The organism is Kitasatospora sp. NPDC028055, assembly GCF_040637885.1.
Classification (GTDB): Bacteria; Actinomycetota; Actinomycetes; order Streptomycetales; family Streptomycetaceae; genus Kitasatospora.
In genome coordinates this window covers 57,672-115,342 of the sequence record NZ_JBEZXE010000025.1, presented here as the reverse complement: position 1 = coordinate 115,342, position 57,671 = coordinate 57,672, and the positions used below count along the sequence as shown (strand labels likewise).

The window sequence follows — 57,671 nt, the reverse complement described above, 5'->3', positions numbered from 1 at the left end:
CGGACCGAACTGGGGCCCGGCCTGGCGGTCCAGCAGCCACGACGCCCACCGTCTCCTGGCCCTCGCCCACGAGCACGGCGGCAGCACGCTGCAGGACACCGTGGCCGAGCACCTGATGCGGGCACACTTCGTCGAGGGCCACGACATCAGCGCGCGTGACACGCTCCGGACCATTGCGGCCACCGCCGGATTCGCCGAAGCCGCCGCTCTGCTCGACACCGACGCGGCCGACCGCACCGTCCGCGAGCTCCGTCTGATCGGCAAGGCGCGGGGCATCAGGACCTCCCCGACGATCGTCGTCGGGGACCGGGCCCTGGCCGGCGCCCAACCGCCCGACGTCATCGCCGAGTTCCTCGCCGCCGCAGGACCGGAACGCGATGTCCCCGAAGAGGTCGGGCGCCTGCGGTACGCCGAGTCGCTCCTGGACCTACGCGACCCGCTCGGAGCGCTCACCCTGCTCCGGCCGCTGCTCGACGACCACGGAGACGACCTCAACGTACGCCGCCTCGCCGCCCGCGCCTACTTCACCTCCGCCCAGCTCGGCCGCGCCCGGCAGACCCTGGAACAGCTGGTGGCCGAAGTGCCGGACGACTCCTACCTCCGGCTCATGCTCGGGCGCACCCTCCAGCGCCTGCACCTTGACGACCAGGCCGCTCCACACCTGAAGATCGCTGCCGCCATGACACCGGAGTTCGCCTGACCGGACTTGCCCGGCGCCGAACTGACACTCAGTCAACCTACTTGATCACCAGCGGAGTTCGAAGATTCCGGTTGGGGACGACCTCCACAAATGGCTTGTTCTGCTCCTGTAGCCGCCCGGATGCGGACTGTAGCGTCGGCGCCTCCAAGCACCTGGAAGGGACGATGGCATGGCCTTACCGCACGACTCCGCGCAGCACTCGGCAGGATCGGCAACGGACGTGTACGTCTTCGGCTACTCGCTGGTGACGATGGAGCTGACCCGGCGGCTGCAGACGAACACCGTCAAGGTGGGTTCGACGCAGGCGCCGCCGAACCAGCTCCTCCAGTACTCCGCGCCACCCACGCCCGAGATGAGGGACGTGGTCCGACCGAACGTCGACACGCTCTACACCCAGGCGTGGCTGGACCTCGCGGCCGAGCCGATGGTGCTCGAGGTGCCGGTCATGGACGAGGGCCGCTACTGGCTCATGGAGCTCCTGGACGCGTGGACGAACGTCGTCGGAGACCCGAACAGCATCAAGCCGCTCGCGACGCCGGTCACCGACCCGGCCACCGGCGCCGAGGTCTACTGCTACGCGCTGACCGGACCCGACTGGCAGGGTGAACTCCCCAGCGGTGTCCATCGGTTGCGGATGCCGACCGACACGATCTGGCTGCTCGGCCGCACGGAGATCCACAACACCGGCGAGGAGGAGATCCAGACCGTCACCGGCTACCAGAACCTGATGCGGCTGCTGCCGCTGAGCGCGTGGCCCAACAACGGCAGCTACGTTCCTCCGGACGGCGTCTACGACCCCGACGTCCCCAGCACGCCGCCCTCCGAGCTGGTCAACGTGACGATGACCGGCCCCGAGTTCTTCGAGGAGCTCGCCGCCCTGCTGACCCGCACACCGCTCAACCCGCCGGATGCGGCGATGTCCGCCGTGCTCGAGGAGTTGGGCGTCCACCCGTACGACCGCTCCAAGCTCCCCACCGACGCCCAGCTGGGGCTGGCGAAGCACCTCGGCCTGTCCAGGATCAGTCGGCACAAGGCCTCTGAGCCGGTCAACGGCTGGACCTTCACCAGAACCGACATCGGCTACTACGGCACCGACTACACCCAGCGCGCCTACATCACCGCGATCGGACTCGGGGCCAACCTCCCCGAGGACGCCCTCTACCCGAGCATCGCCGGCGCGGCGACCGACGACACCGGGGCGCCGCTCCGCTACACCCTCACCTTCCCCGCCGGGCAGCTGCCGCCCGTCAACGGGTTCTGGTCGCTGACCGCCTACGACTCCGACAGCTTCCTCATCGCCAACCCCGCCGACATCTACGCGGTCGGCCACTACGTCGCCCCCGTGGCCGACTCGGACACGGGCGCGACCACCTTGTACATCCAGGCCGACCCGATCGCCGACCCGGAGCTGCGGGCGACCAACTGGCTCCCCATCGACACTGAGGGGAACTTCTCCGTCACCCTGCGGCTGTACGCGCCGCGCACCGATGACATCCCCGCGAGCTGGCCGCCGCCCCTGGTACAGGAGAGGGGCGACCACTCGGGCTGACCCGCCGAAGGGACCGCGACCGACGGTCCGCGACCGACGGTCCCCGCGCACCGCACGCCGTCGTGGCCCGCCCGGCACATCCGGGCGGGCCACCGCCTTCTCGACCGGTCGAGTCGCTCAGGACGAAAGGTGACGACCTCTTCGAGCGCTGGTACTTCGGGCTGCTGGCACCCGCCGGGCGGACCCGCTGGACGCGGCACCGTCCTGGGCCTGGACAACCGCACCCAGGCCGCGATCCTCGCCCACCAGCTCGGCCTCACCGACGACGGCCCGACGCCGGCCTGACCCGGCGCGAGAGCCCCGCCCGAGACCCGCGCCGAGCCGCTGGGCGCTGGGCGCTGGGCGGCGGGCCGGAGGCCGACCCGCAGCCTGCCGGTCGAGGGGTCAGTGCGGGCCGGCGCTGAGGATGCTGGGGAGGACCATGTCCAGGACGCGCTGGAGTTCCAGCCGCAGGTCCAGGTCCTTGAGGTCGTTCCGGCGCAGCCGGAACAGGGCGCCGAGGTAGGCGTCGCGGAGGAGGTGGCCGACCTGGAGGGGATCGGTGCCGGTGCGGATCTGGCCCTTCGCGATGCCGGTCCGGATCACGTCCGCGAACATCTCGGCGGTGTAGGGGTGTTCGGTGATCGGCAGGCCCGCCCGGACCCAGCACATCAGCATGACCTGGTTGAGTTCCGCCGACTCCTCGTCGTTGATGTCGACGAGCGCCGTCATGCACCGTCCGAGGGCTCTGCTCACGTCCACCTCGGCGAGCGCCTCCTGCTGGAGCTTCTCCTCCAGCAGCTCTCTGCGCCGGTTGCTCCAGGTGGTGATGAGCTCTTCCTTGTGCTGGAAGTGGTTGAAGAAGGTGCCCCGGGCGACGTCGGCGCGTTCCGTGATGTCGTCGATCGTGGTCTGCTCGAACCCCTTCTCGGCGAAGAGGCTCAGGGCGGCCGAGAAGATACGTTCCCTCATCCGCTGCTTGTTGCGCTCCCGGCGGCCCGTCGGGACAAGTGCGACGGCGGCTTCGTCGGCCATGCGTACTCCTGTGGTGAGGGTGTCAGGTCCTGAAGTCCTGCTCCACGGGGTGGGAGCTCCCCGGTCACCGGCGCGGCGTCCGAACGAGCCCGTGGAGGGCTGGGTCAGCCCTTGCATAACTTATACTAGGATTTAAGTTTAGAGTCACATGCCAGGTTCATGTTCATGTGGGTCAGGATCGCGGCGTCGCGCAGTTTCTGACGGGGAGACGTCAATCACAGTGCGGCGATGGACAGCTGGGGCAAACTACAGTCCGTACGAGCGATCCTTTCTCGACCCCATCGCCGATCGGAGCCGCACCCATGGGTGAGCAGACCCAGACGCAGACCATGCCGCGTACCGTGGCGATCCCGCCTGAGGTCCTCAGCCGTTTCGCCGACGGCGGCGTCGACCTGGAGGCGATGTTCGCCTCCGGGCACCTCGGCAACCGCATGGGCATCGTGCTCGTCGAGGCCACCGCCGACCGGGTCGTGGCGACCATGCCGGTCGAGGGCAACACCCAGCCGTACGGCCTGCTGCACGGCGGCGCCTCGGCCGTCCTGGCGGAGCACGTGGGCTCGATCGGCGCGACCCTCCACGCCGGTCCCGAGCGGGTCGCGGTCGGCGTGGAGCTGAGCTGCACCCACCACCGGGGGATGCGCGAGGGGACGGTCACGGGCACCGCGACCCCGGTCCACCGCGGCCGCACCACGGCGACCTACGAGATCGTCATCACCGACGACCAGGGCCGCCGGGTCTGCACCTCGCGCCTGACCTGCCTGATCCGGGACGTGGCCAAGGGTGGTGCGGGCGCGTCGCACTGACGATCCGTCACAGCTGTCCCGCCGAATTCGAAGACGCCGCCCGGTGATCGGGCGGCGCCTTCGAGTTCGTGCGTGGGTCCGCGCACCAGGGGGGTCGGCCGCGACGGCTACTTCCGGCTCCCGGCGACGGGGCTGTCGTCGACGATGCTGGGCAGCAGGAAGTCCACGATGCGCTGCAGCTCCGCGGCCAGGCCGTCACCCTTCAAGTCGCCGCGGCACCACCGGAACAGCGCGCCCAGGTAGGCGTCCCGCAGCAGGTACCCCACCTGCATGGGGTCGACGCCGGGCCTGATCCGGCCCTCCGCCAGTCCGGCCCGGATCACGTTGGCGAACACCTCGGCCGTGCGCGGCGGTTCGGTGATCGGCAGGCCGGCCCGGACCCACGAGGTGAGCATGACCCGGTTGAACTCCGGCTCCTCCTCCTCGTTGATCTCGACGAGTGCCGTCATGCACCGTCCGAGGGCGACGCACAGGTCGTCGTTCGAGGGCGTCCTCTGCCGCATCTTCTCCTCGAATCTCGATTGGCGCTGGCTGCTCCAGGTGGTGACGAGCTCTTCCTTGTGCTGGAAGTGGTTGAAGAACGTGCCGCGCGCGACGTCGGCGCGCTCCGTGATGTCGTCGACCTTCGTCTGCTCGAAGCCCTTCTCGGCGAAGAGGCTCAGGGCGGCGGAGAAGATTCGTTCCCTCATCCGCTGCTTGTTGCGTTCGCGGCGGCCCATGACAACGGGCGCGAGAGGGGGGTCAGCAGTATGCATACGTTCTCCAGCGACAAGGGAGTGGACCTTGTAACCATCTGTTGCACGGCCCGTACGGCCGGGCCCGGTCCTCCTCTGCGGAGTTATACCAGAAGTTAACTTTGATGCGTAGTATTCGTTTAAACCTCAGTCGATTCCAGGAGTCGGCCGATGGTCTCCTGGCCGAGCAGGCGCCCCACGGGCAGGTCGATGCCCGTCGCGGTCCGGATGCGCTGCCGTAGCCGGACGGCCGTGATGGAGTCGAGGCCCAGCTCGCGCAACGGCCTACGGCGGTCGAGGCGTTCGGGGGTCGTGCCGAGCAGCGCCGCGGCGTGCGTCAGCACGGCCGCCTCGCGGTCGCCGGCCTGCGCGGGAGCGGGTGCGGGTACGGCCTCGGGCACCGCTACGGGCGCGGCGGCGGATACGGCGGCGGGCGCGGGCACGGGCCCGGCCTCCGCTGCCACCGGGCCGGTCAGCCGCAGGAGTTGGACCCCGTGCAGCTCCGCCAGCACGTGGTCCCCGTCGTCCGTGTGGAGCACGACGTCCGCGCGGACGACGGAGTCACCGGACGCCGTGCCCTCCGCCACCGGCCGGAGCACGGCCGAGCTCCACACCGGCTTCGCCAGGTCCGTCGCGTCACCGTGCACCGTCACGGCGTCGACGCCGACGGCCAGGTAGCTGTGGCTCGCGCCGTCCGGCCCGCCGTGGGGCAGCACGGCGAGCAGCGGCTGCAACGGCACCTCCCAGGCCGCGGGGTGCCCGGGGGCCGGCAGGTGCATCCGGGCCACCGCGAGGCCGGTCCGCCGCCAGAGCCGTCGGACGCCCGCGAGTTCGTCGGGGACGTCGTAGCCGTACCCGCGGACCTCGTCGTAGAAGTCCGGCCCGGGCAGGTACTCGCCGCACTGCGCCAGCAGCGCGTCCAGGCTCCGGGGTGAGGCGCCGCCCCGGGGCGGGGTGGCGGTGACCCGGGCCGTCAGGCAGGTCAGCGCCGGCTCGCTGCCCGAGCCGGGGGTGACGACCTGGACGGTCGCGAGGTGGTCGGCACCCTCGGGGCGCAGCCTGACCCGGAGGGAGGCGCCGAGAGCCTGTCTGCGGTCGACCAGTTCCCCGGTCAGGGTGACGTCCTCCAGGCGGTGCTGCCCGCCGAGTTCGGCGCGCGCCGCGCTCAGTACGGCGTCGACGTACACCATCGGCGGTACGACGGCCGTGCCGCGGAACGACGCCCCCAACGCCTCGATGTCCAGCGGCCGCTCAAAGGTGAAGCCGGTGGCGGCCGGAGGGGCGGCCGGTACCCGCAGGTGCTCGTCGTCCCAGGGGTAGCGGGGCAGCGGCACGGGGCGGGCCGTGCCCCGGAACCACCGGGTGAAGTCGATCCCGGCGCCCGCGGCGTGCAGGCGGCCGGCCGCGCGGGCGAGTTCGGCGCCCTCGTGCTCCCTGCGGCGCAGCGAGGCGACGGTGAAGGCCGGGGCGCCGAGCGCCTCCAGGGTCTCCTCCACGGCCGAGGTCAGCAGCGGGTGCGGGCTGATCTCCAGGAAGACGCTCTCCTCCTGCTTCGCCAACTGTGCCACGGCACCGGCGAACCGCACCGGGCGCCGCAGGTTGTCCATCCAGTACCGGGCGTCCAGGGCCGTCCCGGGGACGGGCTCGGCGCGCACGGTGGAGTGCAGCGGCAGCGACGTCCCGCGCGGTTCGAGGCCGGTGAGGGCGTCGAGCAGCTCGGGCCGCAGGGCGTCCATGTCGGGGGAGTGGGAGGCCACGTCGACCTTGACGAACCGGGCCAGCCGGCCGCGCTCCGTCAGGCCCTCGGCGAGCCGGGCGAGGCTCTCCGGATCCCCGGCGAGGACGGTGGAGCGCGGTGAGTTCTCCACCGCGACGCACAGCGCGTCGGGGTACCGGGCGGCGACCAGCTCGGCCTCGTCCGGGGACAGGTCGGTGGCCAGCATCCGCCCCCGGCCGCCGAGTCGGGCCATCAGCCGGCTGCGGCGGCAGATGACGGCGGCGGCGTCGCGCACCGTCAGGGCGCCGGTGATCACGGCGGCGGCCGCCTCGCCCATGCTGTGCCCGACGCACACGGAGGGGCTGACGCCGAGGTCCTGCCAGAGGGCGGCCAGCGAGACCTCCATCGCCCACAGGGCCGGCTGGACGACGTCGATCCCGGTGGGGAACTCCTCCTGCTCGCGGTTCAGCAGGTCGACGACGGACCAGCCCAGTTCGGCCCGGATCGCCGTGTCGCACTCGGCCATCCGGTCGCGGAAGGCGGGGAAGGCCGCCAGCAGCCGGCGCCCCATGCCCGCCCACTGCGCGCCCTGGCCGGGAAGGACGAACACCGTCCGGCGCTGCGGGCCGAAGCCGGCCTCGCCGCGTCCGCCGTCGGCGATCTCCCGGCCGGCCGCCAGCGCCTCCAGCCGGTCGGCGAGCTGCTCGTGGCTGTCGCCGATCGCCCACATCCGGTACGGGTGGTGGTCGCGGCGCAGCGCGGCCGCGGCGCAGATGTCGCGCAGGGGCTCCCGGTGGCCCGCGCCGCCGGGGCGCAGGTGGCGGGCGTAGGCGGTCGCGAGCCGTTCCAGGGAGCGTTGCGACCGGGCGCTGATCACCAGCAGCTCGGGGCGCCCGTCCGTGGTGGCGTCCGTCGCGGTGTCTGCGCCGGTGCCCGATGCGGTGGACTCGGGGGCGGCCTCGGCGGGGTACGGGCTCAGCACGACATGGGCGTTGGTCCCCGACAGGCCGAAGGAGCTGACTCCGAGGTAGCTGGACTCGCCGTCCCCGAGCGGCTCGTTCTCGGTGACCACGCGGACCGGGGAGCCCGGGGCGGCGATCAGCGGGTGCGGACTGTCCAGGTGGAGCGAGGCGGGGATGACGCCGTGGTGGGCGATCAGGACGGTCTTGATCAGCCCCGCCATGCCGGCGGCCGCCTCGGCGTGGCCGATGTTGGACTTCACCGAGCCGGTCCGCAGCGGCCGGCCCGGGGCGCGGCCTTGGCCGGCCGCCGCCGCCAGCGCGGACAGTTCCACCGTGTCGCCGACGGCGGTGCCGGTGCCGTGCGCCTCCACGTAGCCGAGGTCGGCCGGGGATATCCCGGCGCTGCGGCAGGCCTCCCGGACCATCTCGGCCTGGCCCGGGACGGAGGGCTTGACCAGCAGTCCGCTGCTGCGCCCGTCGTTGTTCACGGCGCTGCCGGCCAGCACCGCCAGGACCGGGTCGCCGTCGCGGCGGGCGTCCGCGAGGCGCTTGAGCAGTACCACGCCGACGCCGTCACTGCGCACGAACCCGTCGGCGTCGGCGTCGCCGAACGCGCAGTGCCCCTCCGGCGAGAGCATGCCCGCCTGCGAGTAGGCGATGGCGTCCCGGGGGGAGAGGACGATGTTGACGCCGCCGACGACGGCGAGGTCGCTCTCCCCGGTGAGCAGGCTCTGCCGGGCCATGTGCACCGCGACCAGGGAGGAGGAGCAGGCGGTGTCCAGCACGATGCTGGGGCCGCGCAGGTCCAGCGCGTACGAGATGCGCCCGGAGGCCATCGACCGCAGCTGGCTGCCGACGGTGCGCCAGATGTCCTGGTCGGTCAGCGGCCGGTGCTCGTCGCCGTACTCGGCGGTGGCCTGGCCGACGAAGACGCCGGTCTGGCTGCCGGCCAGGGTGGAGGGGCGGAGGCCGGCGTCCTCCAGCGCCTCCCAGACGACCTGGAGCAGGACGCGGTGCTGGGGGTCGATGGTGCGGGCCTCGGCGGGCGAGATGCCGAAGAAGCCGGGGTCGAAGGCGAAGGGGTCGCCGATGAACCCGCCCTTCGCCGACACGGACTTGCCCGGGGTGGCCGGGTCGGGGGAGTGGTGGGCGGTCGCGTCGTACCGGTCGCCGGGAACCGCCGTGACGCTGTCGGCATTGCCGATCAGGTGCTCCCAGAACTCGTCGGGGTTCGAGGCGCCGGGGAATCTGCATCCCAGGCCGATGACGGCGATCGCGCGGTCGGACGCTACCTCGGGCTGATCCATGGGGCGTACCTGCCTTCATGTACGAGCGAAGCATCGGTGCTACAGGAGTGATAGTCGTTCAATCATTGATGCAAGGTCAAGATTGAACTCGCGCCGCCTAGTTGCATCGCTGGCCACCGAATGTGCCCCTCACCTGCGCCGCTCCGCCGTCGGGCGGTCGGGCGGTGGCTCCGGGTGTGGCCCAGATCGCTCTCGTACTTGGCTCTCAGTTAAAAGTGATACTTGCATCCAACCTCGACTCATGGTCCCATCTTGTCCGGTAGTCGACCAATCCTGAGGAGGCACCAGACATGCCGAGTGCGGGGATACGGATCAGCGGCGGCGACGCCGACGTGGCGTACAGCATCGAAGGCAGCGGTCCGGCTCTGGTCCTGGTGCACGGCACCGGAACCCGCGGCGCCGCTTGGGCCCAGCAAGTCGAGGAGCTGAAAGGGAAGTTCACCGTCGTCACCCCGGACCTGTCCGGTTCCGGTGACACGGTCGACCACGGCGGGCCGCTGACCCTGGGCGACCTGGTCGCGGAGGTGCTGGCGGTGGCCGACCACGCCGGCCTCGACACCTTCCACCTCGCCGGCCACTCCCTCGGCGGGGTGGTGGCGCTGCGCCTCGCGGCCGAGCACCCCGAGCGGGTGCGCTCGGTCGTCTCGCACGCCGGGTGGGCCTACACCGACGAGCGGATGACGGCCGACTTCCGCTACTCGCTCGACCTGCTGCGCACCGACGCGGAGCTGGGCACCGCGCTCGTTCCGCAGATGTTCCCGCTGGCCACCCTCGGCCCCCGCTACTGGGAGGCGACGAACGAGGCGGAGCACGGGAAGCTCGTCCGGCAGATCGCCGACAACTTCCAGCCCGGCACCGCGCGGCAGTTCGAGGTCGGCCTCACCGTCGACCTGCGTCCGCTGCTCGGCCGCATCACCGCGCCGGCGCTGGTGTTCGCCAGCGCGCACGACCGCGTCTGCGGGGCGAACCAGCAGCAGCTGCTGCGCGAGGGCATACCCGGTGCCGCCTACGCGGAGATCGACACGGGCCACAACGCGCTGGCGGAGGACCCCGAGGGGTTCGCCGCGGTGCTCGGCCCGTTCCTCGCGCAGCACACCGGCAGCTGAGAACCACACCCGCTGGTCCCGGCCCCCTGGGCCGCCGCAACACACCGAAAGTTGGAGGAAGTTCATGTCCGTTTGGCTGATCACCGGCAGCTCCCGTGGCCTCGGCCTGCACATCGCCCGGGAGGCGCTGGCCAGCGGTCACCAGGTCGTCGCGACGGCGCGCGACACGGAGGTCGTGCGCGCGGCGCTCGGCGACGCCGGCGGCGAGGTGCTGTACCTGCCGCTCGACGTGACCGACGAGCAGCAGGCCCAGGAGGTCGCGCGGGCCGCGTACGAGCGCTTCGGCCGGATCGACGTCCTGGTGAACAACGCCGGCCGCGGCCTGCTCGGCGCCGTCGAGGAGGCCACGGACGCCGAGGCGCGCGCGGTCTACGACATCAACGTGTTCGGCCTGCTCGCCGTCACCCGGGCGGTGCTGCCGTACATGCGCCGGGAGCGGTCCGGCCGGATCCTCAACATCAGCTCCGTCGGCGGGTTCACGGCCGGCTCGGGCTGGGGGATCTACAACAGCACCAAGTTCGCCGTCGAGGGCCTCAGCGAGGCCCTGCGGGCCGACCTCGCCCCGCTCGGCATCCACGTCACGATCATCGAGCCCGGGGTCTTCCGCACCGACTTCCTGGACGGCTCCTCGCTGCACAGCACCACCCCGATCGACGACTACGCGCAGACCGTCGGCAAGACCCGCGAGTGGGCGGTGGACAACAACCACCAGCAGCCCGGCGACCCGGTCAAGGCCGCCCGCGCGATCGTCACCGTGGCCGCCTCGGACGCGCCCCCGGTGCGCCTGCCGCTCGGCGCGGACTGCGTCGCCCGGGTCGAGAGCAAGCTCGAGACCGTCGCCAAGGAGCTCGACACCTGGCGGGAGCTCGCGCTGGACACCGCCATCTGACCGACCGTCTCCGGAGAAGGAGGACCCCGATGAGCTCGGCGAGTTCGGCGGGGCGGGTGGACCCTCGGGTCTGGCTGCTCGCGCTGGGAACGTTCGCAACCGGTACCGACCTGTTCATCGTCGCCGGCCTGCTGCCGGCGGTGGGACGGGACCTGCACCTATCGACGGCACTCGCGGGCCAGACGTCCACCGCGTTCGCCGCCACCTACGCGGTGGGAGCGCCGATCCTGGCCGGGCTCACCGCCAGGTTCCGGCGCAAGCCGCTGCTCATCGGGGTCATGCTCGTCTTCGGCCTCGGCAACCTCCTGTCGGCCGTCTCGGCGAACTTCACCGTGCTGCTGATCAGCCGGGTGATCACCGGCGCGGGCGCCGCCCTGTACTCGGCCAACGCCTCCGCGGTGGCCGCCCGGATCAGCCCGCCCGAGGTGCGCGGCCGGGCGCTGGCCATCGTCTACGCGGGCATGACCAGCGCCATCGCCTTCGGGGTGCCGATCGGCAACTGGATCGGCGAACTCTCGTCCTGGCGCTGGGCGTTCGGTCTGGTCGCGGTGCTCGCGGCGGTGACGGTGGCCGGCATCCAGTTCTTCCTGCCGGACGTGCCCACCGGCCCCGGCGCCACGGTGCGGGAGCGGATGGCCGCGATCCGGATCCCGCAGGCCCCCACGCACCTGCTGGTGACGGCGCTGTGGACCGCGGGCACCTTCACCGTCTACACCTACCTCGGCTCCATCCTGGAGCAGGTCACCGGACTGTCCGCCGGTCAGCAGTCGTGGGTCCTGCTGCTCTTCGGCGTCGGCAGCTTCGGCGGGGTCTTCGTCGGCGGCCGGCTGGCCGACCGCTTCGGCTCGGTCGTCGGCCTCTCGATCACCATCACCGCACTGGGCCTCTGGCTGGTGGTGCTCACCCCGACCCTCCAGTGGCCGGTGGCCGCGGCGCTCGCCGTCGGCGTGTGGGGCCTGGTGCACTGGCCCAGCTTCCCGCTGCTGCTGCACCGGGCCCTGGGCATCGGCGGGGACCGCGGCGACATGCTCCTGGCGCTGAACAACAGCGCCGTCTACGTGGGCCAGATGACCGCCGCTGCGGTCGGCGGACTGCTCGCCGACGCCGACCTGCTCCGCTGGAACCCGCTGGCCGGGGCCGGCTTCGAGCTGCTGGCCGGCCTCGCCCTGGTGGTCAGCGTGGGAGCGCTGCGCCGCGACCGCAAGCGCCCGCGGCCGGTGGCCGCGCCCACGACGGACGCGGAGGAGTCCAGCCCCGCGCTGCAGGGCTGAACCGCGCCCCCGTACCACCGCCTTGGCACCGTCCACCGCCGTACCACCGGCGGCCGAGCACCGACGAAGGAAGCGCGTCCCGAACGAAGGAACCCCCTCCCGCAGGAAGGACACAGCATGTCTGCTCACCAGGAGATGGAAGTCGAGACGGGTCCCCGCCTCGCCCCGGAGGTCCGCGCCCTCGCGGACGGACCGAACTTCGCCGCCCTGACCACCCTGATGCGGGACGGCACCCCGCAGACCCAGATCGTCTGGGTCTCCACCCGGGGTGAGTACCTCGCCCTCAACAGCGAGGTGGGGCGACAGAAGGTGCGCAACCTGCGCCGCGACCCGCGGGCCACCGTCACCATCTGGCAGCAGGACGACCCGCTGAACTTCGCCGAGGTCCGCGGCCGGGTGGTCGAGGAGGTCCTCGGCGCCGAGGCCCGCGAGCACATCGACGAGCTGTCCACCAAGTACCTGGGCGGCCCCTTCGCCGACGAGTTCATCGGCTCGGACCGCGTGCTGCTCCTCCTCGCCCCCGACCGCCAGCTCGTCCGCGACCACGCGCGCTGGGTGGCCGGCCTGCCCCAGCAACAGCACCAGTGAGCCGTATCCGTCCCTTCATGCGTGAGGAGTCACAGTGAAACGCCGCATCCTGATCATCGGAGGGGGCATCGGCGGTCTCGCCGCCGGAGCCGCACTCGGACAGCAGGGCATCGACACCACCGTCGTCGAGATCCAGTCGGAGAACCTCGTCGCCGGCGTCGGCATCAACATCCCGGGCAACGCGCTGCGGGCCCTGAGGCAGCTCGGCCTGCTGGACGAGGTCCTCGGCCACGGCTTCACCTTCGACCGGGTCGACTTCCACGACTCCGCCTCCCGGCTGCTGCTCGCGCTGCGCTCGAAGCTCGGGGTCGACGGCGTGCCCGCCAACTGCGCGATCCAGCGCAAGGACCTGGCCCGGATCCTGGAGAAGGCCTGCGTCGACGTGGGCACCACGATCCGCTACGGCACCTCGGTGGAGAAGATGACCACCACCGCCGACGGCGGGGTCGAGACCCTCCTCACCGACGGCAGCACCGAGCACTACGACCTGGTGGTCGCGTTCGACGGGATCCGCTCCTCCTTCCGCAAGGCGGCCCTCGGCATCGAGCCCCGGTTCACCGGCTACTCGGTGTGGCGGGTGGCCCTCGAACGGCACCCCGACGTCACCCGGAACATGTACTTCCAGGGCATGGGCACCAAGGCGGGCCTCTTCCCGCTCAACACGGATGTCATGTACCTGCTGCACGTGACGCCCGAGCCGGGCAACCCGCGCCACGCGCGGGAGGACTTCCACGCCCACCTCACCCAGCGGCTGGCCGGCTACACCGGCCTGATCGGCGAACTGCGCGACCGCATCGAGCCCGACGACGACATCGTCTACGCGCCGATCGAGGAGGTGCTCCTTCCGCTGCCCTGGTACCAGGACGGGCTGCTGCTCCTCGGCGACGCCGCCCACGCCATGGCGCCGCACCGCACCCAGGGCGCGGCCATGGCCATCGAGGACGCCGCCGTGCTCGGCGAGACGCTCGGCCGCGACGGCGACCTCCGGAAGCTGCTGGCCGAGTTCCAGGACCGCCGCTTCGGCCGCGCCAAGATCGCCCAGGACGCCTCCCGCAACATCCTCCTGGCCGAGATGAACACCACCGACCAGGCGTCCCTGGACCGGCAGCTCGACTTCATCCGCAACGGCCTGGAAGCGGTCGCCCACCAGGTGGACGACGCGCTCAACCAGCCGATCTGATGCCGCACCGCTCCGAAGGGACGAACGCGTGACCAGCACCACCGCCCACCTGTCCGACCCGCACCGCCCACCCCTCGGGGCGGCCGACTTCGACGCCCACGTCCGCGCCCTGATGGCCTGGCACTTCGACGACGCCACCGGCTCGCCGTTCTGGCTCGCCCGCCGCGCGGACCTCGGCTTCGACCCGCGCACCGACGTCACCGGCGCGGCCGACCTGCTGCGCTTCCCCGACGTCAGCCGCGAACTGCGCACCGTCCCGGCGGCCGACCTGATACCCAGGGGCGCCGCACCGGGCCAGGTCTTCCGGGTCTACGAGTCCGGCGGCACCACCGGCGCCCCCAAGCGCATCGTCGACGGCAACTACCGCTCCCGGATGGGCGCCTGGACCAGGCAGCGGCTGACCGAGCACGGCGTGCCCGAGACCGGCGACTGGCTGCACCTGGGGCCCACCGGCCCGCACGTGGTGGCCTTCGACACCTCCCGCTACGCCGAGCCCGCCGGCGGCCTGTGCTACACCGTCGACCTCGACCCGCGCTGGGTCAAGCGCCTGCTCGGCTCCGGCCGGCAGCAGGAGGCCGACGACTACATCGACCACCTCCTCGACCAGGCCCGCGAAGTCCTGCTGAGCCAGCCGGTGCGGGTGCTGAGCACCACGCCGCCGCTGATCGAGGCCATCTGCGCCCGGCCGGAGCTGCACGAACTGGTCGCCTCCCGGGTCGGGGCGATCATCTGGGCCGGCACCTCGTTCAGCCCGGAGAGCCTGCGGGTGGTCCGGGAGGACTTCTTCCCCGACGCCCGCCTGGTGGGGATCTACGGGAACAGCCTGATGGGCGTGGCCCCGCAGCGGGTCCGCACGCCCGAGGACGTCCACGCCTGCGTCTTCGAGCCGTTCGCCGAGACCACCCGCCTGGACCTGGTGGACGAGGACGGCGAGCAGGTCGGCTACGGCGAGCGCGGCCGGGTCAGACTGCACCTGGTCAGCGAGGAGATGTTCCTGCCCAACGTGCTGGAACGGGACACCGCCGTGCGGGTCCGGCCGGCCTCGGAGGGCGGCGTCGACGGCCTGGCGGAGGTGACCAGCGTGGCGACCTTCGAGGACGCCGACGTCGTCGAGGGGGTGTACTGAGTGCTCGTCATCGACCCCCTGGTCGCCGGGAAGAGCCGGCCGAGCGCCGACCGCACCGTCCTGACCGACGTGCACGGCGAACCGCTCGCGGACATCGGCCTCGCCCCCAGGCTCGCCGCCCAGGCCGCCGTCAACCGGCTGCGCCGCGACGCCGACGGCCTGCCCCCCGACCCGGCGGTGTTCCGTACGGCCGCGCGGCTGTTCGCCACCGCCGAGCTGGACGGCGAGAGCGCCGACGACTACGTGCGGCACACCGTGCGCGGCACCGGCCTCGCCTCCACCACCGTGCGGCGCGGCCTGGCGGACATGGCCGCCGAGATCGAGGAGCTGCCCGCCACCACCGCGGCGGAGCTGCCCGCCGCCCGGCTGACACCGACCCACCGCGTCCACCGGGCACCGGCGGGCCGGCTCTTCACCGCCGTGATGGCCAGCAACCACCCGCTGCCGCACGCCACCTGGGTGCAGCCGCTGCACCACGGCTACAGCGTGGTCGTCCGGCCCGGCAGCCGCGATCCGTTCACCCCGCGCCGACTGGCCGCCGCCCTGCTGGCGGCCGGGCTGGCGCCGGAGAAGCTGGCCGTGCTGCCGAGCCCGCACGCCGTCGGCTCGTTCCTGCTGAACGCCGCCGACCGCGGCATCATCTACGGCAACGAGCAGGCGGTGAGCGACTGGAGCGACCGCGCCCGGGTCGCCACCCGCGGCCCGGGGCGCTCCCGGGCCCTGCTCGACGTGCCGCTGACCGACGCCCTGCTGGACCACCTGGCCACCAGCGCGGCCTTCGACGGCGGCACCCGCTGCACCAACCTCTCGGCCGTCCTCACCAGCAACGACGTCCACGACACCGCGGCCGCCCTGGCCGGGCGACTGGCCGAGCTGCCGGTGCTGCCCGCCGCCGACCCGGAGAGCGTGCTCCTGGTCGTCGGGCGCGAGCGCGCCGACGGGCTGCGCCGGCAGATGGCCAAGCTGGCCACCGAACTCACCGACCACAGCACCCCGTTGTACGGTGAGGACTTCCTCGTCGACCTCGGCGACGGCTCCTTCCTGCCCCGCCCCGTGGTCCTCGCCGCCGACCGCGCGGACCACCCGGCCGTCGGCACCGAACTGGCCTTCCCGTTCGTGGTGGTCGCCCCCTGGAGCCCGGCCGACGGCATCGCCCCGCTGCGGCCCTCGCTGGTGCTCAACCTGCTGACCGAGAACGCCGCGATCACCGGACAGGCGCTGCTCGACCCGTCCGTCCGGAAGATCACCGACGGCGCGGTCCTCCCCTGGGAGCTGGTGCCGGGCATGCCGCACGACGGCAACTACACCGAGTTCCTGCTGGACGCCAAGGGCGTAGTCACACCGGCCGGGTGACCTGGCCGCCGTCCCCCACCTCACCGTCGGGAGTCTTCACCATGTCCAGTCCGACCGGGACACCCGTGCCCGCGTCCGCGCGCTTCTCACGGCTGCCCTCACTGACCGGCATGCGGTTCTTCGCCGCGTTCATGGTCTTCCTCTTCCACTCGACCCTGCCGCCCTACACGCCGTTCACCGGCGGCACCGCCACCTCCGTCACGCACGCCGTCAGCAAGGCGGGCTGGCTGGGCGTCGGGTTCTTCTTCGTCCTCAGCGGCTTCGTGCTGACCTGGTCGGCCCGCCCGGGGGACAAGCCCCGGCAGTTCTGGCGGCGCCGGTTCGTCAAGATCTACCCGAACCACGTGGTGACCTTCTTCGTCGCGCTGGCGCTGTTCGCCTACATGAAGGCCACCTGGACGGCGGGGATCTCCAACCTCTTCCTGCTGCACACCTGGATCCCGGACGCCAAGGTCTTCCAGAGCATCAACCCGCCCGCCTGGTCGCTCTCCGTCGAGGCCGTCTTCTACCTGTGCTTCCCGCTGCTGCACCGGGCGATCCAGCGGATCCGGCCGGAGCGGCTGTGGCTCTGGGTGGGCATCCTGGCCGCCGCCGTGGTCGCCGTCCCCGCCATCGCCTACGCGACCCTGCCCGACTCTCCCGCCATGCCGTTGAAGTTCCAGGCCTCCGTGTGGCAGTACTGGTTCGTCTGGCAGCTGCCGCCGTTCCGGATCCTGGAGTTCGCGGTGGGCATCCTGATGGCCCGGATCGTCATGACCGGCCGCTGGATCAAGTTCCCGGTGGTGCCGGCGCTGGCGCTGGTCGCCGTCGCCTACGTGGTCGAGTTGAAGTGGGTGCCGTGGCTGTACGCGATGAGCGCCGTGACGCTGATCCCGGTCGCCCTGCTGATCGCCGCGATGGCCAGCACCGACATCGCGGGCCGGCCCTCGTTCCTGCGCAAGCGGGTCTTCGTCTGGCTCGGTGAGGTCTCGTTCGCCTTCTACCTGGTCCACGACATCACCGTGCACGTCTTCGTCGACCGCTTCGGCCTCAGCGCCACGCACAGCGCGCCGGTCGGGGCCGGGATCCTCGCCCTGGAAGTGCTGATCAGCCTCTTCTTCTCCTGGCTGCTGTACATCGGCGTGGAGCAGCCGCTGATGAAGCGCTTCGCGCGCAGCCGCCCGCCGCTGCCGAGCGCCGCCGCGGGCGGGGTCGGCAGCGCCGAGCCCGACGGCCGGCCGGCCGAACCGGTGCGGACGCACTGACGCCCGCGCCGCCCCCCTGAACCGGGGTGGTCGCGCCACGCCCCCCGGCGCGGCCACCCCTTCTCTCCTTCCCTCGCAACGGCGCGACCGCAGGACGCTCCCCCCCTCCGGCACACCAACCAAGGACAGCCCAGGAGACCGATGATGAGCCCCCTCCAGCCGACCGCCGAACTGAGCGCCAGCACCCGGATGCTGCTGGCCTGCGACGGCTCCACCACCCTGCTGCTGCAAGCCCTCACCGGCCACGACCTGTCGATCCGGGTCGACGCCCAGGGCGACACCCCGGCCGGCCGCCTCCCGGACGGCATCCGCTCCGCGCTCGGACTCGCCGACACCGCCGTCGTCCTGGAGCGCCGCTCCTGCCTGGTGACCCCCGAGCAGGAGGTGGTCAGCATCAACCGGGTGGTCTTCGACGGGGCCGCCCGCCGCCGGATGGGCGTGCCCGACGCGCTCACCCCGATCGGCCTCCAGCTCCGCGACCAGCAGGTGCACCAGCACCGCGAGCAGCTGTCCACCGGACTCATGCGCTGGCGGGACAGCCTCACCGAGCAGTGGGTGGACTCCGCCTTCAAGGAGTACGTCATCCACTACGCCGCTGGCGGACGGGCCTATGTGCACGAGCAGTTCAACCCGCACATGGTCCAGCTCACGAGCGACTAGGCACCGTCACCGCCAGGCACCGTCACCGCCTGATCGCCCTTCACCCCAGCGAAGGAACTGTCATGCCCCAGGCTCTCGCGACCGCCGAACAGGCGGCCCGCACTCCGCACTCGCACGCCGGAGACCAGACCGGCTGGCGCTTCTACCGGGCGGCCCAGCAGCCCTCCTGGGCCGATCCGGCCCGGCGCGACGAGGTCTGCGCCGACCTCTCCGGCCGGCCCGTCCTCACCCGGCTGCCCGACCTGCTCCAGCTGCGCCGCGAACTCGCCGACGTCGCGGCCGGCGACGCCCACGTGCTCCAGGCCGGCGACTGCGCGGAGGACTTCGCGGAGTGCACGGCCGAGCACGCGGTCCGCAAGGAGCGCGCCCTCGTGCGCCTCGCCGACACCGTCGCGGTCTCCACCGGGCTCCCGGTCGTCCGGATCGGCCGGATCGCGGGCCAGTTCGCCAAGCCCCGGTCCGCGCCCACCGAGGACGTGGACGGCCGCCCGCTGCCGGCCTTCCGCGGCCACATCGTCAACTCCGAGGCCCCGGACGCGGCGGCCCGCAGACACGACCCCGAGCGGATGCTGCGCGCCTACCGGGCCGCGAAGACGGTGGCCGACGCCATCGAGGGGCGGCACGACCGCAGCCCGGCGATCGGCCGGCGCACCTGGATCAGCCACGAAGCCCTGGTGATGGACTACGAGACGGCCCTGGTCCGGTTCGACGAGTCCGCGGGCGGCTGGTTCCTGGGCTCCACCCACCTCCCGTGGATCGGCGAGCGCACCCGGCACAGCGAGGGCGCGCACGTGCGCCTGCTGGCCGACGTGATGAACCCGGTGGCCTGCAAGGTGAGCGGCAAGGCGAAGCCGCAGGACCTGCTCGACGTGGTCGGGCGCCTCGACCCCGAGCGCGAGCCCGGCCGGCTGACGCTGATCTCCCGGTTCGGCAAGGACGACGTGCGTACCCACCTGCCGGCCCTCGCCCAGGCCGTCAAGAACGCCGGCCACCCCGTCGTCTGGCTCTGCGACCCGATGCACGGCAACACCTACAAGGCCTCGAACGGGCTCAAGACCCGGCGCCTGGACGACGTCTCCGACGAGATCCGGGGCTTCGTCTCCGCCCTGCGCGGCGTCGGGATCCGCCCCGGCGGCCTGCACCTGGAGACCGCCGCCGAGGACGTCACCGAGTGCGTGGGTGCGAACGTGCCGGACGAGACGGCCCTGACGGCGCGCTACACCAGCCTCTGCGACCCCCGGCTCAACCCGGTCCAGGCGTCCCTGGCCGTCGACACCTTCCTGTCGGCCCTGTAGCGAGGAGGACTCCCATCGACTTCGACGGCGGGCACCCGCCCTTCTGCGTACTCCTCGGCCCCGACTACTCGGGCAAGTCCTCGGCACTCGACCGACTCGCCCGGACCGCGCCCCCGTGGCGGTTCCTCTCCGTGGACGACACCCGCCTCGCCCCCGAGCACGAGCTCATCGCCCGGCTGCGCCGCAACGTCGTCAAGGACGTGGCGCCGCACCCGGGCGTGTGGTCCCCGGACTTCCTTGCCACGCTCGTGCAGACCGCCGTCGTCCACCTGCGCGACCAACTGCTGCGCGCCGACGCCGGCACCCCCGTCCTCGTCGACTCCTACTACTACAAGCTGCTGGCGAAGTGCCGCCTCGCCGGGGCGGGGGAGAGCCCCCTGCTCGACTGGTGGCGCACCTTCCCCCGGCCGAGCCGGGTGGTCTACCTCGACGTGCCGCCCGAGACGACCTGGCAGCGCAGCCGGGAGGGGGCCGACCTCAACGTCCTGGAGCACTACGGCCCGCGGCCGGACTGGGCCGGCTTCCGGCGGTACCAGAGCGACCTCGCCAAGGTCATGCGGGACGAGATCCAGGGCCTGCCGGTCACCGTCATCGAGGAACTGGACCACCCGGAGCTCACCGCGGCCGCGATCCGGGAGGTGGTCAGCCATGAGTTCTGCTGAGGCCTGGTCCGACCCCGTCCGGCTGCGGCGCTACCGCGAGCGGGTCTTCGCCGAACGGCAGGCCCTGCGGGCCGCGTTCGGCGACCCGGCCGCCCGGCAGCAGCAGGTGCTGACCGACCTGCTGGAGTTCAACGCGGGCACGGAGTACGGGAGACGGCACGGCTTCGCCCGCATCCGCACCCTGGACGACTACCGCAGCGCCGTCCCGGTGCAGAGCTACGCCGACCTCGAACCGTGGATCGAACGGGCCGCGGCCGGCGAGCGGAACGTCCTGACCGCCGACCACCCCGCCGTGTTCTTCACCAGCAGCGGCAGCACCGGCGCCCACAAGAAGATCCCGGTCACCCCCCGCTTCATGCGCACCACCTTCTTCCCCTTCTACTACGCCGCGTGGGCGCCGCTCATCGAGCACTTCCCGGAGGTCCTGGAGTCCCCCGGGGCGGTGCTGAACCTCAAGCACGACCCCATCGCGGCCCCGCCCACCACGGCCTCCGGGCGCCCCCACGTCGGCGCCAGCCAGGTCGACTTCGGCGCCGCCTTCGGGGAGCCGCTGTCCGCGGAGCCCGGCACCGGCGCCCCCTGGGCGACCCTCCCGGTGCCCGTCGCGGCGGACCGGCACGCGGAGAAGATGTACCTGCGGCTGCGCCTGGCGGTGGAGAGTGACGTCCGCTGCGTCATCGGGATCAACCCGGCGATGGTCGCCGCGCTGCCGTACCAGCTGAACCTGTGGTGGCCCCGGATCGTCCGGGAGGTCCGCGACGGCACCCTCGGCGGACTGCCGCACCGCGCCCCTGACCCCGCCCGCGCCGCCGAGCTGGAGCGCCTCGCCGACCGGCACGGCACCGTGCGCCCCTGCCACGTCTGGCCCCGGATGCGCGCGCTGTTCTGCTGGACCACCGGGGTGGCCTCGCTGTACCTGCCGCGGCTGCGCGAGGAGTACGGCCCCGGCGTGGTGGCCCTGCCCGCCCCGGTGGCCGCCTCCGAGGGCCCGGTGGGCGTCGCCCTGGACCGGCACGGCCGGGCCGGCAGCCTGGTGGCGAACGCCGCGGTGTACGAGTTCGCCGACGCCGACCGGGACCTCGGCCCCGACACCGCCACCCTCCGCCCGCACGAACTGGAGCCGGACCGCGACTACCACGTGGTGTTCAGCCACGTCGGCGGTCTCTACCGCTACGCGGTGGGCGACGTCGTCCGCGTCGTCGACCACCAGGACGGCGTGCCGCGCCTGGAGTACGCCGGCCGGGCGAACCGCTCCGACCAGGCCGGCGAGCGGCTGCGCGACGCCCAGGTGATCAGGGCGCTGCACGGCGCGCTGGACGCCACCGGCCTCGAACTGCGCAACGTCGCCTGCCGGGTCGCCGGGGCGCCGCGGCGCTCCCCGGGCTACGAGTTCGCCGTCGCCCCGCGCACCCCGTGGAGCCGGGAGGAGTCCGAGCGCTTCGCCGCCCTCCTCGACCGGGCCCTCCAGCACCAGTCGGCCGACTACCGCACGGCGCGCGGCCGGGGCGGGCTCTGCGCACCGGCCCTGCTGCCCCTCGACCCCGACGCGTTCCTGCGCGACTGGCAGGCCCGGGTCGAGAGCGGCATCCGGCCCACCCAGGTCAAGGACCGGCTGTTCAGACAGGACCCCCAGGAGTGGGCCCGGCTGACCGGGCAGGGCCCCGAAGGGCACGGCACAGCAGCCCGCTGAGCCGGCGAAGAGCCGCCGCGGGCCTGCGCACCCACCAACCGGAGGACCGACATGACCGTTTCACTGGACGCCGTCGAGCGCACCGCGCTCCTCACCGCCGCCCTGCGCGCCGCCGAGAGCGAGCGCCCGGACCGGCTGTACCAGGACCCGCACGCCGCCGCCCTCGCCGGGGACATCGGCCCCGAACTGCTCGCCGAGGTGATCCGCGCGACCTTCCCGCCGGGCCGCGAGCGCACCATCCCGAGCACCCCCGACTACAACGCGATCCGCACCCGGTTCTTCGACGACTACCTCCGGGCGGCGGCCGAGGACCCGGACACCACCCAGATCGTGCTGGCCCCGGCCGGGATGGACTCCCGCGCCTACCGCCTGGACTGGCCCGACCGGGTGCGCTGGTTCGAGGTGGACCGGCCGGCCGTGCTCGCGTACAAGGCCGAGCGGCTCGGGGCGACCGAGCCGCGCACCGACCACCGGAAGGTCGCCGTCGACCTCACCGAGCCGGACTGGGAGGCCCGCCTGGAGGCCGCCGGGTACGACCCCGCCGTCCCCTCCACCTGGCTGCTCGAAGGCCTCCTCTACTACGTCCCCGCGCCCGACGCCCACCGCGTCCTGGAGCGGGTGGCCGCGATCTCGGCCCCCGGCAGCCGGATCGCCGCCGACATCGTCAACGCGGCCGCCCTGACCCTGCCCCACATGCGCGGCCTGCTGGACGTGTTCAGCGGCTGGGGCTGCCCCTGGCTGTTCGGCACGGACGAGCCGGAGGAGCTCTTCGACCGGCACGGGTTCGACGTCCGGGCGACCCAGCCCGGCGAGGATGGCGCCGACTACGGGCGTTGGCCCGATCCGGTGCCCCCGCGCAGCGAGCGCGACGTGCGCCGGGTCTTCTTCGTCCACGGGCGGCGGCGCTGACATGCCGACCGCAGTGATCGCCGGCGGAAGCGTCGCCGGGCTGGCGAGCGCGCTCGCCCTGTCCGGCATCGGGTACCGCGTGCTGGTCCTGGAGCGCGCCCCGAGTCCGCCGCAGTGGTCCGGCGCGGATCCCGGCTCGGGGTGGCGGCGCCCGACCGCGCCCCAGGGCCTCCAGTCGCACACCCTCACCTCGCTCGGCGTCCGCGTGCTGCGCGAGCGCGCACCGCGGCTGCTGGCCGCCGCCAGGGCCGCGGGCGCGCCCGTCCTCGACCTCACCCGGGCGCTGCCCCCCGACGCCGCCGACAGCGCCCCGGAACCCGGCGACGCCGAGCTGGTCGCGCTCGGCTGCCGCCGCTCCACCCTGGAGCTGCTGCTGCACCGGACCGTCGGCGACACGGCCGGGGTCACCCTCCGGCACGACACCACCGTCGTCGCCCTCGAACTCCACCGCGGGCACCGGGGCGTGGCGGCCGTCGTCACCGGCGCGGGCGAGCGGGTGTCCGCCGACATCGTGGTGGACGCGACCGGGCGCCGGGCGCTGTCCCGCCGCTGGCTGCACGCCGCCGGGATCCCGGTGACCGCCGACCGCACCAGCGCGTCCGGACTGGTCGGCCACACCCGCTTCTACCGGCTGCGGGGCCGCACCCTGCCGGGGCCGCTCAACCGCGGCCACGGCGTCGGGGACGTCTACGACCACTACGCGGGCGTGCTGCACCCCGGCGACGACGGCACCTTCTCCATCGCCCTGGGCTCCCTGCCGGGCGACCGCGTCCTCCAGGCCGCCCTGCGCACCCGCACCGGGTTCACCGCGGCCGCCCGCGCCACCCCGGGCCTCGCCCCCTGGCTGGCGGACGGCGTCAGCTCCCCGATCTCCCCGGTGCGGGTGATCTCCAGCCCGCCCAACACCCTCCGCGGGGCGGCCGGCCCGCAGCAGTTCCCCGTCCCGGGCCTCTTCCAGGTCGGCGACGCCGCCTGCATCACCAACCCGCTCTTCGGCCGAGGCATGTCGCTCGCCCTCGACCACGCCTTCCGGCTCGCCGACCTGCTGGCCGAGCGGCCCGACATCGACGTCGCGCAGCGCCTGGCCGTCGCCCGGATGACCCACGAACTGTTCCTGCCCTGGTACGAGCAGGCCGCGGGCGCCGACCGGCTCCGCAGCGCCCGCTGGCAGGCCGCCGTCGACGGCCGCCCCGCCGCGCCGGTGCCACCCGGCGAGCTGCCCACCGGCGCGGAGATTGCCGCTGCGGCCCGTACCGACGGCACGGTCTGGCGGGGGCTCACGCGGATGCTCATGACCCTGTGCACGCCCGCGGAGCTGTTCGCCGACGACAAGTTCCTCGCCCGGGTCCGGCAGGCGGCCCCCGCCGGTCCCGCACCGACCCCGCCGCCCGGCCGGGACGAGCTCCTCCGCCTGGTCACCGCGACAGAAGGGACTCGCGCATGACGACGACCCTCTCCGTGGCGGGCCCCCGCCCGCGGCCGGGCGCCGTGGACCGGCCCCGGGTGCTCCTCGCGCCCGTCACCATCACCCCGTCCAAGCCGCTCACGCCGAGCCACCTCAAGGGGCTGCTGTGGACGGACGTGATGTACCGGGCCACCCGCCCGCTCGCGGACGTCGCCTACCGCTACAGCCACACCACCTACCACGCCACCGAACAGACCCTGGGCTTCTGGGAGTTCCTCGACCGCAGCCGGGGCGCCACCGACTACGGCGACCTCACCGAGGAGCGGATCGGCGAGCTGTACGTCGCCTTCCGCGCGGCTGAGCGGGCCCCCGCGCAGGCCCTGCTCCCGTACGCCGAAGCGGTCGAACGCGGCTGGGTGCACCCGGTGAGCACCCGCGTCCTGGAGCTGTGGTCCGGGCACTACGCGGCCCTCGGCCTGCACGACCCGGGCCTGCTGCGGCACCAGCCGCCCGGCCTGGGCCTGGAGGCCGTCCTCGACCGGCTCACCGCGCTCGGCATGTGCCTGGACCAGCGCGAGGTCGGCGGCCCCGTCTACCTGGACCTCACCCGCTTCGGGCTGCCGCTGCGCCGGCTGGTCACCGCGGACGGGCGACCGAACTACCTGGCCTGCGCCCTGCGGGAACTCATCCCGCTCGCCCCCGACTTCGACGAGCTGGTGCTCCTCTACGACCACGAACTCGACTCCGACTACCAGCAGTTGGAGCGGGTGCTGAGCGCGCTCGGCCCACGCGTGCGGCGGGTGTCGGTCGGCCGGGTGCCGATCGAGGGCCGGATCCGCTCCGCCCGGCAGGGCGGCTGGCAGGGGCTGCACGCCGGGACGCTGATCGACGCCGCCCGCGCCGAGCACCACGAGGACGCCGTACGCCTGGGCATGCGGCTGTACTTCATCGCCGTGCTCGGCCCCGGATGGCAGCAGTCGTTCCGCTCCGACCTGCTGCTGCAGTACGTCCGGCGGGCCGCGCGCCTGCTGGACGAGGCCGGCCCGGCGACGGACCGGCCGACGCTGTCCGACCGGCTGGCGCGGCACCGCAAGGACCACGTGTACGTCGACCCCTACCGGCTGACCTCCCGCCTCCTCGGCAGGCGCGGCGCCGCGCCCGCCGAGGACCTGCTGAGGGGGGTGTTCCTGTGAGCGCGACGGCCGCCCCCATGACGCAGGACTGCCTGCGCGCCCGGGAGGCGATGCGGATCCGCGCCGCCCGACCCGACCTCGCCGCCCGGCACGACCTGAGCTCGTACGACGGCCTGACCGCCGCCCGCAGCGACATCACCGCGGAGGGCGACACCGGCAGTTCGGTCGCGGTGGTGCTCAGGAGCTTCGACCTGGCCCGCTGGGTGCGCGACACCTGTGTCTTCGCCCTCGGCGTCGAACCCCGGCAGGCGGCGGACTGGCGCACCTCCTTCACCCGTACCGTCTTCCTCGCCGGCAACCCGGAGCAGCTGCGCGAGCGGTTCCGCTTCGCGCACACCGCCGCCGACGGCTCCGCGGCGTGGACCGCGCCCGGGCCCGCCGCCCGGACCGCCTCGCTGCGCCGGCTGCTCAAGACCTTCGACGCGCCCGCCAGGCTGCCGGACCGGCCGGACACCCTGGTCGAGATACCCCCCGGGCCCCGTCCGCCGGGCCGCCCGCGGGCCCGCCGCGACCTGTACGTCGCCACCGCGGAGTGCACCATCTCGGAGGCCCTGGTGCACGTCAACCACGTGCTGGCGGAAGCCGTCCTGGACGGGCACATCGCGCCCGGCGACCACCTGGTGGTGCACCAGGTGCCCCGGATCGTCGGGGCCCCCGCGCGCCTGGTGACCGTGCGCGTGACCACCGAGAAGCACCTTCCCGGACGGCTCAAGGCAGCCGCCGGACTGACCGAGGAGGCACGCGTTGCCTGAGCAGACCACGACGCCCGAGCAGATCCCGACCGCCGCCCGCTCCCGGACCGTCCGGTTCGGCTACCACGGCTCCACCGAGGTGGTGGACCGCATCGTCCGGCTGGCCGACCGCGAGCGGGCCGACGTGCAGCTGGTCGAGTACGACATCGCCGACCCGTTCCGTGGCGTCCGGGCGGGCGAACTCGACGTGATGATCGTGAAGTTCGGTATCAACGAGCCCGACCTGGTCACCAGCCGGGTGCTCACCGAGGACGCCCGCGCGGTGGTCGTCGGCTCCGGGCACCCGCTGGCCGGGCGGGCGTCGGTCTCCATCGAGGAGCTCGCCGACTACGACGCCTTCGCCCCGCCCGGCGTCTTCCCCGCGTACGTCTGGGACGACGTCGTACCACCGCGCACCCCCGCCGGGCGCCCGATCCGCCGGGTGCGCCGGGTGCGCACCGTCCCGGAGATGATGCGCACGGTCGCCGCCGGCGACGCCGTGCACATCTCGCTGGTCTCGCTCGCCGACCTCGCGCCGCCCGGCATCGAGGTGGTGCCGATCCACGACCTGCCGCCCGCCCCGGTCACCCTGGCGTGGGTCCGCGGGGCCGAGGAGCACGACCACGTAAGGGAGTTCATCACCACGGCCGAGGCGGAGGCCTCCCGGTGACCGTGACCGCCACCGGTATGTCCGGCTCCCACGCGCCCGGCACCCGCGCGCCCGGCGCCCGTACGCCCGTCGTCCTGCTGCACGCGCTCTCCCTGCACGCCTCGATGTGGGCGGCCCAGGAGAGCGCCCTGCGCGCCCTGGGGCGAACCGTCCTGGCCGTCGACCAGCGCGGTTTCGGATCGGCCCCGCTCGGCGACGCCCCGCCCTCGCTCGACGTGGTCGCCGAGGACCTGGCCCGCACGCTCGACGGGCACGGCCTGGACCGGGTCGTCCTGGTCGGATCGTCCATGGGCGGCTACGCGGCCATGGCGTTCCTGCGCCGCCACCCCGACCGGGTCGCCGGGCTCGCCCTGCTCTCCGCCCGCGCCACCGCCGACGACCCCGAGGACGCCGCCCAGCGGCTGCGCTTCGCGGACCTGGTCCAGGACCCGGCCCACCGGCCCGCGCTGGTGGAGCGGGTCACCCCGCTGCTGCTCGCCGACTCCACCTGCGCCGAGCGCCCCGAGCTGCTCGCCCGGGTCCTCGCCGACGCCCGCGCCGCCGACCCCGCCGCCCTGGCCTGGGCCCAGCGGGCGATCGCGGCCCGCCCCGACTCCACCGACGTGCTGCGCGCGGCCCGGATCCCCGCCCTGGTGATCGCCGGCGCGCAGGACGCCCTGGTCGCCCCGGAGGAGTCCCGGTACGTCGCGGACGCGTTGCCGCAGGGGCGCCTGATCACCCTCACCCGCACGGGCCACCTCCAGCCCCTGGAAGCCCCCGAGGCGGTCACCGACGCCCTCCGCGGCCTGCTGGCCGAGGTCGACGCCACGGCGGACGCCCGGAGCGGGGCCGGGGCATGCTGACCGAGGACCACGAGGCCTGGGGCCACACCTCCTCGACCGGCCTCGGCTTCACCCACCACACCATCGTCGACGCGCACTTCCGCGCCTGCGAGGAGACCTATCTGGAGCTGCTCGGCCGGGCCGGCCTGCGCCCCGGACAGCACGTCCTGGACGCGGGCTGCGGCCCCGGCGACTTCCTGCCGCACCTGGCCGCGCTGGTCGGCGCCGAGGGCCGGATCACGGCCGTCGACCTGGCCGAGGAGAACGCCGCGCTCGCCGCCGACCGCGCGGCCGCCTGGCGGCTGCCCTGCCCCACCGAGGTCCGCACGGCGGACCTGCTGGACCTGCCCCACCCGGACGACAGCTTCGACGCCGTCTGGTGCGCCAACACCGTGCAGTACCTGGACGACGACGAACTCGCCCGCGCACTGGCGGAGTTGATCCGGGTGGTCCGCCCCGGCGGCACCGTCGCGGTCAAGGACCTGGACGCCCACCTGATCACCGCCCGGCCCGCCGACCCCTACCTGTTCACCGACTTCTTCCGCGCCGCGGGCGCGCGGCCCGGCTACGCCCGGCAGCTGCTGCGCAGCCGCGAGCTCCACCGCCACCTGAGGCGCGCCGGGCTCACCGAGGTGCGCCAGCGGACCGTCCTGATCGAGCACCACGCCCCACTGGCCCCCGCCGCCCAGGAGTTCTACAAGGCCGCGTGCGCCCAACTGGCCGGGCAGGCCCTGGCCCTGGGCCTGGACGGCGAGTGGCGGCGGTTCGCCGACCCGGCCGCTCCCGCCCACCCGCTGGACGACCCCGACGGCTACATCAGCGAAGGCAACGTGCTCGCCGTCGGCACCGTGCCCGGCCCTTCCCACTGACCGCGGCACCCGCCGCCCAGGCAACGACGAGGAGCCCGTAGCGCCATGTCAGCGACCACCACCGCCCCCTGCCCGCCGGCCCCCGGGCGGGTTCCCGTCCTGGGCCACGTGCCCGCACTGCTGCGCCGACCGCTGTCCTTCTTCGAGTCCACCAGGACCGAGGACCCGCTGGTGCGGGTCGGCTTCGGGCCCGTCGGCCTGTACCTGGCCAACGACCCGGCCCTGGTGCACCGCATCCAGGTCGACACCGACGCCTTCGAACGCGGCCGCTTCTTCGACGTCCTGGCCGGGCACTTCGGGAACCCGCCGATCGCCTCCGACGGCGCGCACCACCGGCACCAGCGGCGCACCCTCCAGCCGGCCTTCAGCCGCACCAGCGTGCGCGACCACACCCGGGCCATCGTCGAGGAGGCGCAGCGGCGCTTCGGCGCCTGGCGGCCCGGAACACCGGTACGGGCGGACGAGGAGATCTCCGACTTCGTCGCCGCCGTGGTGCTGCGCTCCCTGTTCGGCGCGGAGTTGGCCCCGGCCGTGGTGCGCGACATCCGGCACACCCTCAGCCTGATCTCCGGCAAGCTGCTCGCCGGGACCGTCTTCCCCGAGGCCCTGACGACCCTGCCCACCCCCGCCAACCGGCGCTTCGAGGCCGCCATGGGCCGCTTCCACGCCGTCATCGACGCGCTGATCCGGGACCGGCGGGCCAACCCCGGCTCCGTACCGGACGTGCTCGACATCCTGCTGAAGGCGACCCACCCGGACACCGGCCGCCCCTTCACCGACCACGAGATCCGCGGCGAGGCCCTGATCCTGGTCTTCGCCGGGCTGGAGACCACCAGCACCACGCTGACCTGGGCCGTCTTCGAGACGGCCGTCCGGCCCGAGGTGCAGCAGCGGCTGTACGACGAGGCCGTCCGCGTCCTGGACGGGCAGCCGCTCGGCTACGACCGGGTCAGGGAGCTCTCGTACACCCGGAAGGTCGTGGACGAGACGCTGCGGCTGCACGCGCCGATGCTGTCCACCCGGCGCGCCCGGCACGACGTCGTCCTCGCCGGGACCCTCGTCCCGGCCGGCGCGGAGGTCGGCTACAGCCCGCGCGCCGTGCACCGGAATCCGGCCGTCTACCCGGACCCGCACCGGTTCGACCCGGAGCGCGCCGCGGCCGACCCCGACCAGGCCCCGCCGCCCGGCGCCTACGTCCCCTGGGGCGTCGGAGCGCACCGCTGCATCGGGGAGCACCTCGCCGCCACCACGATGACCGTCGCCCTGGCCACCCTCGCCACCCGCTGGCAGCTGCGCATCGCGCCGGGCGCCCGGATCCGGATGGCGACGAGCTCCCTGCCGTACCCGCGCAGCCTCCCCCTGGTGGTGCGCCCGCGCGGCCGCGGCGGCGCCGAGTGAAGCCGGAACGACCCTCGCAACCGAAGGAGCCCGCCGTGGCATCGGCCACCCCGCCCCAACCGTCCCTGGACACCGGGGACCTGACGGTCACCCGGCTGCTGCGCCGCAACGCCCGCGCCCACCCCGGCCGCCCCGCGCTCACCAGCGGCCCCGGCCCCGACGCCACCACCTGGACCTGGTCGCGGCTGCGCGCCGAGACCGCCGCGCTCGCCCACGGCCTGGCCGGGCTCGGCCTGTGCCGCGGCGAGCGGGTGCTGATCGGGATGTCCAAGCGGCCCGAGCACTGGGTCGCCGACCTGGCCGCCGTCCACCTCGGCGCGCTGGCCTGCACCCCCTACGACACGCTGAGCACCGAGCAGCTGCGCTTCGTGGCCCGGCACAGCGCCGCCACGGTCGTGGTGCTGGAGGACGCGGCGCAACTGCGGCGCTGGCAGCCGGTGCTGACGGAGATGCCGGATCTGCGCGCGGTCGTGCTGGTGGAGCCGGCCGAGGCCCCCGCGGGTGACCCGCGCTACGTCACCTACGCCGAGCTGACCCGCGAACTGCCCGACGAGCGCGCCTTCGACGAGCTGACCGACGCCGCGACGCCCGACACGCCGCTGACCGTCGTCTACACCTCGGGCACCACCGGCGACCCCAAGGGCGTGGTGCTCTCGCACCGCAACGTCATCCACGAGTCGATGATGCAGGACCGTCTCGTCCCGGTGCCCGCGCACCCGCGCACCATCGCCCACCTGCCGCTGGCGCACATCGCCGAGCGGGTGCTGGGCATCTACATGCCGATCTGCAACGCGGGCCACGTCACCATCTGCGACGACCCGGCGCAGCTGGCGTCCGCGCTGCGGGTGGTGCGCCCGCACGCGCTCTTCGGGGTGCCGCGGGTGTGGGAGAAGCTGGCGGTCGCGGCGCGCGCCCGGCTCGCGGAGCTGCCGCCCGAGGAGGCCGCGGCGGTCGACGAGGCGCGGGAGACCGCCGCCGAGGTGTACCGGCTGCGGTCGGCCGGGCAGCCGGTGCCGTACGAACTTGCTTCCCAGTATGAAAAGTTGGACGATGTCGTGCTGCAGCCGATCCGAGCCGCCATCGGGCTCGACGACTGTCACCGCGCCCTGAGCGGCGCGGCGCCCATTCCCACTGCCGTGCTGGAGTTCCTGGCCGGTCTCGGGCTGTCCGTGTACGAGGTGTGGGGGCTCAGCGAAACCACCGGAGCCGCCACCGTCAGCACGCCGGAGGTCTTCGCGCTGGGCGCGGTCGGCCGTCCGGGGCCCGGTATCGAGGTCCGGACCGGCACCGACGGCGAGCTGTTCCTGCGCGGCCCCGTGGTGTGCGCAGGCTACCTGCGCGCCGACGGCGGCCTCGACCCCGCCACCGACGCCGAGGGCTGGCTGCCCACGGGTGACGTCGGCGCCGTGGACGACCGCGGCCTGGTCACCATCACCGACCGGAAGAAGGAGCTGATCATCACCGCCGGTGGCAAGAACATCGCCCCGACGAGACTGGAATCCCTGCTGCGCGCCCACCCGTTGATCGGCCAGGCCGCCGCCATCGGCGACCGCCGACGGTACGTCACCGCGCTGCTCGTCCTGGACGAGGACGCGCTGCCCACCTGGGCACGGGCCAACGGGGTCGACCCGGCGGGGCTGACCGACCCGGCCCGCCACCCGGCCGTCCGGGCCGCCCTCGACCAGGCCGTCGCCGAGGCCAACGCCGTCCTCGCCCGGGTCGAACAGATCAAGAAGTACCGCCTGCTGCCCGGCCCGTGGACGCCGGAGAGCGGCGAACTGACGCCGAAGCTCAGCCTGCGCCGGACGGCGATCGCCGAGCTGCACGCGGACGCCATCGAGTCGATGTACGGCGCGGACTGACCCGAGTCCGCCCGCCCCGAACCTCCGCACACCCCGACCGGCCGAGCACCTGACCACCCGTCCGCCCTCGACCCTTTCTTCCCCGCGTCCCCTTACCCCGACTCTCGACAAGGAGCCACCCCTGTGTCCGACGGGATCCGTCCCCACAACAGGGTCGCCCTGCTCGCCGTGACCTGCATCGGGCAGTTCATGGTCCTCCTCAACAACACCATCACCAGCGCGGCGCTGCCGGACATGCAGAAGCGCCTGGACACGACCCTGACCGGGCTGCAGTGGATCGTGAACGCCTACGTGCTCGCGGTGGCGATGCTGCTGCTGGCCGGCGGCGTCTTCGCGGACCGCTTCGGCGGCAAGCGCATCTTCCTGGGCGGCATGGCGGTGTTCACGCTCGCCTCGCTGGCGTGCAGCCTGTCCGCCTCGGTCGGCTGGCTGCTGGCCGCCCGCATCCTCCAGGGCATCGGGGCCGCCGCGCTCAGCCCCGCCAGCCTCGCGCTGCTCGCCTCCGGCTACCCCGTACCCGGGGACCGGGTGAAGGCGATCGGCCAGTGGGCCACGTTCAGCGGCATCGGCCTCGCGGTCGGGCCCGCGGCCGGCGGCCTGCTGGTCCAGGCCTTCGACTGGCGGGCCATCTTCCTGATCAACATCCCGATCGGCGTGGTGACGCTCCTCGTCGGTGCGCGCATCCTGCCGGACCAGCGCAACCCCGAGGCGCCCCCGCTCGACGTGCCCGGCCAGGTGCTGGCGCTCCTGGTCGTCGGCACGCTGGCCTTCGGACTCACCGAGGCCGGTGACAAGGGCTGGACGGCGCCGCTGATCCTGTCCTGCTTCGCCGCGACGGTCGTCCTGCTGGTGCTGTTCCTGGTCGTCGAGGCCCGGTCGGCCCGGCCGATGCTGCCGCTGCGCCTGTTCCGGCACCGGCTGTTCACCGTCTCCAACGCGGCGATGATCGTGGTCGGCTTCGGCCTGATGGGCTCGGGTTTCTTCTTCACCCAGTTCTTCGCCACCGTCCAGGGGCATTCGGTGCTGCGCTCGGCGATGGAGACGCTGCCGTGCACGCTCGCGATGGTGGTGTGCAGCCCGTACGCCGCCCGGATCGCCGCGCGGTTCGGCTTCCGCAGCGTCGTCACCGTGGGCCTGGTGCTGGCCGGGGCCGGGCTGGTGACGATGGCCGCCGTGCACACCGACACGCCGTACCTGAACGTGTGGTGGCGCCTGGCCGTCACCGGGGTCGGCTTCGGCCTCACCATGTCCCCGCTGACCGGGGCGGCCATCTCCTCGGTCAGCGCCCAGGAGGGCGGCCTCGCCTCGGGGATCAGCAGCACCACCCGCCAGATCGGCGCGGTCTTCGGGGTCGCGGTGCTCGGCGCCATCGTGCGCACGCGCCAGGAGCACGGCGCCTCCTACAGCAGCGGCCTGAACACCGCGTTCCTCACCGCCGGGGTCGTCACCCTGGTGAGCGCCGTGTTCACCGGCCTGTGGCTGGTGCGGCAGCAGGCCCCCGCGGCCGTCGCCCCGCAGAACGCCCCGACGGCCGTTCCCCGGCCCGAGGGTGAGCCGGTCCTGACCGACTGACCGCCGCCGACCGGAGCAGCAGGGTGGCCGCCCCGGCCGGGGCGGCCACCCTCGCACGACCCGAGGACCCCACCCTCGTACAGGAGAAGGAGATCATGTCCCTTCCGACGTCCCAGTCCTCCCAGCCCTTCCAGTCCTCCCGGTTCTCCCATGTTTCCCGGTCCTCGCCGGGCCTCACCGTGGCCCTGGCGGTCCGCAAGGACATCCACCGCTACGGGCTCGAAGGGATGCTGCACTCCCTGGAGTCGATCGCGAGCATCTTCAGCTACCCGACCGTCGCCGACGCCGCGGCGGCGGCCCCGAAGCTCTCGCCGGACCTGCTGCTCACCTCCGCCGCCGAACTGGCGGAGGCCCCGGACGCGGCGCCGGCCCGGCGGCTGCGCGACCACGACGTGCGCCTGGTGGTCCTGGTCGGCCCGGAGGAGCGGATGACCCCGGCCTGGGCCCCGCACGTGCACGGCTTCGTGGACCGGTCGGCCCTGCACCTCAGCCTGCTGCGGGAGGCGGTCTCGGACGTGTCCGCCGGGCGCTTCCACGTGTCGGCGAGCCTGGCGCGGCGCCTGCTGGTGCCCGCCGACCCCGGCCCCGCCGTCGCGCTGACGGCGCGGGAGACCCAGGTACTGGAACTGGTCGCGGGCGGCCTCAGCAACAAGCAGGCCGCCCGCTCCCTGGGCATCTCCGAGAACGGCGTCAAGCGGCTGATGGGGAACATCCTCGCCAAGCTCAACAGCCCCAACCGCACCCTCGCCGTGGTCAGGGCGATGGAACTCGGCCTGCTGGCGAAGCCGGCAGCAGCGTGACCAGCTCGCGCTTGAGGACCTTGCCGCTGGGGCCGAGCGGCAGCCGCTCGACGAACTCCACCCGGCGCGGCCGCTTGTAGCCGGTCAACTCCCGGCGGGCCAACTCGTCCAGTCCCTCGACGAGTTCGGCGTCCGTGCCGAAGCCGTCCCGGCGCACCACGACGGCGCAGACCTGCTCGCCGCGGGCCGGATCCGGGACGCCCACCACCGCGATCTGCTCGACGCCCGGGTGGCGCAGCAGCACTTCCTCGACCTCGCGCGGGTAGACGTTGTAGCCGCCCTGGATGATCACGTCCTTCTTCCGGTCCACCAGCGTGAGGTAGCCGTCCGGCGCCAGGCGCCCGAGGTCCCCGGACCGGAACCAGCCGTCCACCAGCACCTCGGCGGTGGCCTTCGGCAGGCCGAGGTACCCGGCCATCACGTTGTGGCCTCGGACGACGACCTCGCCCACCTCGCCCACGGGCAGCAGCTCCACCCGGCCCTCCAGGTCGGCGCGGGCGACGGCCACCTCCACACCGGTGACCGGCAGCCCGACGGTGCCGGGCCGCGGCGGCGTCCCCGGGTGGTTGTACGAGACGCAGGGCGAGGTCTCGGTCAGGCCGTACCCCTCGTACACCTCGCAGCCGAGGACCTCCCGGACCTGCGTCAGGACCGCGACCGCCAGGGCGGATCCGCCGCTGTAGGCGCGCCGCAGCCGGTGCGCGGGCGCGCCCGCGGCCACCGCCTCCAGCAGCGCGTGGTACATGGTCGGCACGCCCATGAAGACGGTGCAGCCGTGGCGCGCCATCTCCTGGAGGGCCTGCTCGGCGGCGAACCGGGGCGCCAGGACGAGGGTGGCGCCGGCCAGGAAGCAGGTGCCCATGACGCAGACCTGCCCGAAGGTGTGCGACAGCGGCAGGCACCCGTAGAGCACGTCGTCGTCCCGGACCGCGAAGGGGGAGACGGCGGTCACCTCGATGTTGGTGACGACGTTGCGGTGGGTGAGCATCGCGCCCTTGGGGCGGCCGGTGGTGCCCGAGGTGTAGAGGATCGCCGCCAGGTCCTCCGGGGCGACCGCCACGAACTCGGTGACCGGCCGCCCGGGGTGGGGGGCGTCCAGGTCGATCCCGCCGGAGCGCTCGTCCGCCACGGTGAACAGCTCGATCCCGGCGGCCGCGGCCGCCGGCCCGCCCTGTCCGACGACGGTGCCCTCGCAGACCAGGGCGCGCGCGTCGCAGTCCTTGAGCACGAACTCCACCTCGGCGGTGCGGGACTGCGCGTTCATCGGCACCACGACCGCGCCCAGGGCGAGGACCCCGAAGTACGCGGCCGGGAAGCGGGGGGAGTTGGGCAGCATCAGGACCACCCGGTCGCCCGGGCCGACGCCGTGGTGGCGCAGCACCGCGGCGTAGTGGCGGGCCCGGTCCCACAGCTGCCGGTAGGTGACGACGGTGTCGTCCTGGACCAGGGCCGGACGGTCCGGCCGCCGTGCCGCCGTATCGGCGAGCACGGCAGCCAGGGAGCGAGTCACACAAGCTCCTTCGCGGTGGTGTGCCCGGCCGCGCGGTCGGACGCGGTGGCGATCCCCAGCTCCTGCCAGATGCCCGCCAGGGCCTGGGCGAACTTCTCCACGTCGGCCTCCGTGTGGGTCGCCGACGGGGCGATCCGCAGCAGTTCCTCGCCGGCGCGGACGCTGGGGGCGTTGATGGCCTGGACGTACAGCTTGTGCCGGTCCAGGAGGAGCGCCGAGGCCTCCTTGCACAGGGCGTCGTCGCCGACCAGCGCCGAGACGATGTGCGAGTCGGTCGACAGGAACGGCACGTCGGCCTCCTGGAGCAGCCGGTGCAGCAGCTGGGCGTTGCGGGCCAGGCTCTCCCGCTCGGCGTCGGAGCCGCGCAGGTGGCGCACGGCGGCCAGGGCGCCGGCCGCGGTCGCGGGCGGCAGTGAGGTGGTGAAGACGAACGCCCGCGACATGGTGCGCACCGCGTCGACCAGGTCCTGCGGCCCGGCGATGTAACCGCCGGCGGTGCCGAGGCCCTTGGCGAGGGTGCCCATGATGACGTCGAACCGGTGGGCGATGCCCTCGCGGGCGGCGATGCCCGCGCCCTCGGGGCCGTACATGCCGATGGCGTGCACCTCGTCGAGGAAGGTGGTCGCGCCGTACTGCTCGGCCAGGTCGGCGATCTCGGCGAGCGGCGCCACGTCACCGGACATGGAGTACACCGACTCCAGCACGATCAGCTTGGGCGCCTCCGGGTCGGTCGCCGCGAGGAGTTCGGCCAGGTGCGCGACGTCGTTGTGGCGGAAGATGCGCTTCTGGGCGCCGCTGCGCCGCAGGCCGTCGATCATCGACGCGTGGTTCAGCTCGTCGGAGAAGACCACGGTGCCCTTGGGGTTGCCCGCGATCACCGCGAGCGCGCCGTCGTTGGCGGTGTAGCCGGAGGCGAAGAGCAGTGCGGCGTCCTTGCGGTGCCAGTCCGCGAGTTCGCGCTCCAGCTCCACGTGGCGGTGGTTGGTGCCGCCGATGTTGCGGGAGCCGCCGGAGCCGGCGCCGAACCGGGCCACGGCGTCGTGGACGGCGGCCAGGACGGAGGGGTGCTGCCCCATCCCGAGGTAGTCGTTGCTGCACCAGACGGTGATCTCGTTGTCCTCGTCGGCGGTGCGGGCGATCGCGCTGGGGAAGCTGCCGGCGCGGCGGCCGATCTCCAGGAAGGTGCGGGTACGGCGCTGCTCCTCGGTGAGCTGCTCGGTGAAGTAGTCGAGGTGCCGGGGCATGGGAGTTCCTCTCGTTCGACACGAAATGCGAAATGGCTTGACCGGTACGGGAGTTCGGGTTGACGCGGGGCCTCAGGCGGTGGCGGCGCTGTGCTCGCGCAGCCGCGCCTTGTCGGGCTTGCCGGTCGGGTTCATGGGGAGTTCGTCGAGCACCAGGACCCGCTCGGGGGCCAGGGCCGGGGAGAGGTTGGCGCTGATGTGCTTGCGCACCGCCTCGGGTTCGACGAGCGTGCCGGGGCGGCAGGTCAGGGCGGCGTGGAGGTGCTCGGTGCCGTCGGCGTCGCGCACCCCGTAGACGGCCGCGAGGGCGACGCCGGGGACGGTCAGCAGCTCGCGCTCGACCACGGCCGGGTAGATCTTGACCCCGTCGACCTTGACCACGTCGGAGACCCGGTCGAGCAGGTGGAGGTAGCCGCGGTCGTCGCGGTAGCCGATGTCGCCGGTGCGGTACCAGCCGTCGCGCAGCACGCCGGCGTCCAGGGCCGGGTCGAGGTAGCCGTCCATGAGCTGCGGGGAGCGCATCCGGATCTCACCGACCTGGCCGTCGGCCAGCGGCACCCCGGTGTCCGGGTCGCGCACCTCCAGCTCGACCTCGGGGAAGACCCGGCCGACCGTGGCGGCCAGGCCGGCGTCGGCGTGCCCGGCCGGGTCGAGGTAGCTGATCCGGCCGCTCTCCGTGGTGCCGTAGAGCTGCAGCAGGATCGGGCCGAACACCTCGTGGGCGACGGCGAGGCGGCTGGGCGCCGCCGACGTCCCGCTGTAGCTCAGGCTCCGCAGGCCGGCCAGTCCGGCCGACCGGGCGTCGCGGTGCCCCAGGTCCTCGAGGTGGTCGAGCAGCCGGTACAGCTGGGTGGTGGCCATGAAGGTGCGGGTGACGCGGTGCTCGATCACGGCGCGCACCACCTGCGGCGCGTCGAACTCCGGCAGCAGCACGACGCTGCCGCCCACCGCCAGGGCGCCGTCGACCAGGAGGCCGGCGCTGTGGCTCAGCGGGGTGCTGTACAGGGCGGTGATCTCGGCGGCCTCCGCGGGGGTGTCGACCGCGATCCGCACGGTGCCCTCCCAGGACCGCAGCGACTTGCGGATCCCCTTGGGGCGGCCGGTGCTGCCGCTGGTGAACATGATGACCGCCAGGTCGTCGGGCTCCCCGCGCTCCGGGGCGACGGCCCCGGGGTCGTCGGTGGGCGCCGTCCCGGCGGACCCGTCCTGCCCGGGGCCGACCAGCACGGCCCCGGACCGCTCGGCCAGTTCGGCGGCCCGCGCCGCGCTGGTCCGGTCGGCGTACAGCACGGTCGCACCGGTGTCCCGCACGATGCCGAGCTGGTCGGTGAGCGGAAGCATCGCCGTGCTGGTGCCCGGGTTGGTGGAGCGCAGGTAGCAGACCGCGGCGCCGGCCAGGTGGGCGGCGTGCCGCACGCCGAGCATGTCCGGGCTGTTGGGCGCGGTGAGCACGGCGACCACGGTGCCGCGCCCGACGCCGTTGGCCCGCAGGGTGCGGTAGGTGCCGGTGACGGCCCGCAGGTAGTCCTCCGCGGTCAGCTCCGTACCCGGGTAGCGCAGCACCACCTTGCCGGGGTGCTCCGCCAGTGCCGCCAGTACCTCGGGCACGTAGCCGCCCGCGTCCGACCACCAGGCCCCGCCCGCAGTCACCATGCCGCCCTCTCCTCACCGCCCCGCCGCATCCGGCGGTCAGCCGTTGACCTGACAGCTGGAGTCTTCTGGTCGCCGCCGGCGCGGAACAGGCGTGTTCGGGCACGTCGATGGTGCGCCCGGGCCGGCTGCACCACGGGGGTACCCGAACGGGTAGGCCACCCGGGGCCGCTGGTGCGCTGCCCGTCGGGGGCTCCCCGGGAGCGGGGGAGCGGGGCGAATGTGAACAGTCTGTGCCGTCGATCACGGAGGGGGGAACGGCGCAGAACGGCTGACCTGCAACGATCTGGTGGGCGGATGGATCGATTCGGGAATCGTGCTTGATCGCCGCTCCCGGACGGCGCAGGATCGATCCCGGCAAGGCACCGAGCCGTGCCGTGACACGGGGGACTGAGCGGGCCGTATCTCCTCGGCTCCGGACGACTTTTCTCACTTTCCTGACGGGCTATCCGACGGGCGGCTTCGGGCCGCTCGTTCCCATGTCACGACCGCGCCGGTTTTTCCCACTACACCGATGTTGCGGGGGAAGTGTGTTGCAACAGCCTTACTCATATCGGTACAGAGCCCTCGTGGAGCCCGACTGGCGGCGGATCCCCGGCTGGCGCGAGGTGACCGAGCAGGAGTGGCACGATCCGCAGTGGCAGCGGGTGCACTGCGTGAAGAACGTCCGCCAGCTCAGGTCGGTCTACGGTGACCTGCTGTCCGAGGAGTTCTACCTCGACGTGGAGCGCGACCAGGCGGAGCGGGCGACCATGTCGCTGCTGCTGCCGCCGTACGTGCTCAGCATGATGGTGCCGCACGCCGAGCCGGACGCCGAGAGCATGTACGCCGACCCGGTGCGCCGGCACATGCTCCCGGTGTTCTCCGACCGGGACCCCGAGTGGCCCTCGCACCCGTACGCCTCGCGGGACTCGCTGCACGAGGCGGAGATGTGGGTGGTCGAGGGTCTGACCCACCGTTACCCGACCAAGGTGCTGGCCGAGTTGGTCTCCACCTGCCCCCAGTACTGCGGGCACTGCACCCGGATGGACCTGGTCGGCAACTCCACGCCGCAGATCCTCAAGTTGAAGTTCACGGTCAAGCAGGCCGACCGCCACGACGCCATGCTGGACTACTTACGCCGGACGCCGACCGTCCGCGACGTGGTGGTCTCCGGCGGCGACGTGGCCAACGTGCCGTGGCCCCGGCTGGAGTCCTTCGTCTCGGCGCTGCTGGAGCTGGACCACATCCGGGACATCCGGCTCGCCTCCAAGGCGCTGATGGACCTGCCGCAGCACTGGCTCAGCGACGACGCCCAGCGCACCATGGGCCGGCTGGCCGCCACCGCGCGCGAGCGCGGCGTCAGCCTGGCCGTGCACACCCACACCAACTCCGCGCAGCAGGTGACCCCGCTGAACGCGCGGGCCGCCCGGAGCATGCTCGACCTCGGCGTGCGCGACGTGCGCAACCAGGGCGTCATGCTGCGCGGGGTCAACGACACCCCCGAGTCGCTGCTCGACCTGTGCTTCGCGCTGCTCGACGGCGCCGGGGTGATGCCGTACTACTTCTACCTCTGCGACATGATCCCGAACGCCGAGCACTGGCGCCTCGCCCTGTGGGAGACCCAGGCGTTGCAGCAGGCGGTCATGGGGTACCTGCCGGGCTTCGCCACGCCCCGGCTGGTCTGCGACGTGCCGTTCGTCGGCAAGCGCTGGGTGCACCAGACCGAGCACTACGACCGTGAGCGCGGCATCTCGTACTGGTCCAAGAACTACGTCACCTCACTGGAACAGGACGACCCGTACGCGCTCGCCAAGTCGTACGAGTACTACGACCCGATCCAGACCCTCGGCGAGGCGGGGCGCGAGTGGTGGCGCTCCCACGTCGCAGTGTCCGAAACCGTCCCGAGCACCAGGAGCTCCCATGAGTGACCTCAGCCCCATCGCGCCGCTCTCGGTGCGGCAGAAGTTCCTGGTCGAGCCCGACCTGGGGGCCGGCAACTTCCTGCAGTACGCCCTCAAGTACAACCCGAACACCGACGTGCCGCTGGTCTACAGCCACCGGACGGACGAGCGCGGGCAGGTGGCGCTGCGCGGGTACAGCCTGCGCGAACTGGAGGCCATCCGCGACCAGTACGCCCGCTGGTACTGGGCGAACGGCGTGCGGCCCGGCGATCCGGTCGCGCTCTACATCGCCGAGGGCCTCCAGCCGATCCTGCACTTCCTGGCGCTCACCGCGCTCGGTGCCGTCCCGGCGCTGGTCAACGACGCGATGCCGATCCCGACGGCCAAGCGCTACCTGGACCACGTCGGCGTGGTCGGCCTGGTCGCGGACGACCCGCGGCTGATCTCGGCGGCCTACAAGCCCGGCCAGCCGCGGCCCCGGTTCATCGTGCCGTCCGCGGAGATCCGCGCGCACGACCCCGAGTCGGGCACGCTCCCGGACGTCTACCCGTACCGGCACGCCGCCGAGGACGTGGTGGGGCTGATCCACTCCTCCGGCACCACCGGCACCCCCAAGTCCACCATGGTGGCCCACCGCCAGTTCTGGGTCGGCAAGGAGACGCGCATGGTGCGCTTCCCGGCCGAGCCGTACGACCGGCTGCTGTCGCTGATGCCGCACACCCACGCCGGCGGTCTCAGCTACCTGCTCACCACGATCCTGCTGGGCCTGCCCACCCTGACCATGGGCGACTGGCGGCGCACCGCGGTGGAGCCGGTGATGAAGGCCTTCCAGCCCACCATGGTCGCCTCCTTCGCCCGCACCTTCGTCGAACTCGCCACCGGCGAGGCGCCGGTGGAGGCCGCCGCCAAGGTGCACACCTGGTTCAACACCGGCGACTCGGCGCACTACGGCCACATCCGCCGGCTGGTGCGGCTCGGCGAGCGCCCCTCCGGCCTGATCCAGCCCTGGCTGCTCCCCGAGGGCGACGCCGGCCAGGCGGTGCTGCCCGGCTCCCGGTTCGTCGACGGGCTGGGCTCCTCCGAGATGGGCATGGCGCTGTTCGGCCAGGTCACCACCCCGGAGACGCCCCGCGACGACCGCTGCGTCGGCCTGCCGGTCGAGGTGGTCGAGCACGCCGCCGTCCTGGACGACGACGGCAACGAGGTGCCGGACGGCACGGTCGGCTACCTCGCGGTCAAGACCCCGTCCCGCACCCCGGGTTACTGGAACGACCCGGAGCTGACCCGCAGCTTCGAGCTGGCCGGCTACTGGCTGACCGGCGACATCGCCCGCCGCACCGAGGACGGCCGGTTCTACCACCTGGACCGCACGGTCGACGTGATCAACACCGCCACGGGCCCGGTCTACAGCCTCCCGCTGGAGGAGGTGCTGATCGCCGACTGCGAGGACCTGGTGATGGACTGTTCGGTCATCGGCGTGCCCGGCGCGCGCGGCGACGGCCAGCAGCCGATCGCCGTGGTCCGGCTCCAGGAGGGCGCGGCCGGCACCGAGCCGGCCACCATCCTCGACGCGGCGAACAAGGCCCTGGCGGCGGCCGGACTGGCCGAGCTGGCCGCGGTCTTCGTGGCCGAGCAGGAGGGCGACTTCCCGACCGGCCCCACCGGCAAGGTGCTCAAGCGCGAGCTGCGCACCCGCCACGCCACGGCGCTGACGGCCGAGGCCGCCCAGCAGTAGTCCGGCTCCACCTCCACTCCTTCACGGCTACCAGGAAGAGCTATGTCAGGAGAGAAGCAGACACGTGCGATCGGCGTCATCGGCGCCGGTCCCCGGGGTCTCTCCGTCGTGGAACGGTTAACCGTCAACGCGACGGAGGGCGGCCACCCGGTCGTGATCCACGTGGTGGATCCGTACGTCGGCAGCGGCGGCCGGGTCTGGGACGTCACGCAGCCGACCGAACTGCTGATGAACACGGTGGCCTCGCAGGTCACCATGTTCACCGACCCGAGCGTCACCTGCGAAGGCCCGATACGTCCGGGACCGAGCCTGTACGAGTGGGCGAAGCTGGACATCGAGCTGGAGCCCCTCGAGTACCCGGAGTGGGTGAGCAAGGAGGCCGCGGAGCTCGGCCCGGACTCCTACCCCTCCCGGGCCTTCTACGGCCACTACCTGGTCTGGGTGCTCGACCGCCTGGTCAGCACGGCCCCCGACCACGTCTCGATCCGGCTGCACCGCAACACCGCGGTGAGCCTGACCGAGGCCGAGGACGGTTCGCAGATCGTCACCCTGGACGACGGCAGCGGACTGCTGCTGGACAGCGTCGTCCTGGCCCAGGGGCACCTGGACATGCCGCCGAGCGCGGGCGAACTGGGCCTGGACGGCTACGCCCGGGCGCAGGGCCTCGGCTACCTGCCGCCGACCAACCCGGCCGAGGCCGACCTGGACTTCGTCGCCCCGGGCCAGCCGGTCGCGCTGCGGGGACTGGGGCTCAACTTCTTCGACTACCTGACGCTGCTGACCACCGGCCGCGGCGGCACCTTCGTCCGGGAGGGCGAGCGGCTGCGCTACCGCCCGTCCGGCCGGGAGCCGTTGATGTACGCCGGCTCCCGGCGCGGCATCCCGTACCACGCGCGCGGCGAGAACCAGAAGGGCGCCTTCGGGCGCCACTGGCCCAACTCCCGCACCATGGAACGGATCAACGTGCTGCGCGAGCAGCGCCGGCAGGGCGCCGAGGTCGAGTTCACCCGGCACATCTGGCCGCTGGTCGACCGCGAGGTCACCGGGGTCTACTACCACGCGCTGATCTCCGAGCGGCTCGGCGGCGAGCAGGCCGACGCCTTCCTGCGGGAGTACGGCGACCGGCTGCCGGGCGCGGACGACGAGGAGCTGCTCGGCCGGTTCGGCCTCGGGCCGGCCGACCGCTGGGACTGGGACGCGATCGCCCGGCCGTACGGGGAGCGCAAGTTCCTCAGCCGGGTCGAGTTCCAGGACTGGCTGCTCGGCCACCTGCGGCAGGACCTGGTGGAGGCCCGGCGCGGCAACGTCCGAGGGGCGCTGAAAGCGGCCCTGGACGTCATGCGGGACCTGCGCAACGAAGTCCGGCTGCTGGTCGACCACGCCGGGATCACCGGCGAGTCCTACCGCGACGAGCTGCAGGCCTGGTACACGCCGCTCAACGCCTACGTCTCGATCGGCCCGCCGCCCAGACGGATCGAGGAGCTGATCGCCCTGGTCGAGGCGGGCGTGGTGACCATGCTCGCTCCCGGCATGCGGGTCACGCCCGCACCGGCGGGGGCCGGGTTCACGGTCGACTCCACGTCCGTTCCCGGTGGGGAGGTCGAGGTGACCGCGCTGATCGAGGCGCGGCTGCCCGAGGTCGACATCCGCACCACCGAGGACCCGCTGGTCCGCAACCTGCTGGAGCGCCGGGCCTGCCGGCCGTACCTGATCCCCACCGGCACCGACGGGCACGTCGAGACCGGCGGGCTGACGGTCACCGAGCGGCCGTACCGGCTGGTCGACGCGGCGGGCCGGGTGCACCCGTACCGCTACGCCTTCGGGGTGCCGACCGAGACGGTGCACTGGGCGACCGCGGCCGGGATCCGGCCCGGGGTCGACTCGGTGATCCTCGGCGACGCCGACGCGATCGCCCGGGCCTGCCTGTCGGCCGAACCGGGCCAGCGCTCGCCGTCGGCGGTGCGGGTGCGGGTCACCCTCTGAGGGGCGGGCGCAACCGCACCACCCGGTGGCCCCGGCCACCGGCAGTACCGGCAAGTACCTTGAGAAAGTCCTGAGTTGAACCATCAGAAGGAGGACCGCGCAGTGCCCGACCAGACCGCGTCCGATTCGACCGTCCGCCGACCGAGCGGCAGTGACCGCGCACCGGTGAGCGTCGACGCCGGACTGCTCTCACCGGTCTGGGCGGGCACCGACGCGCTCCGAACCCTGGGCGACGAGGCATGGGTCGCCGCGATGCTGGAGACCGAGGTCGCGCTGGCCCGTGCCCAGGCGTCCCTCGGCGTGATACCCGCCGACCTGGCGGGAGCGATCGCCGAGGGCGCCGCGAGAGCCCGGATCGACGTCGTGGAGCTGGCCGCCGAGGCCCGCGGCGCCGCCAACCCGGTCGTCGTCCTGGTCCGGGAGCTGACGGCGGCGGTCGCCGCCGTCGACCCCGCCGCCGCCGGGTACGTGCACCTCGGCAGCACCAGCCAGGACATCCTGGACTCGGCCGCGATGCTGCTCGGCGCGAGAGTGCTGGCGGACATCCGGCAGAACCTCTCCCGGGTGGCCGCGGCGCTGGCGAAGCTCGCCGACGAGCACCGCGCCACCCCGATGGCCGCCCGCACCCTGGCCCAGCACGCCGTACCCACCACCTTCGGGCTGAAGGCGGCCGGCTGGCTGGACTCGGTGCTGGACACCGTCGAGCGGGTCGACCGCACCGCCGCCCTGCTGCCGGCCCAACTGGGCGGCGCGGCCGGCACGATGGCGGCCTACCAGGAGTACGCCGTGGCCACCCCGGCCGACCGGCCCGGCCACGGGATCGAGCTCGCGGCGCGCTTCGCCGCCGAACTCGGCCTGCGCGAGCCCTCCGCCCCCTGGCACAGCCTGCGCGTCCCGCTGAACGACCTCGGCTGGGTGCTCAGTTCCGTCACCGGGACGCTGGGGAAGTTCGCCCTGGACGTCCAGGGGATGTCCCGCACCGAGGTCGGCGAGGTCGCCGAACCGGCTGCCGCGGGCCGCGGCGTCTCCTCGGCGATGCCCCAGAAGCGCAACCCGGTGCTGGCCACCCTCATCATGGCGGCCGCCCGTCAACTGCCCGCCCAGGCCATGATCCTGGCCCAGAGCATGGTGGCCGAGGACGAGCGGGCGCCCGGCGCCTGGCACGCCGAGTGGCAGCCGCTGCGCGAGGCGCTGCGGCTGGCCTCGGGCGCGGCGTACACGGCCGTGGAGCTCGCCGAGGGCCTGGAGGTCTTCCCGGAGCGGATGCGGGAGAACCTGGCGCTCACCGGCGGCTCGATCGTCTCCGAGCGGCTGAACGTCGCCCTCGCCCCACTGCTGGGCAAGGCCGAGGCGAAGAAGCTGCTGGCCGAGTGCGCCCGCCGGTCCGCCTCCGGCGCGGGCTCGTTCACCGAGGTGATGGAGGCCCGGGCGGACCTGGTGGCCAAGCTGCCGGCCGGCGTCACCGTCCAGGACCTGCTGGCCCCCGAGGGCTACCTGGGTGCCGCCGAACAGCTGGTGGACCGCGTGCTGCGGCGCCACCAGGAGAACCACGCGTGAAGGAGCCAGCATGAGTGACCTCTCCCCGGCGGTGCGCCCCCGCGGGCTGCGCGGTCCGGTGGCGTTCTGGCTGATCGCCACCACCCAGTGCCTGCTGCTGTTCGCCTCCAGCGCGCCGTCCCCGCTCTACGTGGTCTACCAGGCCAAGTGGGGCTTCTCCTCCATCACCCTGACCGAGGTGTTCGCGGCCTACGCCCTGGCGCTGCTGGTCGCGCTGCTGGTGGTCGGCGGACTGTCCGACTACGTCGGCCGGCGGCCGGTGCTGCTCGCCGCGCTCGTCGTCGAGGTGGTCAGCATGGCGCTGTTCATCCGCGCCGACGGCGTCGCCTGGCTGATGGCCGCCCGGGTGGCGCAGGGCCTGGCCACCGGCGCCGCGACCGGGGCGACCAGCGCCGCGATGCTGGACCTCGCCCCGCAGCACCGGCCCAGGCTCGGCCCGCTGGTCAACAGCGCCGCGCCGATCGTCGGGCTGGCGCTGGGCGCGCTCGGCGCGGGCCTGCTGGTCCAGTACGCGCCGCACCCGCAGACCCTGGTGTACGCGCTGCTGCTCGCGGCCTTCGTGCTCTGCGCGCTGGCCGTCCCCGCGCTCGCCGAGACCTCCCCGCGCCGCCCGGGCGCGCTGGCCTCGCTGACGCCGCGGATGGGCATCCCGCGCGAGGCCAGGCCGATGTTCCTGGTGGTGGTGCCCTGCCTGTTCGCGGTCTGGGCGCTGGGCGGCCTCTACATGTCGCTCGGCCCGTCCATCGCGGCCGGCATCCTGCACATCTCCAACCACGTCATCGGCGGCCTGGTCATCTTCGCGCTGACCGGGACGGGGGCGGTCGGCTCGCTGCTGCGCCGCAACCACCCGCCGCGGCAGACCATGACCCTCGGCTTCGTGGCCTTCTTCGTCGGGGTCGGCGCCACCCTGGGCGCCCTGGCCGCGGCCTCCACCCCGCTGTTCTTCGTCGGCACGGTGATCGCCGGTTACGGCTTCGGGACGGGCTTCCTGAGCGCCTTCCAGACCGTCGGGCCGCTGGCCGGACCGGACGTCCGCGCCGAGCTGATCGCCAGCATGTACGTCGTCTGCTACCTGGGGTTCAGCCTGCCGGCCGTCGCGGCCGGGGTGGCCGTGGGCCACATCGGGTTGAAGTCCACCGCGACGGTGTACGGCATCGCCGTGATGGTGCTCGCGGTGGCCGCCACCGCGGGGCTGCTGGTGCAGCAGCGCAAGGAGCAGCGCACGCGGCGGAGCGGGAGCGAGCCGGTGCCCGTCTCCGGTTCGGCGCGCCGTTGACCGGAGCGCGGCTCCCCCCGTCCACGTCCCCGTCCCCGTCCACGTCTACCTGAGGTGCTTCCCATGACTGACGACAACCGGCCGGCCGGGTACGACCCGGCCGAGGTGGACGTCCTGCGCCGGTTCCTGCTGACCGCCCGGCGCGACCCGGACGCCGTCGCCGTGATCGACGACACGTCGACCGTGAGCTACGGCGAACTGGAGCTGCGGGTACGGCGGATCGCCGCCCGGCTCGGCCCGGACTGCGGCACGGTGGCCGTGCTGACCTCCCGCTCCGCGGACACCGTGGCGGCGCTGCTCGGCGTGCTCGCGGCCGGCGGCACCTACTGCCCGATCGACCCCGCGTTCCCGCTGGAGCGCAAGACCGCGCTGCTGGCGGCCGCCGGGGTGCGCAGCGCGATCGCCGCGGACCCCGGGCGGCTGCCCGCCGGGGTGCCGGTGCTGGACCCGTCCGAGGCCGTGGGCACCGAGCAGCCCGAGGCCTTCCCGGCCGGCTGGCTGCCCGAGCCCGATCCGGCCGCCCCCGCCTACCTGCTGTTCACCTCGGGCTCCACCGGGCAGCCCAAGCCGGTGGTCACCCCGCGGCGGGCGATCGGCGCCTCGGTCGCCTCGCTGGCCACCCTGTTCGCGGTCGCCCCCGGCGACCGGGTGCTCCAGTTCGCCTCGCTCAACTGGGACACCTGCTTCGAGGAGATCCTGCCCGCGCTCACCGTCGGCGCCACCCTGGTCTTCGACGCGGACGCCTACTCGGCCTCCTTCCCGCGCTTCCTGCGGATGGTCGAGCGGCACCGGATCACCCTGGTGGACCTGCCCACGGCGTTCTGGCACGAGTTCGTCAACCACCTGACCGAGGAACGGGACCTGACCGAGGAGCGGGCCGCCCTGCCGGAGAGCCTGCGCACCGTCGTCATCGGCGGCGAGGCGGCCCGGCCGGCCCGGATCGACGACTGGTGCGCGCTGCCGGGTGCCGACGCGGTCCGCCTGGTCAACACCTACGGGTGCACCGAGACCACCCTGGTCACCCACGCGATCGACCTGCACGGACCGTTCGCCGCCCCGGCCCTCGCCCCGGAGGCCGGCCGGGTCGTCCCGATCGGCCGGGCGCTGCCGCACGTCCGGGAGCAGCTCAGCGAGGAGGGCGAACTGCTGATCGGCGGGGACGGGCTGGCGCTCGGCTACCGGGGCCTGCCGGAGGTCACCGCGGAGCGGTTCGCCGAACTCGACCTGCCCGGTGCGCCGGGGCGCTACTTCCGCACCGGCGACCGGGTCCGCCGGGAGCCGGACGGCGTCCTCGTCCACCAGGGCCGCCTCGACGACGAGCTCAAGGTCCGCGGCATCCGGGTCAGCCCGGGCGAGGTCGAGGCCCAGATCTGCGCCCACCCGGACGTGGCGGCCGCCGCCGCCACCGGCGCCGCGCTGGGCGACCACACCGTCCTGGTCGCCTATGTGACACCCCGTCCGCACGCCGACACCGACACCCTCGCGGCCGGGCTCGCCCGCTACCTGCGCCAGTCGGGGCCGAGCCACCTCGTACCGTCCCGGATCACCGTGGTGCCCGAACTCGTCCTCACCGCGAGCGGCAAGGTCGACCGGCGCCGGACCCACCAGATGTACGCCACCAGCAACTGAAGCCAAGGAGAACGACCGTGTCCACCGTTGGTACCGTCGACAGCGTGATCGGCATCTTCGGCCGGGTCCTGGAATCCGACCAGGTGACCGCCGACTCGGACTTCTTCGACCTGGGCGGGGACTCCCTGCTCGCCACCCGGGTGCTCAGCGGGGTCGCCCGCGAGTTCGGCGCGGAGTTCGGCATCGCCGAGTTCATCGACGCCCCGACCCCGGCCGCCCTGGCCAAGCTGATCGAAGGTGCGGCCCGATGAGCGTCATCGTCGTCGGCGCCGGCCTGGCCGGGCTCACCGCCGCCACCGAACTCGCCGACAGAGGCGTCGAAGTGACCGTCCTGGAGGCCCGCGACCGGGTCGGCGGCCGCACCCACGGCATCGAGGTCGCCCCCGGCCAGTGGGCCGACGCGGGCGCCGCCTACCTCGGCGAGCGCCACACCGAGCTCAAGGCGCTGATCGAGCGGCTCGGCCTGGCCACCGCGCCCACCACCATGCTCGGCCAGAGCCGGTTCTCCCTGGGCGGCGACCCGGAGAGCACCGACGGCCGCTTCCCGCCGCTCAGCCCGATCGCCCTCGGCGAGATGTTCGACCTGCTGGACGAGGTCACCAAGGCGGTCCGCGCGGACGCCCCGCACCTCACCCCGGACGCGGAGCGGCTGGACCGGCTCACCGTGGCCGAGTGGGTCGAGCAGAACGTCCAGCACCCCGACGCCAAGCTGTTCTTCCCGCTGTTCCTCGGCGAGATGATGGCCGCCGACCCGGCCGACGTGTCGGTGCTGCACATGGCCTTCTACCTGAACTCCGGCGGAGGCATCCGCTACCTCAACGCCTTCCAGGGCGGCGCCCAGGAGGAGCGGGTCGACGGCGGTGCGCACCGGCTGAGCGAGCTGCTGGCGGAGAAGCTCGGCGACCGGGTGCTGCTCTCCCGGCCGGTGCGCCTGGTCGAGCAGATCGGCGACCGGGTCCGGGTCCACACCGACCAGGGCGTGCACGAGGGCGACAGCGTGGTCATCGCGCTGCCGCCGCTGCTGGCCGACACCATCGAGTTCCGGCCCGGGCTGCCCGCGCCGCGGTCGAGCTCGGCCACCGCCCGGGGCTGCGCCGTCAAGGTCCACCTGATCCACCCCAAGCCGCTCTGGCGCGACCACGGGCTGTCCGGCTGGTCGGTCAGCTCCGACGGGCCGCTGCTGTCCACCGTGGACGACTCGCCCCCCGGTGAGGGCGTCGGCATCCTGACCGGCTTCGTCACCGGCAGCGAGGCCCGGACCTTCGCGGCGCTGCCCGCCGAGGAGCAGCGCAGCGCCGTCCTGGCCCAGGCCCGGCGGCTGTTCCCGCAGCTGCCCGAGCCGATCGGCTACCACGTCACCGACTGGATCAACGAGGAGTACAGCCGCGGCTGCTACGCCGCGCTGTTCGGGCCGGGCGACTGGCTGGCCCAGGGCCCGCAGCTGACCGAGCCGTTCGGCCGGGTGCACTGGGCCGGCACCGAGACCAGCACCGAGTTCTTCGGGCTGATGGAGGGCGCGATCCGCTCGGGCCTGCGGGCGGCGGAGGAGATCGCTCCGGTCGACTGACCGGCCCCGAGCGACTGATATATCGTCACATCGCCGTGGTGGGTGCCGGTACCGATCGCGGTACCGGCACCCACCCGTGCCCAGGACCCGACAGCCCCAGGAGCCCACCCATGACCAGTGATTCGGCGGCGTCGGAGGCGGAGGCCACCGCCCGGCGCTGCGCGGAGGCCATGTACGCCGACGACCGGACGTGCCAGGCGCTCGGCATCACCATCGACCAGGTCGGCCCCGGCCGCGCCACCGCCCGCCTCAAGCTCGCCGACACCATGGTGAACGGCCACGGCACGGCGCACGGCGGATACCTGTTCCTGCTCGCCGACGCGGCCTTCGCCTACGCCTGCAACACCCACGGTGTCCCCACCGTGGCCCAGGCGGCCCAGGTGACCTTCCTGCGCCCGGCCTCGGCCGGGGACGAGCTGGCCGCCGAGGCGGTGGAGCGCTCCCGGTTCGGCCGCAGCGGGATCTACGACGTCACGGTGCGCCGGGCGGACGGCAAGGTGATCGCCGAGTTCCGCGGCCAGAGCCAGTCGCTGCCCGGCCAGCCCGTCTCCTCCTCCCGCCCGCAGTCGAAGGACCGGTGATCCCCATCAACACCACACCCGACATCCGGCCCTGGGACCGGCGGGCGCTCCAGGTCACCGAGGAGATCATCGACCGGGTCGGGGCCGAGGACCTCGACCGGCCGACCCCCTGCTCGGAGTGGACGCTGCACAAGCTGCTGGCCCACATGATCGGCCAGAACCACGGCTTCGCCGCCGCCGCCGAAGGCGTGCGGACCGAGCGCGCCGACTGGGCGGACCGCGAGTTCGGCGACGACTGGGCCGGCGCCTTCCGGGCCTCCTCGGCCCGGGTGAGCCGGGCCTTCGCCCGGGAGGGCGTGCTGGACGGCGAGTTCTGGCTGCCCGAGGTGCGCGGCGGACAGATGTTCCCGGCCCGTACGGCGATCGGCTTCCACTTCGTCGACTACGTGGTGCACGGGTGGGACGTGGCCGCCGCGATCGGGGTGCCCGCCGGGTTCGAGCCCGAGCTGCTCGACGCGGTGCTCCCGTACGTCGAGGAGGTGCCGGACGGGAGCAACCGGCTCCAGCCCGGGTCCTCCTTCCGGCCGGGGCTGCCCACCGGCAGCACCGACCGGCTGGACCGGATCCTGGCGATGCTCGGACGCTCGCCCCGCTGGCCGGCCGAGCCGGGCGACGCGGCCGGAGCGGGTGCACCGCTCTCCGGCGCAGCGGAGCCGGGGGAGCCGGGCGCCGGGGCGTGACCCGCGCGCGCGACCTCCCGCTGCTGCTGGCCGCCACCTTCGCCGTCTTCTCCGACTACGCGCCGCTGCTCTCGGTGGTGCCGCTCTGGTCCGCGACCGGGGGCTCCTCGGGCGTCGGCGCCGGGGCGGCCACCGGGGTGACCATGGGTGCGGGCATCCTGGTGCAGCTGTGCATGGGCCGGCTGGTCCGGGTGCTCGGCCTGCGCCGGCTGCTGATCACCGGCTCCCTGCTGCTCAGCCTGCCGACGGCGGCCTACCTGCTGTCGCCCGCGTTGGGGTGGGTGCTGGCCGTCTCGGCCGTCCGGGGCGCGGGGTTCGGCATGGCCGCCGTGGCGGGCAGCGCGCTGGCCGCCGAACTGGCCCCGCCGGGCCGGCGGGCCTCGGTGGTCGGCTGGTACGGGGCCGCGGCGGGGCTCCCGCAGGTGATCTGCCTGCCGCTGGGGGTGTGGTGCGCGCAGACCTTCGGCTTCCCGGCGGTGTTCCTGGGTGCGACGGTGCTGGGCGGGCTCGCGGTACCGCTCGCCTGGGCGCTGGTGGTGCCATCCGCGGCGCCGGCGCGCGGGCCGGCCGTGGAGCCTGCTGCGGTGGAGGCCTTGGTGGAGGCGTCTGCGGGGGAGGCCTCCGTGGTGGAGGCGTCCGTGCTGCCGCCGACGGCTCCGCCGCACCCGTCGGCCGGCGGATTCGCGCCGCTGGTCGGCCTGTTGGCGCTGCTGGCCGCGAGCGCGGCCGCGGTGGGCGGCGTCACCTCGTTCGTGGCCTTCGCGCTGCCGGCCCCGGGAGCGGCGGCGGTGGTGCTGTTCGCACTGTCCGCCGCCATGATCCTGGGCCGGCTGGCGGCGGGCGGGCTCGCCGACCGGATCGGCGAGGGCCGCACGCTGGTCCCGGCGGTGATCGCGGCGGCCCTCGGCACGGGCGGCATCGCCGCGGCGGTGCTGCTCACCGCTGCGGCGACGGTCCCGGCGGCCCTGGCGGCCGTGCTCTGCGGAGCGGGGTTCGGGGCGCTGCAGAACGAGACCCTGGTGCTGGTGTTCGCCCGGACCGGACCGGCCCGCCGTGGCATGGCCAGCACCGCCTGGAACATGGCGTACGACGTGGGCACCGGGGCCGGCTCCCTGCTGGTCGGTGTCGCCTCCCGGCTGGTCGGGGTCGGTGGGGCCTTCCTGCTGTCGGCCGCGGTGGTGGCCGCGGTCCTGCCGGGGGCGTGGGCGCGGCCGAAACCGGGGGAGTCGCAGCCCGGCCAGGAGCAGCCCGGTCAGCGGCAGCCGGGTCAGCAGCAGCCCGGTGAGCAACAGCCGGGCCCGTCCGGCCCGCCGCAGCCCGGTCAGACCGGCGCGGGGACCGGGACCCGTCGGCGGACCTGACCCGGAACGGTGGCCTCCGCCATCCGGGCCGCGCAGTCCGCGATCGCCCGGATCCGGGCGTTCTCCTCGGCGGTGCGCCAGATCAGCGCCACCGGCGCCGGTGGCAGGTCGTGGATCCGGACGAACGCCACGTCCGGCTGGGCGTAGTAGCGGGCCACCGACTCCGCCAGCGGCGCCACCCCCTTCCCGGCGGCCACCAGGGACAGGATCTCCTGGCAGGTCTGCACCTCCTGCCCCCGGCGCAGCACGTGCCCGGCGGGCGTGGCCAGCGGCAGGTGGAAGTCCCGCCAGTAGTCGGGTGCGGTGTTGGCCAGCGCGAACACCGTCTCGTGCGCGATCTCCTCGATCGAGATCGACTGCCGCTCGGCGACCGGGTGGTCCAGGGCGACCGCCAGCATCCGCGACTCCAGGCCGATGACCGGCCCCACCGTGATGTCCGGCTCCTCGATCGGCAGCCGCGCCACCAGCGCGTCCACCTCGCCCCGGCGCAGCGGGCCGAGCAGGTCGCTGCACGCCACCTCGTGCAGGGTGATGTCGCACTCCGGGGCGTACGCCTGCCCGGCGCGTATCAGGCCCGCCGCGTACGACCCGCCGGCCGCGCCGGTGAAGCCCAGCCGCAGCTGTCCGTCGACGCCGCAGGCCTGGGCCACCGTCTCGGAGTACACGGCGGTCATCTCCTGGTAGAGCGGCCGCAACCGGTCGACCAGGCCCACCCCCAGTCTGGTCAGCCTGACTTGACGGCTGGTCCGTTCGAACAGCTGGCCGCCGATGCGCTGCTCCACGTCCCGCAGCGTCTGGCTGACCCTGGACTGCGACACGCGCAGTCTCCTGGCGGCCTGCCCGAAGTGCAGTTCCTCTCCGAGCGTCAACAGTGTCCGTACCTCCCGCAGGTCCAGCACCGGAACCGACCCCTCCCGAATAGACATGTCTGCCTCAACAGAACGCACGGTCCTTACAATGCCGCATGACCAGCCGCTTGTTCGGGTAATCCCCAGTCTCCCGAACTCGGAGGCTCCGGTCCACGCAGTGGCCGGATTCGTACGGTGGCGGTCGACTCCCGGTGCGGCGGGCGAGCGCCCGGGCGGCCTCCCGGCGTGACCGGCGTCACGGACGGTGCGGGGCGGCGGAGTGTCCGGAGATCCCGACCTGACGGCCCGAGTGCGTCCATTCCTGACGGTCCCGATACTCGATGAGGTGTTGACGCGACTAAGGACGCTGATACTGTGTCGATCACGCAGACAGCTCAGGGGTGCATGCCGACTACGGGGAACGGGTCGGCGGGGGCCGGAGCTGGACCGGGTGACGGTGCATCAGGCCACTTGAGGGAGTGGCCCGTTGTGCCGTGCCCGGTCGCCTGCGGTCCGATTGTCCGGGTTCACGGGGGTGCATCGATGCAGGGCATGGCTGGGCGCGAAGCGGACGGTCTCCCGCCCCGGGCGGTCGCGGTGGTCGGGATCGGCTGCCGCTTCCCACAGGCGGACGGGCCGGAGGCGTTCTGGCGGCTGCTGCGGGCCGGCGGTGACGCCGTCACCGAGCGCCCCGGCGACCGGGGGCCGGCCCGCGGCGGCTTCCTCGACCGGGTGGACGGCTTCGACCCGGAGTTCTTCGGCATCTCCCGCCGCGAGGCCGTCGCGATGGACCCGCAGCAGCGGTTGGCGCTCGAACTGGCCTGGGAGGCCCTGGAGGACGCCAGGACCGGACCGGCCGGGCTCGCCGGCAGCCGGACCGGAGTCTTCCTCGGCGTGATCGCCGACGACTACGCCACGCTGCTGCACGGCCTCGGCCCCGACGCGGTCACCGGGCACACCCTGACCGGACTGCAACGCGGGGTGACCGCCAACCGGATCTCCTACGCGCTGGGCCTGCACGGGCCGAGCCTGGTGGTGGACACCGGACAGTCCTCCTCGCTGACCGCCGTGCACCTGGCCTGCGCCAGCCTGCGCAGCGGCGAGTCCGAACTCGCCCTGGCCGGCGGGGTGAGCCTGATCCTGGCGCCGCAGAGCACCCTGGCCCTGGAGCGGGCCGGGACGCTCTCGCCCGCCGGGCGCTGCCACACCTTCGACGCCCGCGCCGACGGCTACGTCCGCGGTGAGGGCGGCGGGGTGGTCGTCCTCAAGCTGCTGGAGGCCGCCGTCCGGGACGGCGACCGGATCCACGCCGTCATCCGCGGCAGCGCGCTGAACAACGACGGGGCCACCGAGACGCTGCCCACCCCCGGCCGGGAGTCGCAGCGGCGGGTGCTGCTCGCGGCCTGCGCCGACGCGGGCGTCGAGCCGGGCGAGGTCCAGTACGTCGAACTGCACGGCTCGGGCACCCGGGCCGGGGACCCGGTCGAGGCCGCCGCGCTCGGCGCGGCACTCGGCACCGCCCGGGCGGCGGGCGAACCCCTGCTGGTCGGATCGGTCAAGACCAACATCGGCCACCTGGAGGGCGCGGCCGGGATCGCCGGGTTCATCAAGGCCGTGCTGTGCGTCGGCGCGCGCGAACTGGTACCAAGCCTGAACCACACCGGGTCCGGCGGGCGGATCCCGCTGGACGAGCTCAACCTGGCGGTCAACACCGGGCTCCGGGACTGGCCGGCGCCGGAGCGGCCGCTGCTCGCCGGGGTCAGCTCCTTCGGCATCGGCGGTACCAACTGCCACGTGCTGCTGGCCGACTGGCGCGCGGGCGGGCCCGCACCGGCGGGCGGCCGGGGCGCGGCCGGGGCGCTGCCCTGGGTGCTCTCGGGGCGGGACGACGGCGCGCTGCGGGACCAGGCGGAGCGGCTGCGGGCCCGGGTGACGGAGCGTCCGGAGCTCGAACCGGCCGCGGTGGGCCGCTCGCTCGCCGTCACCCGCAGCACCTTCGAACAGCGCTGCGTGGTCGTCGCGGACGACCGGGCGGCCTTCCTCGCCGCCCTGGCGGCACGGGCGGCCGGGCAGCCGTCGGCGGCCGTGATCGAGGGGCGGCACGACGGGCCGCCGGTCCGCCCGGTCTTCGTCTTCCCCGGCCAGGGCTCCCAGTGGGCGGGCATGGCGGCGGAGCTGCTCGACGACTCGCCGGTCTTCGCCGAGCGGATCGAGGCCTGCGCGCAGGCCCTCCGCCCCTACGTGGACTGGTCGTTGACCGAGGTGCTGCGCGGCGCCGAGGGCGCGCCGGCCCTGGCGGGCGACGAGGTGATCCAGCCCGCGCTGTGGGCGGTGATGGTGTCGCTGGCCGCGCTGTGGCGCTCGGCCGGGGTGGAGCCCGCCGCCGTGGTGGCCCACTCCCAGGGCGAGATCGCCGCGGCCACCGCGGTGGGCGCGCTGTCGCTGGCGGACGGCGCCCGGATCGTCGCGCTGCGCAGCCGGCTGCTGAACCGGATCGCCGGCCGGGGCGGACTGCTGTCCGTCGAACTGCCGGCCGGGGAGGTCGAGTCGGACCTCGCGGCGGTGGACCGGGCGCTGTCGGTCGCGGCCGTCAACGGCCCCGCGCACACCGTGGTCGCCGGCCCGGCCGCTGCGCTCGACGCGCTGGCCGCCCACTACGGGCCGCGGGTGCGGACCCGTCGGGTGCCGATCGACTACGCCTCGCACAGCGCGGCCGTCGAGGAGCTGCGGGAGGAGCTGCTCACCGCCTTCGCCGGGATCGCCCCGCGCGCCGTCGACGTGCCGTTCCACTCCACCGTCACGGCGGCGCCGGTGGACACCGCGGAGCTGGACGCCCGCTACTGGTACCGCAACCTGCGCGAGCCGGTGCGCTTCGGGCCGGCCGTCGAGCAGCTGCTGGACGCGGGCCACACCGCCTTCCTGGAGATCAGCCCGCACCCGGTGCTGGCGCTGGGCATCCGGCAGGCGATCGACGCGCGCGGCGGCGCGGGCGCGGTGCTCGGCACCCTCCGGCGCGGGCGCGGGGACCGGCGCCGCTTCCTCACGGCGGCGGCCGAGGCCTTCGTCCGGGGCGTCGCGGTGGACTGGGCGGCGCTGCTGCCCGGCTCGGTGCCGCTGGTCGACCTTCCCACGTACCCGTTCCAGCGGCGCTCCTGCTGGCCGGCCGGGCTGCCGGGGGCGACGCCCGGGGTGGGAACTGCCGTGGCGGAGGCGGAAGTTCGGCCCGCCGTGCTCCAGGCCGCGCCCGCCGTACCGCAGGTTCCCGTCGCCCCGCAGGTGCCCGCCGTACCGCAGGCCCCCGCCGTGGACCAGCGGGCGCTGCTGGAGCTGGTCCGCAGCCACACCGCCGTGGTGCTGGACGCCGGTTCGGCCGCCGAGGTCCGGCCCGGCCGGACCTTCCGGGAACTGGGCCTGGACTCCGCCATGGCGCTCGAACTGCGCGACCGGCTGTCGGCCGCGACCGGCCTGACGCTGGAGAGCACCGTCCTGTACGACCACCCGAGCCCGCTCGCCCTGGCCGCCGCGATCGGGGCGCTCCGGCCCGGCCCGGCGCCGGTCGAGCAGCCCCCGGCACCGGCCGCAACCGGAGCGCCGGAGCCGGACGGTGCGTCGGAGCCGGACGTGACCCGTGCGTCGGAGCCGGACAGCGCGTCGGAGCCCGACAGAGCGCCGGAGTCGGACGAGGACGACCCCGTGGTGATCGTCGGCATGGCCTGCCGCTACCCCGGCGGGGTGCGCTCGCCCGAGGACCTGTGGCGCCTGGTCGACGCCGGGACGGACGCCACCGGGGACTTCCCGGAGGACCGCGGCTGGGACCTGGCCGCACTGTTCCACCCGGACCAGGAGCGGACCGGCACCTCGTACGTCCGCCGCGGCGGCTTCGTCCGGGACGCGCCGGACTTCGACGCGGAGTTCTTCGGGATCAGCCCCCGCGAGGCACTCGCCATGGACCCGCAGCAGCGGATCCTGCTGGAGGTCGCCTGGGAGGCGCTGGAGCGCGCCGGGATCGACCCGACGGCGCTGGCGGGCAGCCGGACCGGCGTGTTCGCCGGGGCGATGCACGCCGACTACGGGCCCGGCATGGAGG

General features: G+C 73.7%; 47 protein-coding genes (2 of these 47 cut by a window edge). 39 read left to right on the top strand and 8 right to left on the bottom strand.

What is annotated here, in order from left to right:
• From AB0F71_RS23860 to AB0F71_RS23850, 3 genes are all read left to right on the top strand, one after another.
• Positions 1 to 700, top strand: partial view of a DsbA family protein gene (locus AB0F71_RS23860; protein WP_360237802.1) — the 3' portion only. 296 nt of this gene lie to the left of the window's left edge; only the last 700 of its 996 coding nucleotides appear in the window; its start codon lies off the left edge, out of view; its stop codon occupies positions 698 to 700.
• Between the two features lie 169 nt (positions 701 to 869).
• Positions 870 to 2,249 (top strand): DUF1254 domain-containing protein, encoded by a 1,380-nt coding sequence (locus tag AB0F71_RS23855; protein WP_360237800.1) that lies wholly within the window; start codon positions 870 to 872, stop codon positions 2,247 to 2,249.
• Between the two features lie 129 nt (positions 2,250 to 2,378).
• On the top strand, positions 2,379 to 2,534 hold the full coding sequence (locus AB0F71_RS23850) for a hypothetical protein (protein WP_360237798.1): 156 nt from the start codon (positions 2,379 to 2,381) through the stop codon (positions 2,532 to 2,534).
• A gap of 99 nt (positions 2,535 to 2,633) precedes the next feature.
• On the opposite strand, the gene AB0F71_RS23845 is transcribed toward AB0F71_RS23850, so the two are convergent.
• Complete coding sequence (locus tag AB0F71_RS23845) at positions 2,634 to 3,263, bottom strand: TetR/AcrR family transcriptional regulator (RefSeq protein WP_360237796.1); 630 nt, start codon at positions 3,261 to 3,263, stop codon at positions 2,634 to 2,636.
• 302 nt (positions 3,264 to 3,565) lie between these two features.
• Here AB0F71_RS23845 and AB0F71_RS23840 point away from each other — a divergent pair, with 302 nt between their 5' ends.
• Positions 3,566 to 4,066 carry a hotdog fold thioesterase gene (locus AB0F71_RS23840; protein WP_360237794.1) on the top strand — a complete coding sequence of 167 codons (501 nt, stop codon included), beginning with the start codon at positions 3,566 to 3,568 and terminating at the stop codon, positions 4,064 to 4,066.
• A gap of 107 nt (positions 4,067 to 4,173) precedes the next feature.
• Here the strand turns inward: AB0F71_RS23840 and AB0F71_RS23835 are convergent, their stop codons facing one another.
• A complete protein-coding gene (locus AB0F71_RS23835; RefSeq protein ID WP_360237792.1) occupies positions 4,174 to 4,755 on the bottom strand; it encodes a TetR/AcrR family transcriptional regulator in 582 nt (193 codons plus the stop codon).
• Positions 4,756 to 4,940: 185 nt separating this feature from the next.
• Positions 4,941 to 8,786 (bottom strand): beta-ketoacyl synthase N-terminal-like domain-containing protein, encoded by a 3,846-nt coding sequence (locus AB0F71_RS23830; RefSeq protein ID WP_360237790.1) that lies wholly within the window; start codon positions 8,784 to 8,786, stop codon positions 4,941 to 4,943.
• Between the two features lie 290 nt (positions 8,787 to 9,076).
• Between AB0F71_RS23830 and AB0F71_RS23825 the strand changes: the two genes are divergently transcribed.
• The 7 genes from AB0F71_RS23825 to AB0F71_RS23795 all read left to right on the top strand — a co-directional run bounded on the left by AB0F71_RS23825 (position 9,077) and on the right by AB0F71_RS23795 (position 16,299).
• A complete protein-coding gene (locus AB0F71_RS23825; protein WP_360237788.1) occupies positions 9,077 to 9,892 on the top strand; it encodes an alpha/beta hydrolase in 816 nt (271 codons plus the stop codon).
• A 64-nt stretch (positions 9,893 to 9,956) separates the two neighbouring features.
• Positions 9,957 to 10,781 (top strand): oxidoreductase, encoded by an 825-nt coding sequence (locus AB0F71_RS23820; protein WP_360237786.1) that lies wholly within the window; start codon positions 9,957 to 9,959, stop codon positions 10,779 to 10,781.
• 29 nt (positions 10,782 to 10,810) lie between these two features.
• Positions 10,811 to 12,052 carry an MFS transporter gene (locus AB0F71_RS23815; RefSeq protein WP_360237784.1) on the top strand — a complete coding sequence of 414 codons (1,242 nt, stop codon included), beginning with the start codon at positions 10,811 to 10,813 and terminating at the stop codon, positions 12,050 to 12,052.
• A 117-nt stretch (positions 12,053 to 12,169) separates the two neighbouring features.
• Positions 12,170 to 12,640 (top strand): PPOX class F420-dependent oxidoreductase, encoded by a 471-nt coding sequence (locus tag AB0F71_RS23810; protein ID WP_360237782.1) that lies wholly within the window; start codon positions 12,170 to 12,172, stop codon positions 12,638 to 12,640.
• Between the two features lie 34 nt (positions 12,641 to 12,674).
• Complete coding sequence (locus tag AB0F71_RS23805) at positions 12,675 to 13,820, top strand: FAD-dependent monooxygenase (protein WP_360237780.1); 1,146 nt, start codon at positions 12,675 to 12,677, stop codon at positions 13,818 to 13,820.
• Between the two features lie 28 nt (positions 13,821 to 13,848).
• A complete protein-coding gene (locus AB0F71_RS23800) occupies positions 13,849 to 14,946 on the top strand; it encodes a phenazine biosynthesis protein (protein WP_360237778.1) in 1,098 nt (365 codons plus the stop codon).
• Entirely contained in the window at positions 14,947 to 16,299 is a 1,353-nt protein-coding gene (locus AB0F71_RS23795; RefSeq protein WP_360237776.1) for an aldehyde dehydrogenase family protein, read from the top strand.
• Here AB0F71_RS23795 and AB0F71_RS23790 read toward each other — a convergent pair.
• Complete coding sequence (locus tag AB0F71_RS23790) at positions 16,283 to 16,411, bottom strand: hypothetical protein (protein WP_360237774.1); 129 nt, start codon at positions 16,409 to 16,411, stop codon at positions 16,283 to 16,285. The two genes, AB0F71_RS23795 and AB0F71_RS23790, sit on opposite strands and share 17 nt — an antisense overlap.
• On the opposite strand from AB0F71_RS23790, the gene AB0F71_RS23785 reads away from it, so the two are divergent.
• From AB0F71_RS23785 to AB0F71_RS23710, 16 genes are all read left to right on the top strand, one after another.
• Positions 16,410 to 17,543: an acyltransferase gene (locus AB0F71_RS23785; protein WP_360237772.1), complete on the top strand. Its 1,134-nt coding sequence runs from the start codon at positions 16,410 to 16,412 to the stop codon at positions 17,541 to 17,543. The genes AB0F71_RS23790 and AB0F71_RS23785 overlap by 2 nt on opposite strands.
• Before the next feature lie 141 nt (positions 17,544 to 17,684).
• A complete protein-coding gene (locus AB0F71_RS23780) occupies positions 17,685 to 18,203 on the top strand; it encodes a hypothetical protein (protein WP_360237770.1) in 519 nt (172 codons plus the stop codon).
• Positions 18,204 to 18,265: 62 nt separating this feature from the next.
• Positions 18,266 to 19,498 carry a 3-deoxy-7-phosphoheptulonate synthase gene (locus tag AB0F71_RS23775; RefSeq protein ID WP_360237768.1) on the top strand — a complete coding sequence of 411 codons (1,233 nt, stop codon included), beginning with the start codon at positions 18,266 to 18,268 and terminating at the stop codon, positions 19,496 to 19,498.
• Positions 19,499 to 19,629: 131 nt separating this feature from the next.
• A complete protein-coding gene (locus AB0F71_RS23770; protein WP_360237766.1) occupies positions 19,630 to 20,160 on the top strand; it encodes a hypothetical protein in 531 nt (176 codons plus the stop codon).
• On the top strand, positions 20,147 to 21,850 hold the full coding sequence (locus AB0F71_RS23765) for a GH3 auxin-responsive promoter family protein (RefSeq protein WP_360237764.1): 1,704 nt from the start codon (positions 20,147 to 20,149) through the stop codon (positions 21,848 to 21,850). The genes AB0F71_RS23770 and AB0F71_RS23765 overlap by 14 nt, the downstream gene beginning before the upstream one ends.
• Positions 21,851 to 21,901: 51 nt before the next feature.
• On the top strand, positions 21,902 to 22,759 hold the full coding sequence (locus tag AB0F71_RS23760; protein ID WP_360237762.1) for an SAM-dependent methyltransferase: 858 nt from the start codon (positions 21,902 to 21,904) through the stop codon (positions 22,757 to 22,759).
• 1 nt (position 22,760) lies between these two features.
• Positions 22,761 to 24,203 (top strand): hypothetical protein, encoded by a 1,443-nt coding sequence (locus tag AB0F71_RS23755; RefSeq protein WP_360237760.1) that lies wholly within the window; start codon positions 22,761 to 22,763, stop codon positions 24,201 to 24,203.
• Positions 24,200 to 25,357 carry a hypothetical protein gene (locus AB0F71_RS23750; protein WP_360237758.1) on the top strand — a complete coding sequence of 386 codons (1,158 nt, stop codon included), beginning with the start codon at positions 24,200 to 24,202 and terminating at the stop codon, positions 25,355 to 25,357. Before AB0F71_RS23755 ends, AB0F71_RS23750 begins: the two co-directional genes overlap by 4 nt.
• A gap of 17 nt (positions 25,358 to 25,374) precedes the next feature.
• Entirely contained in the window at positions 25,375 to 26,109 is a 735-nt protein-coding gene (locus AB0F71_RS23745) for a DUF6182 family protein (RefSeq protein ID WP_360237756.1), read from the top strand.
• A complete protein-coding gene (locus AB0F71_RS23740; RefSeq protein ID WP_360237754.1) occupies positions 26,102 to 26,758 on the top strand; it encodes a LysR substrate-binding domain-containing protein in 657 nt (218 codons plus the stop codon). Before AB0F71_RS23745 ends, AB0F71_RS23740 begins: the two co-directional genes overlap by 8 nt.
• A complete protein-coding gene (locus tag AB0F71_RS23735; protein WP_360237751.1) occupies positions 26,755 to 27,600 on the top strand; it encodes an alpha/beta hydrolase in 846 nt (281 codons plus the stop codon). The genes AB0F71_RS23740 and AB0F71_RS23735 overlap by 4 nt, the downstream gene beginning before the upstream one ends.
• Positions 27,594 to 28,448 (top strand): methyltransferase domain-containing protein, encoded by an 855-nt coding sequence (locus AB0F71_RS23730; RefSeq protein ID WP_360237749.1) that lies wholly within the window; start codon positions 27,594 to 27,596, stop codon positions 28,446 to 28,448. Before AB0F71_RS23735 ends, AB0F71_RS23730 begins: the two co-directional genes overlap by 7 nt.
• Before the next feature lie 45 nt (positions 28,449 to 28,493).
• The gene (locus AB0F71_RS23725) at positions 28,494 to 29,846 is read left to right on the top strand and encodes a cytochrome P450 (protein WP_360237747.1); all 1,353 of its coding nucleotides are present in this window, start codon (positions 28,494 to 28,496) and stop codon (positions 29,844 to 29,846) included.
• A 35-nt stretch (positions 29,847 to 29,881) separates the two neighbouring features.
• Positions 29,882 to 31,708: an AMP-dependent synthetase/ligase gene (locus AB0F71_RS23720; protein WP_360237745.1), complete on the top strand. Its 1,827-nt coding sequence runs from the start codon at positions 29,882 to 29,884 to the stop codon at positions 31,706 to 31,708.
• 123 nt (positions 31,709 to 31,831) lie between these two features.
• A complete protein-coding gene (locus tag AB0F71_RS23715; RefSeq protein ID WP_360237743.1) occupies positions 31,832 to 33,280 on the top strand; it encodes an MFS transporter in 1,449 nt (482 codons plus the stop codon).
• A gap of 95 nt (positions 33,281 to 33,375) precedes the next feature.
• Positions 33,376 to 34,080, top strand: coding sequence for a response regulator transcription factor (locus tag AB0F71_RS23710; protein WP_360237741.1), 705 nt, complete (start codon positions 33,376 to 33,378; stop codon positions 34,078 to 34,080).
• Here AB0F71_RS23710 and AB0F71_RS23705 read toward each other — a convergent pair.
• The 3 genes from AB0F71_RS23705 to AB0F71_RS23695 form a co-directional block, all read right to left on the bottom strand.
• On the bottom strand, positions 34,034 to 35,590 hold the full coding sequence (locus AB0F71_RS23705; protein WP_360237739.1) for a long-chain fatty acid--CoA ligase: 1,557 nt from the start codon (positions 35,588 to 35,590) through the stop codon (positions 34,034 to 34,036). The genes AB0F71_RS23710 and AB0F71_RS23705 overlap by 47 nt on opposite strands.
• Entirely contained in the window at positions 35,587 to 36,834 is a 1,248-nt protein-coding gene (gene hemA / locus AB0F71_RS23700; protein WP_360237737.1) for a 5-aminolevulinate synthase, read from the bottom strand. Before hemA ends, AB0F71_RS23705 begins: the two co-directional genes overlap by 4 nt.
• 72 nt (positions 36,835 to 36,906) lie before the next feature.
• Entirely contained in the window at positions 36,907 to 38,487 is a 1,581-nt protein-coding gene (locus AB0F71_RS23695; protein WP_360237735.1) for a fatty acid--CoA ligase family protein, read from the bottom strand.
• A gap of 566 nt (positions 38,488 to 39,053) precedes the next feature.
• Between AB0F71_RS23695 and AB0F71_RS23690 the strand changes: the two genes are divergently transcribed.
• From AB0F71_RS23690 to AB0F71_RS23640, 11 genes are all read left to right on the top strand, one after another.
• Complete coding sequence (locus AB0F71_RS23690) at positions 39,054 to 40,394, top strand: lysine 2,3-aminomutase (RefSeq protein WP_360237733.1); 1,341 nt, start codon at positions 39,054 to 39,056, stop codon at positions 40,392 to 40,394.
• Positions 40,387 to 42,102, top strand: a complete 1,716-nt coding sequence (locus tag AB0F71_RS23685; protein WP_360237731.1) for a class I adenylate-forming enzyme family protein — start codon at positions 40,387 to 40,389, stop codon at positions 42,100 to 42,102. The genes AB0F71_RS23690 and AB0F71_RS23685 overlap by 8 nt, the downstream gene beginning before the upstream one ends.
• Before the next feature lie 42 nt (positions 42,103 to 42,144).
• On the top strand, positions 42,145 to 44,085 hold the full coding sequence (locus tag AB0F71_RS23680; RefSeq protein WP_360237729.1) for an FAD/NAD(P)-binding protein: 1,941 nt from the start codon (positions 42,145 to 42,147) through the stop codon (positions 44,083 to 44,085).
• Between the two features lie 102 nt (positions 44,086 to 44,187).
• Positions 44,188 to 45,642 (top strand): adenylosuccinate lyase family protein, encoded by a 1,455-nt coding sequence (locus AB0F71_RS23675; RefSeq protein WP_360237727.1) that lies wholly within the window; start codon positions 44,188 to 44,190, stop codon positions 45,640 to 45,642.
• A 10-nt stretch (positions 45,643 to 45,652) separates the two neighbouring features.
• The gene (locus AB0F71_RS23670) at positions 45,653 to 46,918 is read left to right on the top strand and encodes an MFS transporter (protein ID WP_360237725.1); all 1,266 of its coding nucleotides are present in this window, start codon (positions 45,653 to 45,655) and stop codon (positions 46,916 to 46,918) included.
• A gap of 63 nt (positions 46,919 to 46,981) precedes the next feature.
• Positions 46,982 to 48,547, top strand: coding sequence for an amino acid adenylation domain-containing protein (locus AB0F71_RS23665; protein WP_360237723.1), 1,566 nt, complete (start codon positions 46,982 to 46,984; stop codon positions 48,545 to 48,547).
• Positions 48,548 to 48,564: 17 nt separating this feature from the next.
• Positions 48,565 to 48,798, top strand: a complete 234-nt coding sequence (locus tag AB0F71_RS23660) for a phosphopantetheine-binding protein (RefSeq protein ID WP_360237721.1) — start codon at positions 48,565 to 48,567, stop codon at positions 48,796 to 48,798.
• Complete coding sequence (locus AB0F71_RS23655; RefSeq protein WP_360237719.1) at positions 48,795 to 50,114, top strand: FAD-dependent oxidoreductase; 1,320 nt, start codon at positions 48,795 to 48,797, stop codon at positions 50,112 to 50,114. Before AB0F71_RS23660 ends, AB0F71_RS23655 begins: the two co-directional genes overlap by 4 nt.
• 110 nt (positions 50,115 to 50,224) lie before the next feature.
• Positions 50,225 to 50,695 carry a hydroxyphenylacetyl-CoA thioesterase PaaI gene (gene paaI / locus AB0F71_RS23650; protein WP_360237718.1) on the top strand — a complete coding sequence of 157 codons (471 nt, stop codon included), beginning with the start codon at positions 50,225 to 50,227 and terminating at the stop codon, positions 50,693 to 50,695.
• On the top strand, positions 50,692 to 51,375 hold the full coding sequence (locus AB0F71_RS23645; RefSeq protein ID WP_360237716.1) for a TIGR03086 family metal-binding protein: 684 nt from the start codon (positions 50,692 to 50,694) through the stop codon (positions 51,373 to 51,375). The genes paaI and AB0F71_RS23645 overlap by 4 nt, the downstream gene beginning before the upstream one ends.
• Complete coding sequence (locus AB0F71_RS23640; protein ID WP_360237714.1) at positions 51,372 to 52,736, top strand: MFS transporter; 1,365 nt, start codon at positions 51,372 to 51,374, stop codon at positions 52,734 to 52,736. Before AB0F71_RS23645 ends, AB0F71_RS23640 begins: the two co-directional genes overlap by 4 nt.
• Here the strand turns inward: AB0F71_RS23640 and AB0F71_RS23635 are convergent.
• Complete coding sequence (locus AB0F71_RS23635; RefSeq protein ID WP_360237712.1) at positions 52,697 to 53,662, bottom strand: LysR substrate-binding domain-containing protein; 966 nt, start codon at positions 53,660 to 53,662, stop codon at positions 52,697 to 52,699. The genes AB0F71_RS23640 and AB0F71_RS23635 overlap by 40 nt on opposite strands.
• Before the next feature lie 474 nt (positions 53,663 to 54,136).
• On the opposite strand from AB0F71_RS23635, the gene AB0F71_RS23630 reads away from it, so the two are divergent.
• On the top strand, positions 54,137 to 57,671 hold the start of the coding sequence (locus AB0F71_RS23630) for a type I polyketide synthase (protein WP_360237710.1). It continues 5,936 nt past the right edge of the window; 3,535 of the gene's 9,471 nt are visible here — the first part of the coding sequence; it begins with the start codon at positions 54,137 to 54,139; the stop codon falls past the right edge of the window.

Bases quoted from the DNA above. Each gene is read 5' to 3' on its own strand.
- AB0F71_RS23750 (WP_360237758.1), top strand. From the start codon at position 24,200: ATGACGACGACCCTCTCCGTGGCGGGCCCCCGCCCGCGGCCGGGCGCC.
- AB0F71_RS23725 (WP_360237747.1), top strand. From the start codon at position 28,494: ATGTCAGCGACCACCACCGCCCCCTGCCCGCCGGCCCCCGGGCGGGTT.
- AB0F71_RS23765 (WP_360237764.1), top strand. From the start codon at position 20,147: ATGAGTTCTGCTGAGGCCTGGTCCGACCCCGTCCGGCTGCGGCGCTAC.
- AB0F71_RS23825 (WP_360237788.1), top strand. From the start codon at position 9,077: ATGCCGAGTGCGGGGATACGGATCAGCGGCGGCGACGCCGACGTGGCG.
- AB0F71_RS23665 (WP_360237723.1), top strand. From the start codon at position 46,982: ATGACTGACGACAACCGGCCGGCCGGGTACGACCCGGCCGAGGTGGAC.
- AB0F71_RS23815 (WP_360237784.1), top strand. From the start codon at position 10,811: ATGAGCTCGGCGAGTTCGGCGGGGCGGGTGGACCCTCGGGTCTGGCTG.
- AB0F71_RS23670 (WP_360237725.1), top strand. From the start codon at position 45,653: ATGAGTGACCTCTCCCCGGCGGTGCGCCCCCGCGGGCTGCGCGGTCCG.
- AB0F71_RS23845 (WP_360237796.1), bottom strand. From the start codon at position 3,263: ATGGCCGACGAAGCCGCCGTCGCACTTGTCCCGACGGGCCGCCGGGAG.
- AB0F71_RS23780 (WP_360237770.1), top strand. From the start codon at position 17,685: ATGATGAGCCCCCTCCAGCCGACCGCCGAACTGAGCGCCAGCACCCGG.
- AB0F71_RS23755 (WP_360237760.1), top strand. From the start codon at position 22,761: ATGCCGACCGCAGTGATCGCCGGCGGAAGCGTCGCCGGGCTGGCGAGC.
- AB0F71_RS23855 (WP_360237800.1), top strand. From the start codon at position 870: ATGGCCTTACCGCACGACTCCGCGCAGCACTCGGCAGGATCGGCAACG.
- AB0F71_RS23810 (WP_360237782.1), top strand. From the start codon at position 12,170: ATGTCTGCTCACCAGGAGATGGAAGTCGAGACGGGTCCCCGCCTCGCC.
- AB0F71_RS23785 (WP_360237772.1), top strand. From the start codon at position 16,410: ATGCGGTTCTTCGCCGCGTTCATGGTCTTCCTCTTCCACTCGACCCTG.
- AB0F71_RS23730 (WP_360237749.1), top strand. From the start codon at position 27,594: ATGCTGACCGAGGACCACGAGGCCTGGGGCCACACCTCCTCGACCGGC.
- AB0F71_RS23820 (WP_360237786.1), top strand. From the start codon at position 9,957: ATGTCCGTTTGGCTGATCACCGGCAGCTCCCGTGGCCTCGGCCTGCAC.
- AB0F71_RS23695 (WP_360237735.1), bottom strand. From the start codon at position 38,487: ATGGTGACTGCGGGCGGGGCCTGGTGGTCGGACGCGGGCGGCTACGTG.
- AB0F71_RS23745 (WP_360237756.1), top strand. From the start codon at position 25,375: ATGACGCAGGACTGCCTGCGCGCCCGGGAGGCGATGCGGATCCGCGCC.
- AB0F71_RS23840 (WP_360237794.1), top strand. From the start codon at position 3,566: ATGGGTGAGCAGACCCAGACGCAGACCATGCCGCGTACCGTGGCGATC.
- AB0F71_RS23760 (WP_360237762.1), top strand. From the start codon at position 21,902: ATGACCGTTTCACTGGACGCCGTCGAGCGCACCGCGCTCCTCACCGCC.
- AB0F71_RS23655 (WP_360237719.1), top strand. From the start codon at position 48,795: ATGAGCGTCATCGTCGTCGGCGCCGGCCTGGCCGGGCTCACCGCCGCC.
- paaI (WP_360237718.1), top strand. From the start codon at position 50,225: ATGACCAGTGATTCGGCGGCGTCGGAGGCGGAGGCCACCGCCCGGCGC.
- hemA (WP_360237737.1), bottom strand. From the start codon at position 36,834: ATGCCCCGGCACCTCGACTACTTCACCGAGCAGCTCACCGAGGAGCAG.
- AB0F71_RS23685 (WP_360237731.1), top strand. From the start codon at position 40,387: ATGAGTGACCTCAGCCCCATCGCGCCGCTCTCGGTGCGGCAGAAGTTC.
- AB0F71_RS23830 (WP_360237790.1), bottom strand. From the start codon at position 8,786: ATGGATCAGCCCGAGGTAGCGTCCGACCGCGCGATCGCCGTCATCGGC.
- AB0F71_RS23710 (WP_360237741.1), top strand. From the start codon at position 33,376: ATGTCCCTTCCGACGTCCCAGTCCTCCCAGCCCTTCCAGTCCTCCCGG.
- AB0F71_RS23835 (WP_360237792.1), bottom strand. From the start codon at position 4,755: ATGAGGGAACGAATCTTCTCCGCCGCCCTGAGCCTCTTCGCCGAGAAG.
- AB0F71_RS23790 (WP_360237774.1), bottom strand. From the start codon at position 16,411: ATGCCGGTCAGTGAGGGCAGCCGTGAGAAGCGCGCGGACGCGGGCACG.
- AB0F71_RS23680 (WP_360237729.1), top strand. From the start codon at position 42,145: ATGTCAGGAGAGAAGCAGACACGTGCGATCGGCGTCATCGGCGCCGGT.
- AB0F71_RS23635 (WP_360237712.1), bottom strand. From the start codon at position 53,662: ATGTCTATTCGGGAGGGGTCGGTTCCGGTGCTGGACCTGCGGGAGGTA.
- AB0F71_RS23775 (WP_360237768.1), top strand. From the start codon at position 18,266: ATGCCCCAGGCTCTCGCGACCGCCGAACAGGCGGCCCGCACTCCGCAC.